Annotated in this window: 40 protein-coding genes, 1 tRNA gene and 1 pseudogene (1 of these 42 cut by a window edge); 23 read left to right on the top strand and 19 right to left on the bottom strand. The window is 59.9% G+C overall.

The features are described 5' to 3' along the window. Positions 1 to 291: 291 nt before the first annotated feature. The 3 genes and pseudogenes from EIY72_RS16620 to EIY72_RS16610 all read right to left on the bottom strand — a co-directional run. A pseudogene (locus tag EIY72_RS16620) lies at positions 292 to 438 on the bottom strand (2-deoxy-D-gluconate 3-dehydrogenase); the annotation flags it as partial. A gap of 7 nt (positions 439 to 445) precedes the next feature. After that, a complete protein-coding gene (gene gfa / locus EIY72_RS16615; RefSeq protein ID WP_093220961.1) occupies positions 446 to 1,027 on the bottom strand; it encodes an S-(hydroxymethyl)glutathione synthase in 582 nt (193 codons plus the stop codon). 183 nt (positions 1,028 to 1,210) lie between these two features. Beyond that, a complete protein-coding gene (locus tag EIY72_RS16610) occupies positions 1,211 to 3,004 on the bottom strand; it encodes an alpha/beta fold hydrolase (RefSeq protein WP_093220965.1) in 1,794 nt (597 codons plus the stop codon). 320 nt (positions 3,005 to 3,324) lie between these two features. Here EIY72_RS16610 and EIY72_RS16605 point away from each other — a divergent pair, with 320 nt between their 5' ends. Genes EIY72_RS16605 through EIY72_RS16595 form a run of 3 tightly spaced genes read left to right on the top strand, consistent with a single transcriptional unit; the run spans position 3,325 to position 6,114 of the window. Next, complete coding sequence (locus EIY72_RS16605; RefSeq protein ID WP_093220970.1) at positions 3,325 to 4,641, top strand: alpha/beta hydrolase; 1,317 nt, start codon at positions 3,325 to 3,327, stop codon at positions 4,639 to 4,641. A 14-nt stretch (positions 4,642 to 4,655) separates the two neighbouring features. After that, entirely contained in the window at positions 4,656 to 5,054 is a 399-nt protein-coding gene (locus tag EIY72_RS16600; RefSeq protein ID WP_093220975.1) for a hypothetical protein, read from the top strand. Beyond that, positions 5,038 to 6,114: an alpha/beta fold hydrolase gene (locus EIY72_RS16595; RefSeq protein ID WP_231985560.1), complete on the top strand. Its 1,077-nt coding sequence runs from the start codon at positions 5,038 to 5,040 to the stop codon at positions 6,112 to 6,114. The genes EIY72_RS16600 and EIY72_RS16595 overlap by 17 nt, the downstream gene beginning before the upstream one ends. Positions 6,115 to 6,179: 65 nt before the next feature. Here the strand turns inward: EIY72_RS16595 and tspO are convergent, their stop codons facing one another. Then, on the bottom strand, positions 6,180 to 6,620 hold the full coding sequence (gene tspO, locus EIY72_RS16590) for a tryptophan-rich sensory protein TspO (RefSeq protein ID WP_093220979.1): 441 nt from the start codon (positions 6,618 to 6,620) through the stop codon (positions 6,180 to 6,182). 233 nt (positions 6,621 to 6,853) lie between these two features. Between tspO and EIY72_RS16585 the strand changes: the two genes are divergently transcribed. The 5 genes from EIY72_RS16585 to EIY72_RS16565 all read left to right on the top strand — a co-directional run bounded on the left by EIY72_RS16585 (position 6,854) and on the right by EIY72_RS16565 (position 12,367). Then, a complete protein-coding gene (locus tag EIY72_RS16585) occupies positions 6,854 to 7,585 on the top strand; it encodes a GntR family transcriptional regulator (RefSeq protein ID WP_093220983.1) in 732 nt (243 codons plus the stop codon). Positions 7,586 to 7,720: 135 nt separating this feature from the next. Continuing rightward, positions 7,721 to 9,010 carry an MFS transporter gene (locus EIY72_RS16580; protein ID WP_093220988.1) on the top strand — a complete coding sequence of 430 codons (1,290 nt, stop codon included), beginning with the start codon at positions 7,721 to 7,723 and terminating at the stop codon, positions 9,008 to 9,010. 28 nt (positions 9,011 to 9,038) lie between these two features. Continuing rightward, entirely contained in the window at positions 9,039 to 9,884 is an 846-nt protein-coding gene (locus EIY72_RS16575) for an amidohydrolase family protein (RefSeq protein WP_093220993.1), read from the top strand. A gap of 70 nt (positions 9,885 to 9,954) precedes the next feature. Further along, positions 9,955 to 11,340, top strand: a complete 1,386-nt coding sequence (locus tag EIY72_RS16570; protein ID WP_093220996.1) for a GntP family permease — start codon at positions 9,955 to 9,957, stop codon at positions 11,338 to 11,340. A gap of 253 nt (positions 11,341 to 11,593) precedes the next feature. Beyond that, a complete protein-coding gene (locus tag EIY72_RS16565) occupies positions 11,594 to 12,367 on the top strand; it encodes a ParA family protein (protein WP_093221000.1) in 774 nt (257 codons plus the stop codon). A 68-nt stretch (positions 12,368 to 12,435) separates the two neighbouring features. Here EIY72_RS16565 and EIY72_RS16560 read toward each other — a convergent pair whose 3' ends face one another. Then, positions 12,436 to 14,259, bottom strand: a complete 1,824-nt coding sequence (locus tag EIY72_RS16560) for an NAD(P)/FAD-dependent oxidoreductase (protein WP_093221005.1) — start codon at positions 14,257 to 14,259, stop codon at positions 12,436 to 12,438. Positions 14,260 to 14,504: 245 nt separating this feature from the next. On the opposite strand from EIY72_RS16560, the gene EIY72_RS16555 reads away from it, so the two are divergent. Beyond that, positions 14,505 to 16,400, top strand: a complete 1,896-nt coding sequence (locus EIY72_RS16555) for a sigma-54-dependent Fis family transcriptional regulator (RefSeq protein WP_093221010.1) — start codon at positions 14,505 to 14,507, stop codon at positions 16,398 to 16,400. A gap of 167 nt (positions 16,401 to 16,567) precedes the next feature. Here the strand turns inward: EIY72_RS16555 and EIY72_RS16550 are convergent. Beyond that, positions 16,568 to 16,643 (bottom strand) — tRNA-Phe (locus EIY72_RS16550). A 2,000-nt stretch (positions 16,644 to 18,643) separates the two neighbouring features. Between EIY72_RS16550 and EIY72_RS16545 the strand changes: the two genes are divergently transcribed. Together EIY72_RS16545 and EIY72_RS16540 are read left to right on the top strand one after the other, a co-directional pair. After that, entirely contained in the window at positions 18,644 to 19,930 is a 1,287-nt protein-coding gene (locus EIY72_RS16545; RefSeq protein WP_165939605.1) for a tyrosine-type recombinase/integrase, read from the top strand. A 355-nt stretch (positions 19,931 to 20,285) separates the two neighbouring features. After that, the gene (locus tag EIY72_RS16540) at positions 20,286 to 21,449 is read left to right on the top strand and encodes a helix-turn-helix transcriptional regulator (RefSeq protein ID WP_165939604.1); all 1,164 of its coding nucleotides are present in this window, start codon (positions 20,286 to 20,288) and stop codon (positions 21,447 to 21,449) included. A 173-nt stretch (positions 21,450 to 21,622) separates the two neighbouring features. Here EIY72_RS16540 and EIY72_RS16530 read toward each other — a convergent pair whose 3' ends face one another. After that, entirely contained in the window at positions 21,623 to 22,627 is a 1,005-nt protein-coding gene (locus tag EIY72_RS16530; RefSeq protein ID WP_093221018.1) for a DHH family phosphoesterase, read from the bottom strand. 152 nt (positions 22,628 to 22,779) lie between these two features. Between EIY72_RS16530 and EIY72_RS16525 the strand changes: the two genes are divergently transcribed. Next, positions 22,780 to 23,250: an SRPBCC domain-containing protein gene (locus tag EIY72_RS16525; RefSeq protein WP_093221023.1), complete on the top strand. Its 471-nt coding sequence runs from the start codon at positions 22,780 to 22,782 to the stop codon at positions 23,248 to 23,250. A 70-nt stretch (positions 23,251 to 23,320) separates the two neighbouring features. Here the strand turns inward: EIY72_RS16525 and EIY72_RS16520 are convergent, their stop codons facing one another. The 3 genes from EIY72_RS16520 to EIY72_RS16510 form a co-directional block, all read right to left on the bottom strand. Beyond that, positions 23,321 to 24,109: an SDR family oxidoreductase gene (locus EIY72_RS16520; RefSeq protein ID WP_093221027.1), complete on the bottom strand. Its 789-nt coding sequence runs from the start codon at positions 24,107 to 24,109 to the stop codon at positions 23,321 to 23,323. An 84-nt stretch (positions 24,110 to 24,193) separates the two neighbouring features. Continuing rightward, the gene (locus EIY72_RS16515; protein ID WP_093221031.1) at positions 24,194 to 25,357 is read right to left on the bottom strand and encodes a sulfotransferase family protein; all 1,164 of its coding nucleotides are present in this window, start codon (positions 25,355 to 25,357) and stop codon (positions 24,194 to 24,196) included. Further along, entirely contained in the window at positions 25,354 to 26,469 is a 1,116-nt protein-coding gene (locus tag EIY72_RS16510) for a DUF1214 domain-containing protein (RefSeq protein WP_093221035.1), read from the bottom strand. The genes EIY72_RS16515 and EIY72_RS16510 overlap by 4 nt, the downstream gene beginning before the upstream one ends. 186 nt (positions 26,470 to 26,655) lie before the next feature. Between EIY72_RS16510 and cysD the strand changes: the two genes are divergently transcribed. The 3 genes from cysD (at position 26,656) to EIY72_RS16495 (ending at position 30,487) form a co-directional block, all read left to right on the top strand. After that, positions 26,656 to 27,597: a sulfate adenylyltransferase subunit CysD gene (cysD, locus tag EIY72_RS16505; protein WP_093221038.1), complete on the top strand. Its 942-nt coding sequence runs from the start codon at positions 26,656 to 26,658 to the stop codon at positions 27,595 to 27,597. Further along, on the top strand, positions 27,597 to 29,489 hold the full coding sequence (gene cysN, locus EIY72_RS16500) for a sulfate adenylyltransferase subunit CysN (RefSeq protein WP_093221043.1): 1,893 nt from the start codon (positions 27,597 to 27,599) through the stop codon (positions 29,487 to 29,489). The genes cysD and cysN overlap by 1 nt, the downstream gene beginning before the upstream one ends. A gap of 209 nt (positions 29,490 to 29,698) precedes the next feature. After that, the gene (locus tag EIY72_RS16495) at positions 29,699 to 30,487 is read left to right on the top strand and encodes an SDR family oxidoreductase (protein WP_093221048.1); all 789 of its coding nucleotides are present in this window, start codon (positions 29,699 to 29,701) and stop codon (positions 30,485 to 30,487) included. On the opposite strand, the gene ptrR is transcribed toward EIY72_RS16495, so the two are convergent. Further along, entirely contained in the window at positions 30,476 to 31,357 is an 882-nt protein-coding gene (ptrR, locus tag EIY72_RS16490) for a putrescine utilization regulator PtrR (RefSeq protein WP_093221053.1), read from the bottom strand. The genes EIY72_RS16495 and ptrR overlap by 12 nt on opposite strands. A gap of 100 nt (positions 31,358 to 31,457) precedes the next feature. Between ptrR and EIY72_RS16485 the strand changes: the two genes are divergently transcribed. The 4 genes from EIY72_RS16485 to EIY72_RS16470 all read left to right on the top strand — a co-directional run bounded on the left by EIY72_RS16485 (position 31,458) and on the right by EIY72_RS16470 (position 38,354). Next, complete coding sequence (locus EIY72_RS16485; protein WP_093221058.1) at positions 31,458 to 32,849, top strand: aldehyde dehydrogenase family protein; 1,392 nt, start codon at positions 31,458 to 31,460, stop codon at positions 32,847 to 32,849. Between the two features lie 228 nt (positions 32,850 to 33,077). Continuing rightward, positions 33,078 to 34,931, top strand: a complete 1,854-nt coding sequence (locus EIY72_RS16480) for an ABC transporter ATP-binding protein (protein ID WP_093221064.1) — start codon at positions 33,078 to 33,080, stop codon at positions 34,929 to 34,931. Positions 34,932 to 35,348: 417 nt separating this feature from the next. Continuing rightward, on the top strand, positions 35,349 to 36,707 hold the full coding sequence (locus EIY72_RS16475; protein WP_093221067.1) for an 8-oxoguanine deaminase: 1,359 nt from the start codon (positions 35,349 to 35,351) through the stop codon (positions 36,705 to 36,707). 132 nt (positions 36,708 to 36,839) lie between these two features. Further along, on the top strand, positions 36,840 to 38,354 hold the full coding sequence (locus tag EIY72_RS16470; RefSeq protein ID WP_093221070.1) for a nucleobase:cation symporter-2 family protein: 1,515 nt from the start codon (positions 36,840 to 36,842) through the stop codon (positions 38,352 to 38,354). A gap of 96 nt (positions 38,355 to 38,450) precedes the next feature. Here the strand turns inward: EIY72_RS16470 and EIY72_RS16465 are convergent, their stop codons facing one another. Continuing rightward, positions 38,451 to 40,151 carry an aspartate:alanine exchanger family transporter gene (locus tag EIY72_RS16465; protein ID WP_093221073.1) on the bottom strand — a complete coding sequence of 567 codons (1,701 nt, stop codon included), beginning with the start codon at positions 40,149 to 40,151 and terminating at the stop codon, positions 38,451 to 38,453. A gap of 194 nt (positions 40,152 to 40,345) precedes the next feature. Here EIY72_RS16465 and EIY72_RS16460 point away from each other — a divergent pair, with 194 nt between their 5' ends. From EIY72_RS16460 to EIY72_RS16445, 4 genes are read left to right on the top strand one after another with little or no spacing between them, the layout of a single operon-like run. Beyond that, positions 40,346 to 40,855 (top strand): hypothetical protein, encoded by a 510-nt coding sequence (locus EIY72_RS16460; RefSeq protein ID WP_093221076.1) that lies wholly within the window; start codon positions 40,346 to 40,348, stop codon positions 40,853 to 40,855. Positions 40,856 to 40,888: 33 nt separating this feature from the next. Beyond that, complete coding sequence (locus EIY72_RS16455) at positions 40,889 to 42,400, top strand: efflux transporter outer membrane subunit (RefSeq protein ID WP_093221078.1); 1,512 nt, start codon at positions 40,889 to 40,891, stop codon at positions 42,398 to 42,400. Beyond that, positions 42,393 to 43,511 (top strand): HlyD family secretion protein, encoded by a 1,119-nt coding sequence (locus EIY72_RS16450; RefSeq protein WP_093221081.1) that lies wholly within the window; start codon positions 42,393 to 42,395, stop codon positions 43,509 to 43,511. Before EIY72_RS16455 ends, EIY72_RS16450 begins: the two co-directional genes overlap by 8 nt. Continuing rightward, positions 43,501 to 44,535, top strand: a complete 1,035-nt coding sequence (locus EIY72_RS16445; RefSeq protein ID WP_093221083.1) for a DUF2955 domain-containing protein — start codon at positions 43,501 to 43,503, stop codon at positions 44,533 to 44,535. The genes EIY72_RS16450 and EIY72_RS16445 overlap by 11 nt, the downstream gene beginning before the upstream one ends. A gap of 23 nt (positions 44,536 to 44,558) precedes the next feature. On the opposite strand, the gene EIY72_RS16440 is transcribed toward EIY72_RS16445, so the two are convergent. The 7 genes from EIY72_RS16440 to EIY72_RS16410 all read right to left on the bottom strand — a co-directional run. Continuing rightward, a complete protein-coding gene (locus tag EIY72_RS16440; protein WP_093221087.1) occupies positions 44,559 to 45,185 on the bottom strand; it encodes a LysE family translocator in 627 nt (208 codons plus the stop codon). A gap of 90 nt (positions 45,186 to 45,275) precedes the next feature. After that, positions 45,276 to 45,827: a GNAT family N-acetyltransferase gene (locus EIY72_RS16435; RefSeq protein WP_093221091.1), complete on the bottom strand. Its 552-nt coding sequence runs from the start codon at positions 45,825 to 45,827 to the stop codon at positions 45,276 to 45,278. Between the two features lie 92 nt (positions 45,828 to 45,919). Further along, positions 45,920 to 46,378 carry a metallophosphoesterase family protein gene (locus tag EIY72_RS16430; RefSeq protein WP_093221094.1) on the bottom strand — a complete coding sequence of 153 codons (459 nt, stop codon included), beginning with the start codon at positions 46,376 to 46,378 and terminating at the stop codon, positions 45,920 to 45,922. A 35-nt stretch (positions 46,379 to 46,413) separates the two neighbouring features. After that, on the bottom strand, positions 46,414 to 49,980 hold the full coding sequence (locus EIY72_RS16425; RefSeq protein WP_132680154.1) for a hypothetical protein: 3,567 nt from the start codon (positions 49,978 to 49,980) through the stop codon (positions 46,414 to 46,416). 132 nt (positions 49,981 to 50,112) lie between these two features. Then, positions 50,113 to 50,676 carry an eCIS core domain-containing protein gene (locus tag EIY72_RS16420; protein ID WP_093221099.1) on the bottom strand — a complete coding sequence of 188 codons (564 nt, stop codon included), beginning with the start codon at positions 50,674 to 50,676 and terminating at the stop codon, positions 50,113 to 50,115. Between the two features lie 141 nt (positions 50,677 to 50,817). Beyond that, entirely contained in the window at positions 50,818 to 51,816 is a 999-nt protein-coding gene (locus EIY72_RS16415; protein WP_093221102.1) for a 3-hydroxybutyryl-CoA dehydrogenase, read from the bottom strand. Further along, positions 51,813 to 52,743, bottom strand: partial view of an NAD/NADP-dependent octopine/nopaline dehydrogenase family protein gene (locus EIY72_RS16410; protein ID WP_093221105.1) — the 3' portion only. It continues 179 nt past the right edge of the window; only the last 931 of its 1,110 coding nucleotides appear in the window; its start codon lies off the right edge, out of view; the stop codon is at positions 51,813 to 51,815. Before EIY72_RS16410 ends, EIY72_RS16415 begins: the two co-directional genes overlap by 4 nt.

Genomic DNA, 52,743 nt, shown 5'->3' with positions numbered 1-52,743 from the left:
GTGCTCCATTCCCAACCGGTACGCACGGTGCCGTCGGCCGTGGTTCTGGCCCCGACGGTGATGTGATAGCGCCTCATGCCTGATCTGTCCTTGAGTCATTTGCAGGGACGAGCACGCTAAGTGAGGCTACAAGGGGGATAAATCAGACGTTTCGTTATCTTGTGTAGGTTTTTTCGCTATTCAAGTCGCCTCATCAGGGGATTCAGCGTGCTCGCTCCCAGCGGGATCGCGGGATCGCGGGAGGGCTCAGATCTTTAGGCACCCATGAGAGGCCTGGGAGCGAACACTTTTTTAAAGGCTGCCGACGAGATGCCCGCCATCCACCGCCAGCACAGCGCCCGTCATGAACACCCCGGCCTCGCTCATCAGCGGCAGGAAGGGGCCTTCCAGTTCCTGGAGGGTGCCCAGTCGACGCATCGGCACACTGTCGCGGATGTGTCGCTACCTACCCGGCGGCGGGGTTCAGGCCTTTCTGTTTCGCGACATGGGTTGCCAAGGCGTCCATCAGGTCCGGTGACAGGCAGTCATAGGGCTCCAGGCCAATTTCGCGCAGGCGCGCGCGGATCGCTTTCATCTGTGCTGGCGGCGTACCGGTTTCGATGATCGAGGACACGAACGCTGCAAACCCCGGTGCGGCCCATCCGCGTTGGGGTGAAAGCTCGGTATGGACGAAGTCCAGGCCATAGAACGCGTGGTCCTTGTTCTCGATGCGGCCGAACAGATGGGCGTGACACGCCTTGCAGGCGTGGCGCTGGATAGCCGCTTTCTCGTCGACGATTGCCAGTTTTTCGCCGTGGGCCACCACACTGACCTTGTCCCGGGGGACCACGGCAATGACAGCGAATATCGCGTCCTGGGGTTTCCAGCATTTGCTGCAGCCACACGCATGGTTGTGCAGGGTTTGCGCATCGACTTTGACCTCGACCTTGTCGGTCGCACACAGGCATTGCAGGGTACCGCCGGTGAAGTTCGCAGCGGCGGGCTGGATACCGTTGTCCAGAGCGGGGTGAAGTTTCAGGGTGGGCATGTTGTTGTCTCCTTCACAGGTGTTCCCCCCATGAAGAATAGCCCGCGATACGCGGGGCTCCTCCTGGTGCAAAGCACCACCCACGCTAGAAACCGAATGACGGCCCGGCGATCTATGCCTGGATCTGCGTATTTCGATAATCGCACCGAGGACATCAACCGCGCAGGCCTGGCCTGGGCAGTCTCAACGCTCCATGACATAAGTACCAGGTGCAGGACAGAGCGGCGGGTACTTGCGTGATCCGGGCTTCTTCGGCGCCGGCCGGCTTTCCCCCGAGCGCTGTTCGATCCATGTGCGCCAATGCGGCCACCAGCTGCCCGGCTGGCGCTCGCCGGCGTTCTGCAGCCAGGCTTCTGGCGTGTCCGCGCTGGCGGCTGCCGCGTAGTAGAACGACTTGGGGTTTCCCGGCGGATTCACCAGGCTCTGCAAGTGACCGGCGTTGGAGAGCACGTAGGTGGTGTCTTCGCCGAACAGTCGGGCGGTGCCGTAGCAACCCTGCCAGGGCGTGATGTGGTCGGTGGTGCCACCGACCACATAGGCGCCAACCTTCACTTGGGTCATGTCGATCGACTCGCCGGCAATCTCCAGGGTACCCGGGTTGCTGTAGGGGTTCTGCTGGATCAGGTCGAGGTAGTCCGCGTGCAGTTGCGCCGGTAGTCGTGTGGTGTCGTTGTTCCAGGCGAGGATGTCGAAGGCCGGTGGTTTGTTGCCCAACAGGTAGTTGTTCACCCAGTAGTTCCAGATCAAATCGTTGGGGCGCATCCAGGCGAACATGCGGGCCATGCCCTGGCCGCTGAGCACGCCCTTGCGCCGGGAGCTGGCCTTGGCTGCACGCAGGGCGGACGGAGTGGTGAACAGCCCCAAGGTGGTGTCGTCCAGGGCCGAGGGCATGTCGAGTACGCACACGGCCCAACTGGTATTGACCACCTTGTGCCCCTCGCCACGGGCTGCCAGCCAGCCCAGATAAGCTGCCAGAGTGATGCCGCCGGAGCAGGAGCCCCACATGTTCACATCCGGACTGCCGGTGATCCGGCACGCCACGTCGACGGCCTGGTCGAGGCACAGCGCGTAATCGGACAAACCCCAGTCGCGATGTTCGCGGGTGGGATTGCGCCAGCTGATGACGAAGAGGTTCACGCCGCTGTCCTGAATCCACTTGATCAGGCTTTTCTCCGGTGACAGATCGATGGCGTAGTACTTGTTGATCTGCGGCGGCGACATCACCAGGGGCCGGGAGAAAACCGTTTCAGTGGTCGGCGCAAATTGCAGCAGTTCGAACATCTCGTTGCGAAACACCACTTCGCCCTTGGCCGTGGCGATGTTTTCCCCGACCTTGAACGGCGTGCTGTCGACCTGCTTCGGCAGGCCTCGGTTGGTCAGCATGTCCTCGCCGAACTGACGCATGCCCTTGGCCAGGCTCATGCCGCCGGTGTCCACCAGCTTGCGCAGCGCTGCGGGGTTGGTCAGCGGTGAATTGCTCGGTGCCATGGCATCGACCAGCAATTCGGCGACGAACCGCGCACGGCTTTTTTCCAGCGGGGCCAGGTCAGTGGATTCGATGAAGCGGGTGAGCTCGCTTTGGCCGGCCAGATAGCTCTGCAGCAATGCACGCAGGAAAGCATTGGATTGCCAGGCAGGATCGACGAAACGCTTGTCCTTCGGGTCCGGTGCAATACTGGAGTTGCCGCCGACGATCCCGCGCAGTTCCTTCAGGTAGCCTCCCAGATGAGCACCGGCCTTGAGCGGCGACGTGCCCACGGCCTTGAGCAGGTAACCCGCCGAACCCAGCAAGTCTGCCGCACGCACACTGACCAGCGGATTGCCGGCCAGAGTCTGGTTAGCCGCAGTGCCGATCAGCTCTTGTTGAAGGGTGGCTTCCGGTAGATCGGTCTTGGGTTGAGTGCGGCGCTTTCGGGCGGTGGATTGCGGGCGTTGGGTAGAAGATAGGGTTTCGCTCGTTCGGGCGGATCTGCTCATGGCGGGTCTCTTGTTGTTGGGTGCTGCGGGTTGCGGTGGTTTGCTCCGAATCTAGAGGGTGGCGGGTGGGGAGACCTTGCATCGCGCGACAATCAATTTTCATTTGATGACAAGGGTGAATACGTTCAACCCTCACGGCGTTTTGAGAAAGCCGGCGCTTGTAAATACCTGTCGAGCCCACTGTTTACACGTCTGCCGTTCCTTCCATTCGCGCCATTTTTCAACCTTTGCCCCCCAATCCGGGTAGCCACCGGAGTCCGTCGTGCTCAGTAGGCTAGTGCCAAGACGCGGTTAACGGATCCCAGGCAAACGGAGCGGCAATGGAACATAGCGACAAGCAAGAGACGGCCCCTGAACGGCAAGCGATCGGCATGCCTCGGGTGTTGCGTGCGCAGCAACCCGATCGAGAGGCCCGTGCGTTCCTGCGTCTGGTCAACCTGTCCACCGGGCTGCGTGCAGCGGAGGATTACTCACTGCCCAGATTGCGCCAGGCCTGGCGGCTGACGGCGCTGGCGTTGGGCCGTCGTCCACGGGTGGCCTCGGTGACCGAACAACAGATTGCTGGCCCGGACGGCGGCATTAGGTTGCGCATCTTCAAGCCCGAGGATGGCGGGCAACCGTTGCCAGCGTTCATCTGGTGCTTCGGCGGCGGTTTCATCATCGGTGACCTGGACACCGCCGATGGTATATGCCGCAGCCTGGCCTTGGCTGCCCAATGCATTGTCATTGCCGTGCGCTATCGTCTGGCGCCGGAGCACGATTTGTCAGCCGGACGTGCGGATGCCCTTGCAGCCCTCGAATGGCTGGCGAAGGAGGGCGCCCGGCTGGGTATCGACACCACTCGCCTGGCCATTGGCGGCGATTCGGCGGGTGGCAATCTGAGTGCCGCGGTTGCCCAAGAGAGCCTGCGTCGCGGTGGTCCGAAGCTTCGCCTGCAAGTGCTGGTCTATCCGGCCACCGAGCTGGTGGAAAAATTCCCCTCGTATGCGCAGAACGCCTTCGGTCACGCCTTGCTGACCGATCACGCGGTGCAGTGGATGGAGCGGACCCTGGCGCCCTCGCTCAGAACCCTGGACCTGCTCGATCCCTGGTATTCGCCACGGCGTAACCCGGACATGCGCGGCCTGCCACCGGCCGTCATCGTCAGTGCCGGTTTTGACCCGATCCGCGATGACGGTCTGGACTATGCGGCCCGCCTGCGCGGTGCCGACGTGCCGGTCGAACTGCTGCACTACCGGGGCCAGTTCCATGGCTTTCTCAACTTTGATTCGGTCAATGGCGCCAGCCGTGACGCCTTGCAGCGCATCGGCAAGGCACTAAGCACAGCGTTTGCCGAAGAAACGCCGGCGGACCGGACAATCGAAATTGCCGATCGCGTACGCCGCCGGCCGTCACGTCTGCGGGCCAGCGCCGACGACCTGGCCACCTCGACCCTGACTACCTGGGTGGTCACCGAACGCTGGGGCATCGCTTTGTTGCGCTGGTTATCGCCTACGGCCGCCGGTGCCTGTCGCCTGTTGATCAGGCCTTGGCTGCTGCCCACGGTGATGATGCGGCGCAAGGCCATTTCCGGCCTTGACCGCTTGATTGCGCGGCAAACCTACCCGACCGAGAAACGCTGCACTGTGAACCCTTGATCGAGGACTACGTCATGGCATTACCTGATCCGTTCAAACTGTACCGCGACGCTGTCACCCTGTTCGAAAACGGCATCAATGGCCTGGCCGCCCGGCACATCGACTCGAAAGAGCTGGGCCGGGTGATCGACCAATACACCAGGCTCACACTCGGGTTGCAGCACCTGTCGCAGACGTCCCTGGCGCACCTGCACAAACGCATGGATCTGCCCAGTCGGGCTGAAGTCAACGCGCTGGCTGTGTCCTTGCGACGTGTCGAGGACAAGCTCGATCAACTGCTGCCTGCACCTACAGCGCTGGTTTCTCGTCCACCCCGCACGCGACAAGCACAGGCGCCAGCGCTGACAACCACGCTCAAGCCAGTCGCCAAGCGCAAACGCAAGGGAGGCAACGACAATGACACGCTCGCCTGACAACGCCCTTGCCGAGCAAACGCTGGCCGGTCGATTGCGCAATGAAACGAGCATGATGCTCAAGCGCGGCCTCAAGGGCCTGGAGTTTCTCGGCACGCCGCCACCGGCCGTTGGCCTGACCCCCAGGACCTTGCTGTACCGTCGCGGCACCTTGTGCCTGTATCACTATCACCCGACCTGCGCCGAGATCTACCGAGTACCGCTGCTGTTTGTCATGGCCACGACCAGCAAGGCGGCGATTTTCGACCTGACCAAGGGGCAAAGCCTGATCGAGTTCTTGCTCGCCCGCGGTTACGACGTCTATGTCATGGACTGGAACGCGCCAACCCCGGAAGAGTCGCACCTGAAGCTTGAACACTACGTGCTCGACTTCATTCCCGACTGCGTGCGCCGGGTGCAACAGGACTCAGGTGTGGCCGACATCACCCTGGTCGGCTACTGCATGGGCGGTGTCCTGTCGACGCTGTACGCGGCATTGCATCCCCAGGGCCCGTTGAAGAACCTGGTGTGTTTCACCACGCCCATCGACTGGACGAAGATGCCGTTGGCCAGACAGCGACACTTCGAGGTCGAGCGCCTGATCGATACGACCGGCATCGTCCAGCCGCACACCATCATCCGCGCCATCGACCTGCATCGCCCCGCAGGACGCATCGCCGGGCGCGCACGACTCTGGGACAACCTGTGGAACGACGACTACGTGCGCGGCTACCGAATGATGGCGCGCTTCAGCGACGAAACGTTGCCGCTTCCCGGCGAATACTTGCGGCAGATTCACCACGAGCTCGGCCAGAACAACGCGCTGTACGAAGGTGGCCTGCGCATCGGCGGCCAGACAGTCGACTTGAAGAATGTCCAGGCCGCGCTGCTCCACGTCATCGCCCAATATGATTCGCTGGTGCCACCGGAATGTGCCCAGCCACTGGTGGCCCGTGTGGGTTCGGCGGACAAGGAAGAGCTGATGCTGCCGGGCGGGCATGTCAGCCTGGTGGCGGGGCCCGCCGCGATCAGACGCATGTGGCCCAGGCTTGATCAGTGGTTGGGGGGGCGGTCGGTTTGAGGCATACAGGCTGGGCTGGGTGTGTGACCCTTAGGTCACACGTCAGGCCGTGTCAGGCGCTCATTTCAGCGGTTACTGCGTAAAATCCACAGATTCAACGCCCCGGCCAGGCAAAGCCACAGTAGATAGGGAAACAGAATCAAGCCCGTGATCACGTCAAGCTGCATCGCCAAAACGATCATTACGGCGACCACAAGCCAAAGCAGCGAAAGGATCACCATGCTGGCGAGAACGCGTTGAGCGCCAAAAAAGACCGGCGTCCACAGTGTATTAAGCGCAATTTGCGCCGCCCATAAGGCCAGCACTACCTGACTTCCAGGTATCTGGGTCAGCCGGTATCCGGCCCAAGCGAGTAACAAATAAATAGTCGTCCACGCGACTGGAAATACCCAGTTGGGCGGCGTGAAGCCGGGTTTTGTCAGAGATTCGTACCACTGGCCAGGTTTGAAGAAGAGACCTGCACTTGCAGCAGATCCGCAGGCGAGAAGGAAAATATAAAACGTCATAACCATTCCTTAGCAAAGGTCAGTTGTTTTGAGTGACGAAGCCATGTCCGCTGCTCTTAAGAGAAAGACGTCCGCTGCTGGGAAAAGTTTGAGGTGATGGCTGACATTTCCTGGGCGATGGTTCACCACTCGTCAACAAGGGGCCATGTCCCTCCTTGACAGTCCAGTCGTCTTGGGGAAATACTTGCCGCAAAATTCATATAGATGACTAGATAACAAGGTGAATAAAGTCGATGAATTCTCTGTCCAGTGATGTTCGCCTGCCGCTTTACCAACGCCTGCGTGACCACCTGGCAGAGCAAATCGCCAACAATCGCTGGCGTCCGGGAGAGGCCATTCCCACCGAAGCCGCGCTTTCAGCGGAATACCAACTGTCCACTGGCACCGTGCGCAAAGCGGTCGACGCGCTGGTCAGTGAGGGCATCCTGGAACGACAGCAAGGTCGAGGCACCTTCATTCGCCGGCCGCAGTTTCAATCGTCACTGTTTCGATTCTTCCGTTTTCAAACCGCTTCCGGCGAACGCCAGGTGCCGGAGAGTCGCATCCTGTCCATCGAGCCGGAAGCCGCGCCCTCAGCGGTGGCCCAAGCGCTGGGCCTGCCTGTCGAGGCGCCGGTCATCCGTATAGTACGGGTTCGTCTACTTGATGTTCAGCCGGTGCTCGCCGAAGAAATCTGGCTACCGCGCAACCGTTTCCAGCCGCTGCTGGAGATCGACCTGAGCCGCAAAGGACCACTGCTTTATCCGATCTACGAAGAAGTCTGCGGGCAGGTCGTCGCCTATGCCGAAGAGACACTGACCGCGGAATCTGTGAATGACGTGCATGCGCGGTTACTGCAAGTTCCGATCAACAGTCCGGTGGTGGTGATCGAGCGTCTGGCGCGCGATTACGCCGGTACACCGCTGGAATGGCGTCGCTCACGTGGGCATGCCGAGCACTTTCGCTACAGCGTGGATATTCGCTGACCCTGTGCCTGGGTAGCGGATCACTCAGCGACGACTCGGTCGTTGCCGATTGCATTGTTTTGATTGCCATGACTGGCCCGTAGGGGCGCGGTTTGTTCTCGGCTGCTTCCCGTTCCACCTATAAGGATAAGAATCATGTTTAGCTGGTATCGCCAAGTCACTCCTCGGGAGCGCAAAACGTTTTGGGCCTGCTTCGGCGGATGGTCGCTCGACGCACTGGAAGTACAAATGTTTGGCCTGGCGATTCCGGCCTTGATCGCCGCCTTTGCCCTGACCAAGGGCGACGCGGGGCTGATCAGCGGGGTGACGCTGGTCACTTCAGCCATCGGTGGCTGGGTAGGGGGCACGTTGTCTGACCGCTACGGCCGGGTGCGTACGCTGCAGTGGATGATTTTGTGGTTCTCCTTATTTACCTTTCTCTCCGCGTTCGTGAGCGGCTTCAACCAGCTCTTGATCGTCAAGGCGCTCCAGGGTTTCGGCATCGGTGGCGAGTGGGCAGCGGGTGCAGTATTGATGGCCGAAACCATCAATGCGCAGTATCGCGGAAAAGTGATGGGCACCGTACAAAGCGCCTGGGCCGTGGGTTGGGGGCTGGCCGTCGGCGTATTCACACTGATTTATTCCTTCGTGCCGCAGGACATGGCGTGGCGCGTGATGTTCCTGGTCGGGCTGCTACCGTCGTTCCTGATTATCTGGGTGCGTCGTAACGTCGAGGAGCCCGACAGCTTCCAGCGTCTGCAAAAAGACAACGCCATCCCGCAAAGCTTCTTCAAATCCCTGGCCGGCATCTTCCGCCCCGATTTGATCCGCGTAACGCTGTTCGGGGGTCTGTTGGGGCTGGGGGCGCACGGTGGTTACCACGCGGTGATGACCTGGTTGCCAACGTTTCTCAAGACTGAGCGCAATCTGTCCGTATTGAACTCTGGCGGCTACCTGGCGGTGATCATCTTCGCGTTCTGGTGTGGCTGTGTCGTCAGCGGCTTTTTGATCGACCGTATTGGCCGACGCAAGAACATCGTGCTGTTCGCGCTTTGCTGTGTCGTCACTGTGCAGAGCTATGTGTTCCTGCCGCTGACCAATACCCAAATGCTGTTCCTGGGGTTCCCGCTCGGCTTTTTCGCGGCCGGTATTCCCGCGAGCCTTGGCGCACTGTTCAACGAGCTGTACCCGGCGGATGTGCGCGGTGCGGGTGTGGGCTTCTGCTACAACTTTGGCCGAGTGCTTTCAGCGGTGTTCCCGTTCCTGGTCGGTCACATGAGCGACTCCATGTCCCTTGGGTCTGCAATCGGTATCGACGCCGGGATTGCCTATGGCGTGGCGGTGATCGCGGCACTGTGTCTGCCGGAAACCCGTGGACGCAACCTCGAAGCCTCAAGTGCATCGGTGCCAGCAACGATCAACCGCAACGAGAGTGCGCGGGCCTGATGCCCTTTACCTTCTTTGAATGAACGCCATGACTGACACCTGTTCTACGCCGATTACCGGCATCGACTCCCATGCTCATGTGTTTAGCCGCGATCTGAATCTGGTCGGTGCACGGCGCTATACCCCTGACTACGACGCCACGCTTGAGCAGTATCTGACGCACTTGCACGCCCATGGCCTGAGCCATGGTGTATTGGTGCAACCGAGCTTTCTCGGTACCGACAATAGCTACTTGCTGGCGGCGTTGAGGCAAGCGCCGGATCAGTTGCGAGGCGTGGTTGTGCTGGAGCCAGGCGTCAGTCGCGCCCAGTTGAATGACATGGATCGCCTGGGCGTAGTCGGCGTTCGCTTGAACCTGATGGGTAAGGCGTTACCTGATTTTCGTAACAGTGCCTGGAGCGAGTTTTTCAGTCAGATTGCTGATCTTGACTGGCATGTCGAGTTGCATCGGGAGGTAAAGGATCTGCCGGGATTGATCCATCAATTGACGCCGTTCGGTTTGAAGTTGGTGATTGATCACTTTGGTCGGCCGGATGCCAATTCGGGCGTCGATCAGCCCGGGTTTAGCGAGTTGCTGGAGTTGGGATCGAAAGGTTCGATCTGGATGAAAGTCTCGGGAATCTATCGTTTGGGAGGTACGCCGCAACAGAACATCCATTTCGCTCGAATGGCATTGCCGCTGCTGGAACAAAGTTTCGGCCTTTCCCACTTGGTGTGGGGCAGCGACTGGCCGCATACGCAGCATGAGCAAAGCATCGGTTTTCGCACCGTAGTCGATCAGTTGAAGGCCCTGGAGTGTCCGCCGCAGGTTAGTCATTCGTTGCTGGTGCAAGTCCCTCGAAGGCTATTCGGTTTTGCAAAAGGCAAAAGCTGAGACGTGTGCCTGTATTCGCAGATGTCCATTCATCTCACCCATTTTAATAAATACCTACCGAGATCCTTTCATGACTCCCTTAGATATAGACCTCCTACTGACCGCATTGGTGAGCGTCCTGGTGCTGGTGGGGCTCATCGTGTCGCGCCTCAAAATGCACCCGCTCCTGGCCTTGCTCGTGGTTTCCGTGGGCGTCGGCTTTGCAACCGGTATGGAGCCGGAAGCCATCGTCTCCCACGTGATCACCGGCGCCGGAAAGACACTGGGGGCAGTGGGGGTCGTCATCGCGCTTGGCGCGATGCTGGGCAAAATTCTGGCTGACGCAGGCGTCACGGAGCAGATCGCCGAGGTCATCCTCAAGCGCACATCGGATCGGATGATCCCTTGGGCCATGATGATGGTTGCATTTGTCATTGGCATTCCCATGTTTTTCGAGGTGGGCCTGGTGATCATGCTGCCGCTGATATTCAGCGTGGCGCGAAAGCTGGAAAGCCAGGCTCGTTTCAAGGGTTCAGCCTATGTGTACGTGGGTGTTCCGGTGATTGCCGCACTTGCAGCCATGCACGGGATGGTACCGCCGCACCCTGGCCCCTTGACGGCCATCGCCGCGCTGAAAACCTCGGTCGGGCCGACAATGCTCTATGGTTTCCTTGCGGCTATTCCTGCAATGATCTTAGGCGGCCCGCTTTATGGCGCATTCATTTCGCCGCGCATGAGCACTCGGCCCGATCAGGTTTTGCTGGATCAGTTCACCCTGGCTGAAAAAGCCGACGATCAAGCACGCACCAGCGTATGGCTTGGCGTGCTGGCAGCCTTGCTACCGGCCATCCTGATGCTGATTCATGCCGTCGCCGAGATGGTATTACCCAAGGGTAATGCGTTCCTGCACATGGCTGGCTTCCTGGGTAATCCCCTGATCGCCATGCTTCTGGGCGTACTGTTCGCCGGGGCCAGTCTGGTACTCGCACGGGGCGGCGATGCGGGGCACTTGCGTGATTCCTTGGGCAAGAGCCTCAAGCCAATCGCCTCAATCATCATGATCATCGCCGGTGGTGGTGCCTTTCAGGAGCTGCTGACCAGCGCCAAGGTGGGCGATGCCATTGTCCACCTGACTCAGCAGTCTGCGTTCCCTCCGCTGATCCTGGGTTGGTTGATTGCGATGCTGCTCTCGGTATCTACCGGTTCCGCCACTGTAGGTATCGTGGGTGCTGCCGGCTTGCTGGCGCCGCTTGCAGGTGCTGATCCCAGCCTCAACTTGCCACTGCTTGCCCTGTCCATCGGCTGCGGCTCGCTGTTCTTCAACTATGCGAACCATGCGGGCTTCTGGATGGTGAAAGAATCCTTCGGCATGACGATGGGCGAGGCCACCAAGACCATTTCAGTGGTTCAATCCATCGTAGCCGTGGTCGGTTTGATTGTGGTGTTGCTGTTGAATGCGGCTGTCACGGTGATTTGAGTCAGGAAACGGGGCCGCGACCGTTGAGCCTTGGCTAACCAAGTGATCCTGGTGTGAGACAAAAGGGCCCTTTAGGGCCCTTATTTGTTAGCTGCACCCATGTGTTATTACCACGCCGTTTAGAGGCACCGCTCTAGATCAGTGTCTACACTGGAGACTGTCGTAATAATGAAATATTACGGTCATAGAATTGACACGAATTCTTACATCTTCCTCACTCGGCCCCCGGCCGTATTCATGGATGAAAAAACTCATGCGTCGTGTTGTGTTCAATCAGAAAGGTGGCGTTGGAAAATCGAGCATCGCCTGCAACCTTGCCGCTGCGAGCGCTGCCGAGGGTTATCGAACATTGCTGGTGGATCTCGATCCCCAGGCCAATTCGACTCATTATTTGACGGGCCTGCTCAACGAAAGCGTTCCAGCGGGGATCGCCGACTTTTTCCGGCAGACACTCTCTGGTGGTTTCGAAGGAAGAAGAAATCGAGTGGTCATCACGCAGACCTCTTACGACAATCTTCACTTGGTGACGGCCTGTTCCGATCTGACTGACCTGCAGTCGAAGCTCGAATCCAAATACAAGATCAATAAGCTGCGAAAGCTCCTGGTTGAACTGTCCGAAGATTACGAGCGCATCTATATCGATACGCCGCCTTCACTCAACTTTTACACGTTCAGCGCCTTGGTGGCGGCGGACAGCCTGCTGATCCCGTTCGATTGCGACAGCTTTTCTCGCCAGGCCCTGTACCGTGTCATTGCGCAGGTAGAGGAGCTACGACTGGATCACAATGAGTCCTTGAAAGTAGAAGGGGTGGTGGTCAATCAGTTCGCTGGGCAAACCGGTTTGCATCACGCCTTGGTGAATGAGCTGTTGGCGGAAGGTTTACCCGTGTTGCCGGTGTACCTGAGCAGCTCCGTTAAAATGCGCGAATCTCACGAAGTCTCGGTGCCCATCATTCACCTGGCCCCTGGTCATAAGCTATCGCGAGAGTATTTTGGCTTGCTCGATGCCTTGGAAAGGGCTGCTTGATCGGCTGCCGCTTGCAGCGAATCGAGTTCCGTGAAGAGGCGCCCAACCTAGGCCGGGCGCCCTTTGACTCAGCCAGTGTGGTGACTCTCGGCAAGGCCATAGACGGATGTGTCTAGACCTTCGAAGCGCGCTTTCAACTGCAGCGCCAGATACAGCGAATAATGCCGGGACTGATGCAGGTTGCCACCGTGGAACCAGAGGTTTTCCTGCTGGGTTGGCTTCCACATGTTCCGCAGTTCGCCCTCATAAGGGCCAGGGTCATTGGTGGTTCCAGAACCCAAGCCCCAGCAGCGGCCGACCTTGTCAGCGACTTCCTGGGAAATCAGTTTCGCCGCCCAACCATTCATTGAGCCATAGCCCGTGGCGTATACGATCAGATCGGCCGGTAGCCGGCTGCCATCGTTGAGTACAACGGCATCCGCTTCAATGCGTTCGACACCCAGTCCAGGGGCGCTCTTGAGCTTGATTGTGCCATTGGCGATCAGTTCAGAAGCGCCGACGTCGATGTAGTAACCAGAGCCACGGCGTACGTACTTCATGAAAAGACCAGACTCGTCGTCACCGAAGTCGAGCATGAAACCGGCCTTGGCCAGGCGCTCGTAGAAGTCCTTGTCACGTTCCTTGATTGCGTCAAAGACGGGTTGGTGAAAGCTTGGCATCACCTTGTAGGGGATCGAGGCGAACAGCATGTCAGCCTTGTCCGTGGTCAACCCTGTCTCCAGGGCGTCTTCAGAGTAGAGCCCGCCGAAGACCAGTTCCATCAAGCTGTCGGAACGCACGATGTGGGTGCTCGAGCGCTGCACCATGGTCACCTCGGCGCCGTTCTCCACCAGGTCGGCGCAGATGTCGTGGGCCGAATTGTTCGCACCGATGACCACCGCACGCTTGCCGCTCCAGGCGTCTCCACCGGGATGGCGGCTGGAATGATGCTGCTGGCCTTTGAAGACCTCGGCACCCGGATAAACAGGAACATTAGGAACACCAGACATGCCGGTGGCGAGGATTAGCTGTGCAGGCTGTAATGTCACACGCTCGCCATCGCGCTGCACTTCAACCTTCCAGGTGCCGCTTTGCTCGTCAAAGCTGGCGCTCACGCATTCCGTGCGCGGCCAATAATTGAGCTCCATGACCTTGGTGTACATTTCCAGCCAGTCGCCAATCTGGTCTTTTGGGGTGAACACCGGCCAGTGATCGGGGAAGGGCAGGTAAGGCATGTGGTCGTACCAGACAGGGTCGTGCAGGCACAGTGACTTGTAGCGACCACGCCACTGATCACCAGGCCGTTCAGCCTTGTCGACGATCAAGGTTGGCACGCCCAATCGCTTGAGCCGCGCAGCGAGGCCCAGCCCGCCTTGGCCGCCACCGACGATCAGGCAATAGGGTTGGGTGGTGATGCCGAGCGAAGCTTCTTCATCGCGTCGGCGCTCCAGCCAGTTGCGTTTGTCGGTGTGGGCGTGCCCATGACTGGCACCCATGGGACGGCGGCGGCCGCTGGGTTCTTCAAAGCCTTTGAGCTCGCGCATGGTCGTCAGCAGCGTCCAGCACAGGCCGTCCTTCAGACGCACGTAGCCTTTACCACGCGCCGCCTCGGTTTCCAGGCTGATCCAGCCTTCGAGAACACCGTTATTGAGCGTCGCTTCACCTTCCAGTTTCCATCCCTCAGGGCGCGTCTGGTCGAGGCGCGTTTCGAGCATGTCACGGATGGCAGGCTTGCCCTCCAAGGTCACCAGGTTCCAGCTGAAAAGCAGCAGGTCACGCCAGTGACACTCTTCGGCAAACAGTTCCAGTGTGCCGTCCAAATCACGCTGGATGAGGCGATCGTTGAGCCTTGCGACCCACGCCGCGAGTTGATCAGTCGGCGTTTGCAAAGGTGTATCGATAGCAATGTTCATGGGGCTTCTCCCGTTCTTGTTGTTTTTGTAACGACTTGTCCAAGAGCAAGGCCCGGGCCATCTTCATGAAAGCCTTGTTGCAGAGCGGCTGCCGCATTACTGCTCAGGCTGTGACTCAGGTTCATGTCACGAATCCGGGAGTAGGGGATGACAGAGTGTCACTCGGTGCAAAAAACGCTCGTTGCCGTCTTTTCATATAAGCTGCGAACAGACCCGTGTCCTGACCGTAACGGAGAACAAGAACAATGAAGCCGGCCTTGATCAACGCCCACGCACAACAAGTGCTACAAGCCGTGCAGGGCACTATCGCCAATCACGGCCCTGCGGCTGACCTGGCCATCACACGATCCTGGCGCCGGTGCCTGGATCAGTATCAGCTCGATCCCGCCAGCCGCCGCGCGCCTAATGTGGTTGAGCATCCACGCTTGCAGGATCACCGCGCGCCACTGGAACACATCATCGCTGTGGCGCATTGGCAGATGGGCAACTTGCACCAACAACTCGGACGCGATGGCCACGTTGTTCTACTCACCGATGCTCGCGGAGTGGCCATCGACAGTGTGTTCAACGAATCCGAACGTGCGGAGTTTCAGCGTTCGGGGCTGTGGCTGGGTTCGGTATGGAGTGAAGATTGCGAAGGCACCAACGGTGTCGGCACCTGCCTGGTCGAGCGAAAGCACGTCACCATCCGCCGTGATGAGCATTTCCGTGGCAAGCACGTTGGCCTGACCTGTTCGGCCAGCCCGATATTTGATGCCAGAGGAGAGTTGCTCGCTGTGCTCAACCTTTCCTCTGTGAGGGATGACCATAGCCTTCAGCAACACTTCCAGGCCATGGCATTGACCAACCTGTCCGCCAGGTTGATCGAGAGCTGTTTTTTCCTGGGGCATGATCCGCAGCGGTACTTGCTGCGCTTCCATCCAGAAGCGGGCTTCGTTGGGCTGCTCGGTGAAGGTCTGCTCAGTTTCGATGAGAACGCCCGTATTTGTTCAATCAATCAGGCTGCGCTGGATCTGCTGGGCCTCAGCCGTGACCAGGTGCTTGGGCAATCCCTGACGATGCTGCTCGAAACACCCCTCGATCAGGTGATGAGTCAGGCCAGCGCCCAGCCGAGTGTCTGTTGGCCAATGCGGCTGATGGACGGACGCCTTCTTTACGGACAGCTGCGAGAACCCGTGCACCAAGCGCCCTTGGTCACTCCCTCAACGTCCACAATCAACGACGAGCACGTGTGCCTGGAAGACCCGCGCCTGCAACGCGGTTTTGCCCGCGCTTTACGTGTTCTGGAACGCGACGTGCCGGTATTTCTACAGGGCGAAACCGGTACCGGCAAAGAAGCCTTTGCGGCGGCGCTGCATCGTGCCAGCGCCAGAGCGAGCCAACCTTTTGTGGCGATCAATTGCGCGGCGATTCCAGAAACGCTGATCGAAAGCGAGCTGTTCGGCTATCGCGGCGGCAGCTTTACCGGAGCCCGCAAGGACGGAATGATCGGCAAGCTGGAGCAGGCCCACGGCGGCGTTCTGTTTCTCGATGAAATCGCCGATATGCCGCTGGCGTTACAGACTCGCCTGCTGAGGGTGCTTGAGGAGCGTCAGGTCGTACCCTTAGGTGGTGCGACGGCGCGTCCACTCGACGTACGCCTTGTCAGTGCCAGCCACCAGGATCTGCAGGCCTGTGTATCTGAAGGGCGCTTTCGTGAAGACCTTTTTTACCGAATTGCCGGTTTCACCGTGCAGCTCCCACCGCTGCGCGAACGATCAGACAAGGGCAGTTTGCTCGACCTGCTTCTGCGCGAAGAATCAAAAGGTACGCGGATTCGCCTGGAGGCGGGCGTCAGAGACCGGTTATTGAAGCAACCGTGGCCGGGCAATGTCCGGCAACTGCGTACCTGTCTACGCACGTTGGTAGCGTTGGCGTTGGAAGGGCGTGTCACTCTGGACGACTTGGCGGAGCTACTGCCGGCAGCTCCCGCGACAGACACGCTGACCGAGAATCCGCTTGGAGAATCAGAACGGCAGACGCTGCTGAAGTTAATTGAGGCGGAACACTGGCATATCGCTCATGTCGCCGCACGTCTGGGGATCAGCCGTAATACGCTCTATCGAAAACTTCGGCATCACGGTATTTCACGACCTGGTTGAACGTGGAAAGACACCGTCAAATTTCCAGCTTCATGGACTTGGATTGTGCGATGGAGGTCGGGCAGGAGAGGGCGCTAATGTCGAGTGACGTCGGGTTCGAATCGTCGCTTACGCGCCCACCAATAAAAAACCCCTGAAGCCATAGGGAGTCAGGGGTTTAGCAATAATGGTGCCCAGAGACGGAATCGAACCGCCGACACGGGGATTTTCAATCCCCTGCTCTACCGACTGAGCTATCTGGGCCGCGGCGGAATTAAACGTGTTTTACGGTTGAGTCGTCAAGCAAGAAATCAGAAAAAATCAATTAATACCGATGCTTACGATCACTCAGAATCCAGGAAGTGGGAGATTTTCTGGAGAGACTTGGACCCTGTGGCTGACCGAGGAGGGCGTCGTGAACGCGGTTACGGGGAATATGTCCTAGCGGATCTGGCCAGCGATGTTGTGTCTGCGCATGGACAGATGCAAAGACCAAACATGACAGCGCCGGCCATTTCGTCGATGCCAAGAATCGGGACAAGGCCAATCTCGAATCCTCTGACTACAGACGTATCATCCGCGCAGCTGAAAAGATCCTCGGGCAAGTAGAAGCATCGGATGGACGTGTCGCCGAGATCCTTCAAGCTGTGATGCTGGCCAGGTCACTGGGAGCTGATTCCACTTCCGAGAAATGCGTAAGCCAGGAATGTCAGAGGTGGATGTTGACCCACCGTAATCGAAATCAATGGGTTCAGCGAAGAGATGTCTGCAGTCGCATCAAATAGCGATTGCTGAAGTTGCCGTAGTAGGTCGCATGAGTTCCGGGGACTGACCAATCAGCTCAGTAGCCCAGATAAAGGATTTAACATAATATACATTATGCGTACCTTCGTATGGAGATACTGGGGTCGTGTGTGGGCAGACTTGAAGCTCACCAGCGCAGCGCTCGTGTGGCCCCCCCCTAAAGATGGCGCCTGAAGTGGCGCGACCCATTTTTGTTTCGAAAGCCTTGTAGGCCGTGCCTCTGCGAACATTCCTCACTCTCGGAGAACGCCATTTCAGTGCTTTTTAATCTGGCGGAATAGGCCCTAACACATGGTATGACTACTTTTTTGTTAGTTTTGGACGCCGTATGCCGCATAGAAATGCTTCCACGCATCCTGGTAAGCGCCCATTTCGAGCAGGTTGCCCCAGTACAATAAAGAGCCCGAATGCACGACCTCTTTTAAAACTGGCTGAAACCTTTAAAAATGACCCCGTCTGTAGCCTAATGAAAACGAGGGATTGTGATTTTCTGAAACCTAAAAATCGCTCGCAATATGTGCTTGGCCGCGTAGGTTCAATCGTTCGCATCAGAACTTTCCAATCTCATCGACCGGTACGCGAAGATCCAGAAAGATCGAATATCAGGACAGCAACCCGGAAGCTACACCTAGGTAGTGTAAACCTCGCCTGCGCCGCGAAGGCTAAGCTTGGTTGAGGCGTGTAACACCGGCGTGCATTGCGTGGATAAACATTGGAGCGAGCGACCGATATGCCAACTCAGAGATATTCAAGCGTGGAGAATAACGCTTTATAGGCAAAAGGAGCGTATCTAAAGGTGTATTCCAGACTGAAGCTTCGAAGAAGCTTCATTATAAAACCACCTACAGTTCTGGATTTCAAGAGTATTTCTTATGGGCTGACAACTGGTTGTTCTTGATACCCCATTTAAAGAAGCTTTTAAAAATGATTGAAACCTTTAAAACTGGTCAGACCCACTATTATGGCGGTTACAGCCGCGCAGCCCGTATTATTAGGATGTTGTAGTTATAACACTTTAAAAATTGCTGAATCTTTTAAAAGTGGCTGAATCTTTTAAAAGCGGCCCCTGGATTATGATTGTCACGAAGCCCCCCCTATCTAAAGCGCTATTGGCACCTTTCAATAGCTGGGTAGTTTGAGCACGCAACCCGCACAGCCTGGGGCTTTCGGCCGTGCAGTCGGCGTTTCTCAGCCAGGGCTCGGTCAAAACTGTCAATATATAACTAATTAGTCTTTAGTTGCCTGATCATCAGTCAAGCTTTGTAAGAGAAAACTTGCAAAGACATGTTTGCCATGTATAACCTACATGCCATCGATCAAATGGTTAGGGCTATGCGATGAGCGATTCATCCAGGCAGACGGGCACGCTCGCCTCGAACAAACGGAAGGATACGCCCCCTACTTCCGATAACTCCCAGAATCGGAAGTATGCAATCCAGCATTCAAAGAAGGATGGCGAGATGCCGAGCCCACATCCGCTGTTTAACACCTATAAAGAATTCATCAACCACACTAGCGATGAGCCCGACCCGAGCCTACCGCTGGTGATGAACTATCTGGCGAACTTTGATGCGCTGCTAAAACCCATAGACGGTTTCGAAGTCGTCAGTGGTTTTCTGCGTTCATACTCCAACGTCGAGGCTACATTCGTTTCGTATCGCACCCATGCCGAGCGCCTGCTGCTTTGGGCATTGTTGATCAGAAAGAAGCCCCTCATGGAGCTGCGTCGCGCAGACGCCGAAGCTTTCTTGGAATTCTGCATGGCTCCACCCACGGGCTGGCTTGGCCCCGTGACACGCAGCAGATTTCTGATCGTGGCATCCGACAAAGATTCAGGGTTGTGCCCAAATCCACGCTGGCGTCCATTCTCGGTGAAGTCAGCGAATCGCACGCCTGATGCCGCGGATCTTGACGACCCGGGTACCGGCGCTCCGTATCAGCCATCCCGCGGGAGTATTTCCCAAGTTTTCTCGGTATGTAGCAGCTTGTACGAATACGCCATCGATGAGGGCCTGACGTCGACGAATCCCTTCAGGGCTATCAAACAGAAATCGCGCTTCAAAGCGTCGCGCTCAATGGAGCAAACCGGACGTGCCCTCACGCCTCTTCAATGGGACTTCGTACTGAGCACCGCTGAAAAAATGGCAGCGATGGCTCCTGAACAACATGAACGCACTCTATTCATCGCCGCGACGTTGTTTCCGATGTACCTACGCGTTTCAGATGTCTGTGGTCGGGTGAATTGGCAGCCCACAATGGGATCCTTCAAGACGGATCATGAAGGCAACTGGTGGTTCCACCTCATTGGTAAGGGTGATAAAGCCGCCAAGGTAGCGGTTAGGCCGCAATACATTGATCGTTACCTAAAGCGCTACCGACGGTTCATGGGGTTGTCTGAGCTGCCATTACCTAATGAACAGACTCCTCTGATTGCGACCTTGAATGGTCGTCCAGGGTTATCCACTCGAATGGTTCATTCGATCATCCAGAAGCTATTTGACCGCGCTGTTGATGAAATGGTGAACGAAGATCGCCAGTCGGGCGAAATCGAGGCTCTGCGGGTTGCCTCCACACATTGGTTAAGGCATACGGCTGCGACACTTGATGCTCCTTGGCGAGACGCCAAGGACTTGCAGATGGATTTACGTCACAACAATTTGTCCACTACTCAGGACATTTACTACAGCAGTTATGAAGATAAGCGCTCGTACTCGCTTAAAAAACTGGGTTTGAAAAACCGCGACTAATTTTCAGAGACAACACGTAGAAAAATCTTGGAATCAATCCCCCTCCCATCATTAGGATCTAGCAGGCCTGCCCCACTCTTTACGGGGTTATTTCTAGTAAGCCTTTATAGCTCAACTAAACATCTATTTAGTTGAGTTAAGTTTAAGCGTGTCGTTTTATATTCGAAACTTCCCTGCTGCTTCAAAGTGCGCGGGCAATCAACGCTCGAATGATGACCAATGTCGTATAGGTACGGCCTAATCTCGGCACGGACCTCGACTTCACCTAAGCCGAATGGACGATTCGCCTCCCCTTTATTGCCTCTACGTTCGTGCGACAACAACAATAATGAGTGACGTGCGCATGACCTCTTCCATGCCCCCCGGCCAAGACTTTTGCGCCCGCGCCGGGATCAATGCCGCCGAGTTAAGCGAACTGCTCGACCAGGTCTATCGCGGCCCTCTGGAAAGTACGCCCTGGGCCAGCCTCCTGGAGGCCCTGCGCCAGCGCTTCGCCGCCAGCTACTTCACCCTGGTGCTGCGCAACCCTGCCCATGAGCGGCCCGGGCTGATAGTCAACGCCTCGGCACATGGTCCCTTGCTGCCGGGCGAACCCTCCTACAGCGAGCAGTACTACTCGATCTGTCCGTTTCTCAACTGGCCGGTCGAACAGGTTGCCAGCGCCGACCAGGTCATGGGCACCTCCGATTGGTTGGTGCATGATTTCTATCGCAACTATCTGCAACCGCTCGATCTGCGCTATGTACTGGTGTCTAACATGCGCACCACCGCTGGCATGCATTGCGCGCTTTTCGTCTGTCGCAACCATGCAGGCAAGGATTTCGATGACAGCGAGATCGCGCTGATACGCCTGTTGCTACCGCACCTGCAGCAGGCCGTGGACCTGCATTCCGTCGTGGACCAACTGGAGTCGGAGCGCCGGCTCTACGCCACGATCATCGATCGGCTGCTGGTGGGCACGGCGATTCTCGACGAAACCGGACGAGTGATGCGCTGCAACCCCGCGGCGCAACGCCTGTTCGACGCGCGTGACGGTCTGGAATGTCGGCAGGAGAAACTCTGCGCGTTCGCCAATCACGAAAGCCGTAGCTTGCAGCAGACCATCCAGAAGATGCTGCAGCTCCACCAGCACGGCCTCGACGATGAGATCGAAGTCCTGACGCTGTCGCGGCCCAGCGGCAATCAGCCGCTTAACATCCTGCTGCGCCCCATCGCCCTCAACCACGAGTGCCAGGGCGGCGCTCGGCGGCCGGCGGTGGCGGTATTCATCCGCGACCCCGCCGATTCGCCGCAGGCTTCGCGCAAATTGTTGCGCAGCCTGTTCCAGCTGACCCGTACGGAAACCGAGGTGGCGATGCTGATAATGGACGGTCTGACGCTCGACGAAACTGCCGAAGCCCTCGGCGTCTCACGCAACACGGTGCGCGCACACCTGCGTGGCGTGTTCGTGAAGACGGGGGTCACGCGCCAGGCACATCTGATCAAGACCCTGCTCAACAGCGTGGCGTCACTGGCATAGCCCGAGAGTCTCGCTGTCCGGGCCGAGTCCCACGTCCTGGTGCTTAGTCACGCACATGAACTCCGATCCGCTGTATTAGCCGGATTCGTTGCAGGCACCTTGCTCGACAAACAAACGCGCACCCTGCCCTCGTGCGCCACCGGTGATCAATGCCACTTTTCCATCCAGCCGCTTCATTGTTGCGTCTCCTGTTGGGCCACCGCCCTGGGGTATCCCGACAACAGCCTGTCGGCCAACTGATCCAGCCCGTCATCGTCGAGGTGATTGATACCGGCCGCGCGAGCACGTCCGCCGCCTGTCGCGAAGCCACGGCAAAATTCGTCAGCCGGAAACTCGGCTCCGGCCGGAACCCGCAAGCTGAAACTCCAGCCCCCACCAGCCTTGGCGCTGAGCAGCCCGATCACTTTGCACGGTTCTGCGACGGCCAATTGGTTGGCCAGTACGCCGTTTACCCGCCGTGACCAGGCCTCGGCAGGCAGGCGGTAAAGCAATGCCCCCGGACCTTCCCGCCAAGGTTGCTGCCCCTGAGCGGCGACCATGTCTACTGCGTAGCCGGCACGCAACCTGACAAAGCTGGGACTGTGCAACGCGAACGCCAACGGATCACTATAGGGCAGTAATTCGGCAGCAAGCGCCACGGGGTCGAAATGCAGGTCGGCCAGGCTATCGCCATAGGCGTTGTAATTGAGCAGCAAGCCCAGTTCCTCCAGCGCCGCCACTTCAGCGGTAGCCAGGCCGTGACGTTCGGCCAGGGCCCGCGCCGGGCCGGCCATGCCGTCGCCGAAGGCTGCCACCACCGCCCAGCGGTAATGCTGGCCTTGCAGGTAGCGGTCCACCAGGAGGCTGGTACAGACGTTGGCGGCGGTGTCGATGTACGACTCGAACGCCGGGTGCTGCGGCACCTCGCCGGCATGATGGTGGTCGAAGTAACGCAACCGGGCGCCTGCTTCGAGCAGTCGCTGGGTATCGTCCCGATTCTGGCTGTGGGAGATATCCAGTACCGTGACCCTATCGCCTCGGCCAGCCTGTACGCGACGCAGCAGGTCGATGTCGCGCTTGACCCCGCTGACCAGTCGCACGTCGTCACTCAGCTCCCCGGCCAGGCGCAATTGCTGTAGGGCACAAAGGCCATCCGCGTCGCCGTTGAAGGCGCAATAATCGGTCCATTCTGTGGCCATGTCAGTCTCCTCTATTTGCCTGTCGGTCACCTTAGGGAGTGCGCTGTTTGCGGTTCTTCGTCCGACTGGACGAGGAGCGTGGCGGTCAATGCGTCGAGTATCCGGAGGATCCCGCCGCACGATGCGGCGCGGAGCCATCCCGGAGGAATCCCATGTCCGCAGAAAAGAATCTGGTCCGCTCGCTGACCGTGGAAATCGCCGCCCCCGCCGAATGGGTGTGGTCGGTGCTGGTCGATCTGGCCAGCTATCCGCAGTGGAACCCATACACCGTCAAGGTCGAATCGAGCCTGCGCCTCGGCGAACCGGTGAACCTGTTCCTGCCCAACCCGGCCCTGCCCGGTGAACTGCTGCACGTGGTCGAGCAGCTGGCCGACTTCGATCCGCCGCGCCTGCTCGCTTGGGAAATGCATTCCAGCGTCGACAATCCCGATGCCGCACGGCGCGAACAGATCATCGAAAGCACGGGCCCGGCGAGCTGCCGCTATCACACCACCGATCTGTTCCTCGGTCCCACCGCCGACCAGGTAATGGAGAAGCACGGCCCATGGGTGAAGCAGGGTTTCGACGCCGTCGCACTGGCAGTCAAGGTGCAGGCTGAGGCGTTGTTTGCGGCACGCGGTTAGGTGCAAGTGATCGCGGGCCCGCCGTCTTCCAGCGGGCCCGCAATTACACCCCTTTGGCGCCCGCAGGGGCTCAGTGCATGATTTCGCCGCCGTTGGCATCGAGTTGTGCGCCATTCACCGCGCTGGCGTAGTCCGAGGCGAGGAAAAGTGCGGCACGGGCGCACTCCTCGTCTCCGGGCATGCGCCCACCCGGGATGCCGGCGCTGAACTCGGCGCGTACCTGTTCTTCGCCGACACCGCGCGCGGCGGCGGTTTGGCGTACCACAGCCTTCACCGGCTCACCCCACATCCAGCCACAGGCCACAGCGTTGACACGTATGCCGTGGACAGCCTGCTCCGCGGCGAGATAGCGCACGCTCGCCGCCAGTGCACTTTTCGATGCGCTATAGGCAGCGCCCCCCCTGTAGGGCTTGCGCACACCCAGGGTGCTAACCATGACAATGGCGCCGGCGCCCTGCGCCTTCATCTGCGGCAGCACCGCACGGCTCATGTTCAGCGAGCCGATCAGGTTGATCTCCAGTGCCTCACGCAGCGGGTCATTGTCCCCCTCCTCCACGGCCTGGAATCCACCGTGGGAAAACGCGCTGTTGATCAGCGCGTCGATACGCCCGAAGCGTTCCGCGGTGGCTTGGGCGAAGTTCACACAGGCGGCAGGGTCGGTGACGTCGGTGGGCATGCGCAGGACTTCGCAGCCAGGGGCGAAGGCATGAATGCTTTGCTCGGCCTCGACCAGCCGCGCCTCGCTGCGCGCACAGATGGCGACCGCACGTGCGCCTTCGCGGACGGCTTCCAGGGCGAGCTTGATACCCATACCGGGTCCGATACCAGAGACCATCACGACCTTGTCTTTGAGCAGCATGGGAAGATCCTCTTATTGTTATCAGGGCTTTTTTTGTGCAGGAGCCCGCTTGCAGGCCCCTGTAAATGGAGGTGCTGGCAACGGTTATGCGTGGATATGCCGCGCGCGATATTCGGCGTAGTCACGCTCAAGGCGTGCAGCGTCGAGGCCGAAGCGTTCCGCGTTGTAACTGTGCTGGGCGCGCTTCTCGCGGCCGTTCTCGGTGAGCCAGCGACGCATCGAATCGCGTACCTCGTCGCTCAGCTCCATTGCGCTGAAACGGTAGATGCGTTCCACCACGCCAAGCGGATCGGCCACCGTGTCCTCGAAGCGCACGTCGAGGAAGCGCCCGGCGGGCATGCCTTCGCGCACTGTCATGGTGTGTTGCAGTGCACGGGCCATGCGGCTGTTCCACTGTTTACCAACACGGGCCGGATCAGCGTGGTCGCTGTAGAGCTGCCAGAGCGTATGGATAAAACTCGCCAGCGAGGGAATGGTCTTGCCCGGTTCGCGGTGGGTGAGCACCACCTGCGCACGGGGAAACACCTCGAACAGCAGCTCCAGGGTGTGCAGGTGCTGCGGGCTCTTCAGCAGCCAGCGGCGGCCAGGGGCGATACCACGTCGGGCCTGCTGCCACTGGAGAAACTGCAGGGTCTTTTTCAGGTACCTATAGACCTGGGTCTGGTCCTGGCGGTCGAGCCACTCAGTATAGGCCGGCACATCGACGTAGGAATCCATGGCACAGAGGAAGGAGTGCTCCATCAGCATGAATTCTTCGTCCGCCTGCTCCGCGTCGAGCGGATGAATGGCGAGCAGTTGCGGCAGGTACTCGATCATCCCGGCGACTTCGGTGCGCGCACGCTCGATACGCTGACTCGGCTGCTCCACCGACTCGCCAGGCAACGGCGCCGGATACCGGGTCTCCCACCATTGCGCCTTGCTGAACTGCGGGTCCACCGCCAGCGTACGTTGCAACAAGGTGGTGCCGGTGCGCGGTAGTCCGACGATGACCAGCGGGTCGTCGATGTCCTGTTCGAGGATTTCCGGATGACGTTTGCAGAACTCTTCGATCACCAACCGGTTGGCCAGCTGTGCCAGCAGTTTTTCGCGCAACATGGCACGCCCCTGCCCGGACAAGCGAGCCTCATCGCGCAGAGCGTCGGCCAGCACGGCCAGGGCTTCGCGGAAATCACCGGGGCCGAAGTCGTCGAGGCCGCCGGTGCGGGCACTGGCCTCGGCCAGCAGGTTATCGGGTGCGAATTCGTTCATCTGGCGAGCTCCTTCAGGTCGGCCATCTTGACCACGCGGGTCGTCGGGTGCACCGGATGCTTCGCGCCAACCCAGCGCAGGCAAAGGGTGCCGTGGGGGTGGCCGGCGGTTTCCAGCCAGTTCGGCAGGTCAGGGTCGCGGGCACTCAGCACCATTCGCACGCCGCCTCGCTCGTCGAGGCGCGCCGAGTGCTTGTTCAGGCAGATGCGGTGGAAGCGATAGTCCAGCGATTCCATCCAGTAGTTGTTGATCTGCAGGTTCCAGAAGTCGCACTGCGGCACCTGATCAACCTCGATCAGAAGCGCTTCGTCGTCCGCCAGTGCCCAGTAGGAGTGGTAATAGAAGATGTTCGGATCACCACCTACCGCCTGGCACACCGCCTGGTCCGCCGGCGGCAGCTGGTTGGCATGTTGCTGGTAGCCCTGCGCCCAGTCGGCGAACAGCCGCGCAGTGCCCTCGACAAAACCGGCGGCGCGTTGCAGGCCCTGTTGCAGGCGCAACGGGTCAAGCGGCTCGGGAGACTTGCCGGCGTCCAGGCGTTCAATGCGTAGCTGCGCCGGCTGTTCACTGGTTCGGTCGAAGAACGTCTGGCGAACAATCAGTGCGTTGCTCTCCGGCTCCAAACGCAGCCAGTTGCCGCAAGCCGGCGGATGCTGGCTGAGGATGATCTCGAAATTGCCGTCGGCATCCAGTTGCAGCTGTGTGGCGTCGACGAAGCCGGTCTGGATCATCTTGCCGTCGCTCTCGTAGCCACCTTTCTGGGTGCCGAAGCTGAGGTAGAAGACGCTGCCACGATTGCCGCTGACGCGATAGCGGTGCTCGCCGTTGAGGCGCGCATAGCGGTACAGGTTGTCTGGATTGTCCGCACCGATTTTTGCCGTTTCGTGGGACGGGGTGATGAAACCGGGGAAGTCCGGGTCGGCAAACTCCAGATGCATCTCCAGGGCGATGCGCAGCAAGCGGGTGAGATAGCGGAAGCCTTCGGCGCGGGTCTGCGCGTCGGCCGGGGCTTCCGGGCGCAGAATCTGCTCGCCGCTGCGACGCAGTTGTTCGCAGAAGAGGTTCCAGCTCTCGCCGCTGATCACCTCGTGTTCGATGTTTTCCATGGTCATGTCGGTCTCCTCTGTGGGCCTGTGCAGACCTTAGGGAGAACGCCGATTCTGATTCTTCGTCCGAGCGGACTAAGGCCGCCACATCGACGCCAGGCCCCGGTTCAGGCGGCCGCCAGCCCATGAATCACCCGCCAGTCTTCTCGTCCGGTCAGACGAAGAATCGTCGATGACGCATTACCTACCGTGATGCCACGTCGGGGACAAACCCGGCAGAACACGAGGAGGTATTCGATGTTGACTCATTTGCAATGGCTGGAAGCGGAAAGCATCCAGATCATCCGTGAGGTGGTTGCCGAGTGTGAGAACCCGGTGATGCTCTACTCCATCGGCAAGGACAGTGCGGTCATGCTGCATTTGGCGATGAAGGCCTTCGCCCCCGGGAAGCCGCCCTTCCCCCTGCTGCACGTAGACACCACCTGGAAGTTCCGCGAGATGATCGACTTCCGCGACCAGACCGTTCAACGCCTGGGCCTGGACCTGTTGGTGCACGTCAATCCCGCAGGCGTGGAAAAGAACATCAACCCGTTCGATCACGGCTCGGCACTGCACACCGATGTGTGGAAGACCCAAGGCCTGAAACAGGCACTCGACCACTTTGGCTTCGATGCCGCCTTCGGTGGCGCCCGCCGCGACGAGGAGAAATCGCGGGCCAAGGAGCGGGTGTTCTCGATCCGTTCCGAGCAACACCGCTGGGACCCCAAGCAGCAGCGCCCGGAACTTTGGCGGCTGTACAACACCCGCAAGCGCAAAGGCGAGAGCCTGCGGGTGTTCCCGTTGTCGAACTGGACCGAGCTGGACATCTGGCAATACATCTACCTCGAACAGATCCCCATCGTGCCGCTGTATTTGGCCCTCGAGCGCCCGGTGGTGCGCCGCGACGGCACGCTGATCATGGTCGACGACGAGCGCATGCCGCTGCTGCCGGGTGAAACGCCCGAAATGCGCAAGGTGCGCTTCCGCACGCTCGGCTGCTATCCGCTCACCGGCGCCATCGAAAGCGACGCCGACAGCCTGCCGGCGATCATCCGCGAGATGCTCGCGAGCCGAACCTCGGAACGCCAGGGTCGCCTGATCGACAGCGACTCGGCCGGTTCCATGGAGAAGAAGAAACAAGAGGGGTATTTCTGATGAACGCCATTTCCGAACAGCTTAGCGACGACCTGAAGCCTTACCTTGAGCAACAGCAGAACAAACAACTGCTGCGGTTTATCACCTGCGGTAGCGTCGACGACGGCAAAAGCACACTGATCGGCCGCCTGCTCTATGAATCCAAGGTGTTGTTCGAGGACCAGCTTGGCCAGCTCGAAGCCGACTCGAAGAAACTCGGCACACAGGGCGACGAACTCGACTTCGCCCTGCTGGTGGACGGCCTCGCCGCCGAGCGCGAACAGGGCATCACCATAGACGTGGCTTACCGTTTCTTCGCCACCGATAAGCGCAAGTTCATCGTCGCCGACACCCCCGGCCATGAGCAGTACACCCGCAACATGGTGACCGGCGCCTCCACCGCCGACCTCGCGGTGATCCTCATCGACGCGCGCCAAGGCATGCTGGTGCAGACCCGTCGCCACAGCTACCTGGTATCCCTGTTGGGTATCCGCAAGGTGGTGCTGGCGGTGAACAAGCTCGACCTGATGAACTACTCGCAGGAAGTCTTCGAGCGCATCGAGGCCGACTATCGCGCGTTCGCCGAACAGATCGGCCTCACTGACATCCAGTGCATCCCATTGTCTGCCCTGCGCGGTGACAACATGCTTGAAGCCAGCCCGAATACCCCGTGGTACAAGGGACCGACCCTGCTGCAATACCTGGAGAACGTACCTCTCCAAGCCTCGCAACAAAGCCAGGCGGCGTTCCGTCTACCGGTGCAATGGGTCAACCGGCCGAACCTCGACTTCCGTGGCTACAGCGGCAATATCGCCGCCGGCAACATCCGTGTCGGCGAGCGCATCCGCGTGCTGCCCTCCGGCCAGCAGAGCGTAGTGACCGGCATCCTCGGCGCCGGCGGCGAGCAGGCGCAAGCCGTCTGCGGCCAGGCGGTGACCCTGACCCTGGAAGACGAGATCGACATCAGCCGCGGTGACCTGATCGCGCTCGCCGATGCTCCTCCAATGGTGGCCGACCAGTTCGAGGCGACCCTGGTATGGATGGATGAAGAAGCCATGCTACCCGGCCGCCCATACCTGATGAAAATCGGCAGCCGTACGGTTGGCATGAGCTGCGCCAACCTCAAGTATCGAGTCGACGTGAACACCCTTGAACATCTGGCGGCACGCACCCTGGACCTGAATGAAATCGGTGTCTGCAACCTTAACCTGGACCGTTCCATCGCCTTCGATGCCTATGCCGATAACCGCGACACCGGTGGGTTCATCATCATCGACCGGCTGAACAACCGCACGGTAGGCGCCGGCATGTTGCACTTCGCACTGCGTCGCGCACAGAACGTGCACTGGCAGGCCATCGATGTGAACCGCCAGGCACATGCCGAACTCAAGGGCCAGACACCACGTGTGCTGTGGTTCACCGGGCTGTCCGGAGCCGGCAAGTCGACCATTGCCAACCTGGTGGAGCGTAAGCTGCACACCCTTGGCCGGCATACCTACCTGCTCGATGGCGACAACGTACGCCACGGGCTGAACCGCGACTTGGGCTTCACCGAGGCCGACCGGGTGGAAAACATCCGCCGCGTCGCCGAGGTCGCGAAGCTGATGCTCGATGCCGGGCTGATAACCCTCGTCTCGTTTATCTCGCCGTTCCGCGCCGAGCGCGACATGGCGCGCAACCTGGCCGGAGAAGGCAACTTCCTGGAAATCTACATCGATGCGCCGCTGGAAGTGGCCGAACAGCGCGATCCGAAAGGCCTTTACCAGAAAGCTCGACGCGGCGAGCTGAAGAACTTCACCGGCATCGACTCGCCCTACGAGCCACCGGTGGCACCGGACATCCATATCGACACGCAACGCGAGTCACCTGAAACGGCGGCCGAGCGGATTGTGGAGCGGCTGCTCAGGATGTAACCGGTACATCCACAAAAGCCAGCTTGCCGGCGGTTGCCATACATTGACCTCCGGCAAGCATGAGCATGTGAAGGCGTCCTCAAGACCAGGAGCAAGCACTGGCAACGGGGCCGGATACCATGCTATTTGATGAGCCCGCGTCAGCAGCGGGTCCGGTGTTGGCCGGCGTCGCGTTGCACGTCATTCCATCAGCCATCAGGAGAACACGTATGAACCTTGGTATTGCCGGGCGTTGGGCCCTGGTCTGCGCGGCCAGCAAGGGTTTGGGTAAAGCCTGTGCCCAGGCATTGGTCAGCGAAGGCGTGAATGTTGTGATCACCGCTCGAGGCGAACAGGTGCTGGAAGAAACGGCCCGTCAGTTGAGAGCGCTCAACCCTGCGGTCAGCGTGATTGCCGTCGCGGGCGATATTTCCACCTCGGCAGGTCGTGCAGCTGCGCTGGCGGCGCATGGGCATTTCGATATCCTGATCAACAATGCCGGTGGGCCGCCTCCTGGGGATTTCCGTGAATGGGACCGCGATGCCTGGCTCAAGGCCCTGGATGCCAACATGCTCACCCCGATCGAGCTGATCAAGGCCACGGTGGATGGCATGGCGGAGCGCGGCTTCGGCCGGATCGTCAACATCACCTCGAGCGCGGTCAAATCACCCATCGAAAGCCTGGGCCTGTCCAATGGCGCACGCAGCGGCCTGACCGGTTTCATTGCGGGCATTGCGCGCCAGGACGGCATCGCCAGTCGCAACGTGACCATCAACAATCTGCAACCGGGCTCCTTCGATACCGATCGGCTGCGGGAAAACCTCGTTGAAGCTGCACAGGAAATGGGCCAGGACAGTGAAGCTTTCCTCGACGATTACCGTCGCGAAATCCCGGCCAAACGCTTTGGCACGCCCGAGGAATTCGGCGCACTGTGTGCCTTCGTCTGCAGCCAGCACGCAAGTTACCTGACCGGGCAGAACCTGTTGATCGACGGTGGCGCCGTTCGCTCAAGTCAATAAGCCCGACGCCGCGCAGCGCTCCTCCAGCAAGCGCACGAACATCGTCAGGCTTTGCGAGACCGTGCCCCTGCGCCACACCAGCCAGGTGCGCAAGTAGCGAAAGGACTCGGCCAACGGCCAGACACTCACCGTGGTGCAGCCCGGCATGCTCTCGAGCATGCTGCGCGGCATCAGGGCCAGGCCGGCACCGGCGCTGACACAGGCGAGCATGCCGTGATAGGACTCCATTTCGAAAATCTTGCCCGGCACCGCGGCATCGCTCGCAAACCAGTTTTCGAAGTGATGGCGATAGGAGCAATTGGAGCGGAAGGCGTAGATGTTTTCGCCGTTCACGTCTTGTGCGCGGAGGATCGGTGCGTGGTTCAACGGCGCGATCAGCACCATCTCTTCCTCGAACGCTGCGACGCCTTCCAGCGCCGGGTGTAACACCGGACCATCGACAAACGCGGCGGCCAGCCGTCCGGACAGCACTCCGTCGATCATGGTTCCAGACGGGCCGGTGGACAGGTCCAGTTCGACCTTGGCGTGTTTCTGGTTGTAGGCCGCCAGCAACTCGGGGATGCGCACCGCTGCCGTGCTTTCCAGCGAACCGAGGGCGAACGGGCCTTGCGGTTCCGCGCCAGCCACCGTGGCCCGAGCTTCCTGAACCAGATCAAGGATGCGCCGGGCGTAATCGAGGAAGCTCCAGCCTGCCGGTGACAGGCGCAGGCGGCTTTTCTCGCGGATGAACAGGTCGACGCCCAGGTCCTGCTCCAGCTGCTTGATCCGGGTCGTCAGGTTCGAGGGCACACGATGGATGTGCTGGGCGGCCACGCTGATGCTGCCGTGCTCGGCCACCGCTTTGAATATTTCCAGTTGCACCAGATCCAAGTCATTCTCCAAACGTGAATGTTGTGCTCAGTATTATTCAGTTTCAAGAAGCCGAACGCCACCGTAATCTGAGCACATTCCCACTTGGCAGGACGGTGTCATGACAAACATAACTCCCCTCACCCACGCTATTTCGATCAACCCCACCAGCGGCGAGCAGATCGCTCACTACGCATACGAGTCCGATGCTGCGCTGCAAGCCGCGCTGGCCCGCTCGGCAGCCGGGTTTCGCGTGTGGCGCAACGAGCCGGTGGCACACCGTGCGCAATTGTTGATCGCACTGGCCAAGGCGCTGCGCGACAACGTTGCGGCGATGGCCAACATGATCACCCTGGAAATGGGCAAGCCCATCAACCAGGCCCGTGGCGAGATCGAAAAATGCGCACAACTGTGTGAGTGGTACGCCGAACACGGCCCGGCCATGCTCGATGCCGAGGCGACGCTGGTCGAAGGCGGCAAGGCGCGCATCGAATATCGCCCGCTCGGCCCGATTCTGGCGGTGATGCCGTGGAACTTCCCGATCTGGCAAGTGCTGCGCGGTGCGGTCCCTACCCTGCTCGCCGGCAATACCTACGTGCTTAAACACGCGCCGAACGTGATGGGCAGCGCCTACCTGCTGCTGGAAGCCTTCAAGCAGGCCGGCTTCGGCGAAGGCGTATTTGAAGTGATCAACGTCACGCCCCAGGGTGTCTCCACCGCCATTGCCGACCCGCGCATTGCCGCCGTGACCCTCACCGGCAGCGTCCGCGCCGGCATGGCCATCGGCTCCCAGGCCGGCGCAGCGCTGAAGAAGTGTGTGCTGGAGCTCGGCGGTTCCGATCCGTTCATCGTGCTCAACGATGCCGACCTCGACGAAGCGGTGAAAGCCGCCGTGATTGGCCGTTATCAGAACACCGGGCAAGTCTGCGCAGCTGCCAAGCGCTTGATCGTCGAGCAAGGCGTAGTCGAGGAGTTCACGCGCAAATTCGTCGAAGCCACGCGCGCGCTGGTGATCGGCGATCCACTGTCCACCCAAACCTACATTGGCCCGATGGCGCGCTTCGATCTGCGCGACGAACTGGACCAGCAGGTACGGGACACGCTGGAAGAAGGCGCCACCTTGCTGCTGGGTGGCAAGAAGGCTGAAGGCCCGGGCAACTACTATGAGCCTACGGTGCTGGCCAACGTCACGGACCAGATGACGTCGTTCAAACAGGAACTGTTCGGCCCGGTGGCATCGATCATCACGGCGCGCGATGCCGACCATGCGCTGGCGTTGGCCAATGACAGCGAGTTCGGCCTGACCGCAACCATCTATACCCGCGATCTGCAACTGGCGGGCAAAATCGCCGACCAACTGGAAACCGGTGGCGTGTTCATCAACGGCTACAGTGCCAGCGACCCTCGTGTCACCTTCGGCGGCGTGAAGAAAAGCGGCTTTGGCCGCGAGCTGTCGCATTTCGGCGTGCGTGAGTTCTGCAACGCGCAGACGGTGTGGCTGGATCGTCGCTGAGTGCAGGGATGGGGCCTGAAAACCAGGCTCCATCAATTGACGGCGATAGCCACGGCTACGACGGGATGGTCGGCGTGAAGGTCGCATTCTGATGGGCAAGCGCAGACCCTGCCGGTCCGCGCTTCGCGCTACCAACCCGGCAATCGCGGCACAGCCCTGACGGGCAAAACCCTCAAGGCCAGCGATCAATGGCAGAATCTCCTCAACTGGATTGTTTTGGAGAACACCATGCTTGGAGCATTTGAACGCAAGCTCGACCCTTTTCCGCCAGACGAAGTCCCCCCGCCACCGGTCGGCCTGGCGCGTTTCCTGTGGGCCTGTACCCGAGGTGCGCGCGGTTACATCCTCGCGTTTGCCCTGCTCAGTGCTGCGGTGTCGATTTACGAAGCCTGGCTGTTTTCCTTCCTTGGCCAGGTCGTTGACCTGCTCTCGACCTGGCAGGCCGGTGGTGAAGCGGCTGCCCAGGAAACCCGCGTTTTGTGGGGCATCGGCATCGTCATGGTCACCAGTGTCGGGCTGGTCGCGTTGCGGACCATGGTCCAGCACCAGATATTGGCGATCAACCTGCCATTACGCCTGCGCTGGGACTTCCATCGGCTGATGCTGCGGCAGAGCCTGTCGTTTTTCTCCGATGAGTTTTCCGGGCGGGTCACCACCAAGGTCATGCAGACGGCGCTGGCGGTGCGTGATGTGCTGTTCACCCTGATCGAGATCGCCCCCGGGATAGGCGTGTATTTCATTGCGATCATCGCACTGGCCGGCGGCTTCGCGCTGAAGCTGATGCTGCCTTTTCTCGCCTGGGTCGCGCTGTTCGGCGTCGCCATGCTGTACTTCGTGCCGCGCCTGGGCAAGGTCGGCCAGGAACAGGCCAATGCGCGGTCGATGATGACCGGACGTATCTCGGACGCCTACACCAACATCACCACGGTGAAATTGTTCTCTCACTCCAACCGCGAGGCACACTTCGCCCGAGCGGCGATGGAGGACTTCAAACAGACCGGTTTTCGCCAGATGCGCCTGGTCAGTCAGTTCGAGATCGTCAACCAGGCCTTGGTGGTGGCGTTGATCATGGCCGCCGGTGGTTACGCCCTGTGGCTCTGGCACCAGGGTGAAGTCGGCGCCGGCGCGGTGGCGGCAATCACCGCGATGGCCTTGCGCATCAACGGCATGTCCCACTGGATCATGTGGCAGATGACCTCGCTGTTCGAGAGCATCGGCACCGTCCAGGATGGCATGGCCACCCTGACCCGCGGGCCGAAGGTGCAGGACGCACCGGACGCCGGCGTGCTGGTCACCGACGGTGGCGCGGTCACGTTCGACAAGGTGAGCTTCAACTACAGCGGTGAACGCCAGGTGCTCGATGGCCTGAGCCTGAACATCCGTGCGGGCGAAAAAATCGGCCTGGTGGGTCGCTCTGGCGCCGGCAAATCCACCTTGATCAACTTGCTGCTGCGCTTCTATGACGTCGACAGCGGACAGATTCGCATTGACGGGCAGGACATCGCGCAGGTGACACAGGACAGCCTGCGCGGCGCGATCGGCATGGTCACCCAGGACACCTCACTGCTGCACCGTTCCATTCGCGACAACATCGCCTACGGCCGCCCCGATGCGACCGACGCGCAGGTCCGCAGGGCCGCAGCCAACGCCCAAGCCGACGGTTTCATCAGCCAGCTCAGCGATCCCCAAGGGCATACCGGCTACGACACCCTGGTCGGTGAACGCGGTATCAAGCTGTCCGGTGGCCAGCGCCAACGGGTGGCGATTGCCCGGGTGATGCTCAAGAACGCGCCGATCCTGCTGCTCGACGAAGCCACCAGCGCGTTGGATTCGGAGGTCGAGGTGGCGATTCAGGAGAGCCTGGATGAAATGATGCAGGGCAAGACCGTGATCGCCATCGCCCACCGGCTGTCGACGATTGCCGCGATGGACCGGCTGGTCGTCATGGATGAGGGACGCATCATCGAACAGGGCACCCATGCCGAGCTGCTGAGTAAAAACGGCACGTATGCGCGGTTATGGCACCACCAGAGCGGCGGCTTTCTGGGAGAGGATCAAGGCGTGATGGAAGCCATGGAGTAACGTCAGCGCGAGCGGCCTGGCCAATGGCCGGGTCGCATGACTGCCGAGCAGCACCTGCCATAGCGCTATTAAGGCAACAAGCTCCGCTGAGACCGGTGAAATACATTTCTTGTATACAATAAATAACAATTCTGGTTACATTCGTCCGCGCCTACGACAGCGGTAATCGCCGCTGCGTATTGCGATGGTCACAACCATGCACATCCCTTTTCAGCTTGAACCCCATGAACGCCTTCTGCCGAAGGCGCTCATCGCTCGGCACGCTACTCGACTGAACAGTCGATTACGCAATCCCCCCTCTTTGTTCCGCCCTCCTGGACACACCGCTATCCAGTGTGGATGAGCCCGGCCGTCATGGCTTAGCTCACGTCTTGCAAGAATCCCGTTGAACCCAACTGCAAACGCAGAGGACTACCTATGCCCAAGACTCTACTGGTCAAGAACGCCACGCTGCTGGTGACCATGGATGGCGAACGCCGCGAGATTAAAAACGGCGGCATGTACATCGAGGACAACCTGATCAGACAGGTCGGCCCAAGCGACACTCTGCCCCGGCACGCTGACGAAATCCTCGACATGACCGGCAAAGTGGTCATTCCAGGCCTGATCAACACCCACCACCACATGTACCAGAGCCTCACCCGCGTGGTGCCGGCGGCGCAGGATGGCGAGTTGTTCAACTGGCTGACCAACCTGTACCCGATCTGGGCCCGCATGACCCCGGAAATGATCGCGGTATCGACCCAGACCGCGATGGCCGAGCTGATCCTCTCCGGCTGCACCACCTCCAGCGACCACCTGTACATCTACCCCAACGGCTGCAAGCTGGACGACAGCATTCATGCCGCTGAAGAAATCGGCATGCGTTTCCATGCTGCGCGCGGCAGCATGAGCGTCGGCCGCAGCCAGGGCGGTCTGCCGCCTGACTCGGTGGTGGAGAAGGAAGGCGACATCCTCAAGGAGTCCCAGCGCCTGATCGAGGACTACCACGATGCCCGCCATGGCTCGATGCTGCGTGTGGTGGTGGCGCCCTGCTCGCCTTTCTCGGTAAGCCGCGACCTGATGCGCGAGGCTGCGGTACTGGCCCGCCAGTACGGGGTGTCGATGCATACGCACCTGGCGGAAAACGTCAACGACATCGCCTACAGCCGCGAAAAATTCGGCATGACCCCGGCCGAATACGCCGAAGACCTCGGCTGGGTCGGCCACGATGTCTGGCACGCGCACTGTGTGCAGCTGGACCAGCACGGCATTGAACTGTTCGCCCGTACCGGCACCGGCGTCGCCCACTGCCCTTGCTCGAACATGCGCCTGGCGTCGGGGATCGCGCCGATCCGCAAGATGCGCGACCACGGCGTGCCGGTGGGCCTGGGTGTCGACGGTTCGGCCTCCAACGACGGTGCCAGCATGATCGGCGAAGTGCGCCAGGCGCTGCTGCTGCAACGGGTCGGTTTTGGGCCGGATGCGATGACGGCACGGGAGGCACTGGAGATCGCCACGCTGGGCAGCGCCAAGGTGCTCAACCGCAATGATATCGGTGCCCTGGCACCGGGCATGGTGGCCGACTTCGTGGCGTTCGATATGGGCCACGTGGCCTATGCCGGTGCCCATCACGACCCGTTGGCGGCCCTGGTGTTCTGCACGCCAACCCACGTCGACACCAGCGTGATCAACGGCCGTGTGGTGGTCAAGGACGGCCGTATCACCACCGTCGACCTGCCTCTGGTCCTGGAGCGCCACAACCAGTTGGCCCGTCAGTTGGTCAGCGGCGAGTGACCGGCCCGGACCGTTGCACTGCGCCATAGGTGCAACGGTTGGGCAGCTGCCTGTTGCAAATACAGAACTCATCGAACGCGACTGAGATCGTGCTGTTAGACGCATGACAATAACAAAAGCGAGCTACTCACTATGACTTCTCCCGCTTCATCTCGCCCGGAAGACGAGAACCTCGGCATCGGTGCCAACCTGGCCTACGGTCTGCAACATGTACTGACCATGTACGGCGGCATGATCGCCGTGCCGCTGATCATCGGCCAGGCCGCCGGCCTTTCTGCGGCCCAGGTCGGCCTGCTGATCGCTGCCTCGCTGTTCGCCGGTGGCCTGGCGACCTTGCTGCAAACACTGGGCGTCCCGTTCTTCGGCTGCCGCCTGCCCCTGGTGCAAGGGGTGTCCTTCGCCAGCGTCGCGACCATGGTTGCCATCATCGGCAACGACGGCACTGCCGGCCTGTCCGTGGTCTACGGGGCGGTGATCGTGTCGTCGTTGATCGGCTTGCTGATCACGCCGCTGTTCTCGCGCATCATCAAGTTCTTTCCGCCGCTGGTGACGGGCATTGTCATCACCACGATCGGCCTGACCCTGATGCCGGTGACCGCGCGCTGGGCCATGGGTGGCAACAGCCAGGCGGCTGACTTTGGCAGCACGGCGAACATCTCCCTGGCGGCCTTTACCCTGGCCTGCGTGTTGCTGCTGAGCAAATTGGGCAGCGCGAGTATTTCGCGCCTGTCCATTCTGCTGGCGATTGTCATGGGCACCCTGGCCGCCATGGCCTTCGGCATGGCCGACTTCTCCCGCGCACTGGCCGGGCCATGGGTGGCAATGCCGGAAATCCTGCCGCTGGGTGCGCCGCAATTCCAGGTCGCTGCGATCCTTTCGATGCTGATCGTGATCATCGTGACCATGGTCGAGACCTCTGCGGACATTCTTGCCGTCGGCGACATCATCGGCACCCGCGTCGACTCCAAACGCCTTGGCAACGGCCTGCGGGCCGACATGATTTCCAGTGCCCTGGCCCCGCTGTTCGGCTCCTTCACCCAGAGTGCCTTTGCGCAGAACGTCGGCCTGGTGGCCGTGACCGGCGTGAAGAGTCGTTATGTGGTGGCTTTCGCGGGCCTGATCCTGGTGGTGCTCGGGTTACTGCCGGTCATGGGCCGACTGGTTGCCGCCGTGCCCACCGCCGTCCTCGGCGGCGCCGGTCTGGTGCTGTTCGGTACCGTCGCGGCCAGTGGCATTCGTACGCTGGCCCAGGTGGACTATCGCAACAACATGAACCTGATCATCGTCGCCACGTCGATCGGCTTTGGCATGATCCCGATCGCGGCACCGAACTTCTACCATCACTTCCCGGCCTGGTTCGAAACCATTTTCCACTCGGGTATCAGCTCGTCGGCGATCATGGCCATCCTGCTCAATCTGCTGTTCAACCATCTGCGGGCTGGCAACTCGGACCAGCAGTCAGTGTTCGTCGCCGCCAGCGAACGCACCTTGCGCTACCGGGATATCGCCGGGCTCAACGATGGCGATTTCTTCCGCGATGGCAAGCTGTTCGACTGCGACGGCAAGGAAGTGCCGATCGTGGAAGCCGATGAAGAGTCTGCCGATGTCCCGCCGCCGCGTAAAAAGCGTGTCGAGTCGATGCATTAAACGACCGGCAACGCGCTGACCTGCCGACTGCCAGACACACTCGAGCGCCCGGCAGTCGCTAGCCCGTGGGAACCCCAGCGGTTCCTGCGGGCCAACTCAATTGGCGAGGACCATGGCGAAGTAGCCCAGGACCGTCAGCAGAATTCCCGAAACGGCAAAGGCCACGGGAAAACCCACCCACGGCACGTTGCTGCCGATTTCCGTCGCGGCTTCCTGGCACGGCCCTGAGTGGCTGCGAGCGCCGGCCATGCCGCCCATCAGCACCGCGGGATTGATCTTCATCAGGTGATAACCGACCACCCAGACGGCGAAAGGTGGCAGCGTGCACACGAAGAAGCCCACCAGGAATATCTGCACGGCAAGCATGCCGCTCAGTTGGCCCAGCAGGGTGGCGCCGGCGTTGATCCCGACAATGGCTACGAACACCAGCAAACCGATGTCCTCAAGGATGTTGCGCGCCGCATCAGGTGTATTGCCGAAGAAGCGCAATCGCGAGGACAGCGACGAAACGATGATGCCCGACACCATCAGGCCACCAGCGCTGCCCAGGCCCACCGATGCGCCGAAGGCCGGAAACTGGACCAGACCGATCAACAGCCCCAGGGTCATCCCGACGAACAGTGTCAGCAGATCGGTCATGCTGCTTGGTCGGGCGATCACACCAAACAACTCGCCAGCACGTTGCACGGCGGCGGACAGGCCGGTGACGAACAGCACATCGCGGCGTTGCAATGCCGTTTCGGGCCCTACCGGTAGCGGGACACCGGCGCGCTGGATACGCGTCAGTTGCAGCTGCCCGGCCAGGTCCAGTCCGCGAAATTCCTTGAGCTTCTTGCCGATCACAGATTTCTCGGTCACCAGGATCTGCGCATGGTCCAGGGGTACGGCAAGCGCCTTGGCGTTATCGACTTCCGGGCCGATCAGCCCGATGTTCGACGTCAGGCCTGCACGGGTGCCGCCAAGGGCAATCACATCCCCAGCCTGCAGACGGATTTCAGGGTCCGCGCCTATCGATTCACCGCCACGATGGACGTTGACGATGCGATATTCCAAGTATCGAGCGATGAACTCGCGGATGCTCAAGCCGATGGTCCCAGGGTTTTCCAGGCGATAAGCGCGCAGGCCGAAGGACGCGTTGGAGGTCAGGCCGTCATCCTCGACTTCGTGCATGCCATGCTCCTCCTCATAGCGACGGGCCGCCGCCTTGGCATCGATGCCCCACCAGCGCGGCATGTATTTGCAGATCAGGACAATACCGACAGTGCCCCAGGTGTAAGTGATGCCATAGGACAAGGCGATCATTGCCGACACCCCCTCGAGGGTCTCTCCGGGGGCGAGTTTGACGGCACCGGAGGCCACTGCCTGCTCAGCCGAGCCGATGGCCGACGACATGGTCGTGGCCCCGGCGAGGATGCCGCCAGCCGCGCCGGTCGGCAGGTGCAGGAGACGGGTTCCCAGTACCACCACGGCAAGGCTGGCCAGACTGCAGATCACCGCCAGCAGGGTGAACTTCAGCCCATCGTCCTTGAGGCTATTGAGAAACGATGGGCCGACCCGCAGCCCTACCCCATACATGAACAGGTAGTAGAAGAGGTTCATGGTGAAGGTGTCTAGTTTGAACGTGATGCCATAGAGCGAAGCGGCAATGGCAATGCCGGAGCCCACCACAATGGCACCGCCTACTGTGCCCAGCCCATAACCCTTGATCGTGAAGCGACCGATCAGTACCGCCAGGCTGACCACCAGGAACAACAACATGTAGGGGTTGGCATTGAGAAACGTGAAGATTGCCAGCACGGTCGACTCCTCTTTCGCTGCGTTGACACCTGAGATCAGCAAAACCCAGACAAAAGCGTAGCGCGAGAATCCGTGGCGGTTGCCCTGCAGCGAACGTTGCTTTTTTTTCCCGCAGCAAGGCGAAAAGCCTTGGGGTGTCTAGGCTCTATACAGCCTGGTGAAATGACATGACTTTTCGATCATAGGACGTCGACATGAGCACGGTACTGCACAAGATCAAACATGAGTTCATGAAGGTACTCCCGCCGACCATTTTCTTTTTCGTGATTTTGCACATCGTGGCCCTGATACGGGCGCTGATGATCAAGGGGTCGGGGGTCGATTTGCCCGTATCGGCGTCTGTGCTGATCGCCTCCCTGGTGCTTGGCAAATGCGTTCTGATCGCGGACATGTTGCCCTTCATCAATCGCTTTCCCGATAAACCGCTGATCTGGAACGTCACCTGGAAAACCTGCATGTATGCCCTGGTCGCACTGATCGTGCATTACCTGGAGCGACTGTACGATTACTGGAAAGAGGCGCCCGGGTTTGCCGATGCCAACGCCCTGCTGTGGTCCTCGATCAACTGGCCGCGCTTTTGGGCCATCCAGATTCTGCTCATTACCCTGATATTCATGTATTGCGTGATCGCCGAGCTGGCCCGCGTGATTGGTCGTGATAGGTTGAAGGTGATGTTCATCGGCCCGCTCCCGCCCAAGCAATGATGAGTGTTCGTCAGGTTGAGGAGTCCTAGCTTGATGCCCTGTCTTGCTCGCATCAGCCGGCTCCTGTTGTGTGGCACTCTCGTTCTCGGCGGCTGCGTGCGCCTTGGCCCGGACTTCCATTCCCCGGCCCAGCCCTGGGTGGAACACTGGAACAGCCCGGCGCTGCAGCTCGCCGCTCAACAGCGCGCCCAGCCGGACAGCCGCCAGTGGTGGCAGGTGTTCGGCGATCCGGTGCTGGACCAGTTGATGGCCGACGCCGACGCCCACAATGCCGACTTGCAGGTGGCCGGCCTGCGGGTCATGGAAGCCCGCGCCCAACTGGGCATCGCCCTGAGCGGCCGCTACCCGCAATTGCAGCAAGTCAGTGCCGACAGCCTGTACCAGAACCGTCGGCAATGGGCTGGCAGCAACCCCCAGGACAGCCATTCGTGGCAGTACAGCACCGGCTTCGATCTCGGCTGGGAACTGGATTTCTGGGGGCGCTTCAGCCGGGCTATCGAGTCGGCCGACGCGTCCTGGTTTGCCGCCCAGGCCAATTACGAAAACGCCCTGGTGCTGTTGCACGCACAACTGGCGCAAACCTATTACGCCCTGCGCACCGCCGAAGCGCGCCTGCAAATTGCCCGCAGTAACGCCCGACTGCAAAAACGCAGCTACGAAATCACCGAGCGCCTGTTCAACAGCGGCGCCGAAGCCGAACTCGACCTGCAACAGGCCAAGACCCAGTACCTGGGCACCTTGAGCACCATCCCTGACTTCGAGAGCCAGGTGGCGGCCTTTCGCAATGCCCTGTCGACCCTGATCGGCCGGCCACCCGGCGCTCTCCCCGAGCTTGCGCGCAACGCCGGCGTGGTCCCGCTGCTCGATACCGCTGTGCTGCAGGACGTTCCCGCCAACCTGTTGGTGCGCCGTCCCGATGTCCGCGCGGCCGAGCTGCAGGTGGCGGCGCAGTCAGCCTTGATCGGGGTGGCCGAGGCCGACCTTTACCCATCCATCAGCCTGTTGGGCAGCATCGTATGGTCCACCAGCTCGCTCAGCGGAGCCTCCAATTCCCTCGACCTGGTGGGCGGGCCCAGCCTGCGCTGGGACATCTTCGACCACGGCCGCATCACCAATAACGTACGGGTGCAGGATGCGCGCCTGCAGCAATTGATCGTGATCTACCAGGACAGCGTACGTCAGGCCGCCCGCGAAGCGGACGATGCCGCGACCGGTCTGACCAAGGCGCTGGAGCGTGAGCAGATTCTGCGCGAAGCCTCGATCGCCGCCGAACGTTCCGTGACCCTGGCCAGCGCCCAGTATCGTGAAGGCTATTCGGACTTCCAGCGGGTGCTGGACGCCCAGCGTGCACTGTTTGCCCAGCAGGATATCTACCTGGTCAATCGCGGCACTGCCGTGAACAATCTGATCGCCCTGTACAAGGCCGTGGGCGGAGGCTGGTACAGCGATCGGCCGATGGTCGACCCGGCCACCCGCCAACAGATGCAACAACGCACCGACTGGGGCGATCTACTCGACGATCCCAAGGAATCACACCATGACTGACAGCCCGCAACCGGTCGACACCCACCCACCGGCCAGCGCCGCTGACCCGGTCAGGAAAACCACGCGCTGGGTGGCGCTGCTGATCATCCTCAGCCTGGTCTGGTACCTGTTGGCCGATCGCTTCACGCCCTATACGCAACAGGCGCGGGTGCAGGCCTTCGTGGTGCCGGTAGCGGCCGAAGTGTCGGGCCGGGTGATCAAGGTCAATGTGCGCAACAACCAGGATGTCAAAGCCGGCGAATTGCTCTTTGAAGTCAACCCGCAGCAATACCAGATCGCTGTCGATCGCGCCCGCGCCGACCTCGAGTCGACCCGTCGCCAGGTTGGCGCCAACACCGCCGGTGTCGACTCCAAGCAAGCCTCGCTGCGCGCAGCCCAGGCCAACGAGCTCAAGGCCCGCCAGGACATTCAGCGCCTGGAACGGCTGTACCGCGAAGACCCCGGCACCATCTCGCTGCGGCGTCTGGAAATATCCCGCGCCACCCTCGAAGAGTCCATCAGCCAGGTGGCCGCGGCCAAGGCCGAAGTGCAGCGCGCACGGGAGCAACAAGGTGGCAATGAAACGGAAAACGCGCAGTTGCTCAGCGCCGCCAGCAACCTGGAAAAAGCCGAGCTGGATTTGAGCAACACCCAGGTCCGCGCCCGCTCTGCCGGGCTGATCACCGACTTGCGTACCGATGTCGGCCAGTTCGCAGCGGCGGGTTCGCCGGTCATGACCTTGATCGCGATCCATGACGTCTGGATCAGCGCCGACATGACCGAAAACAACCTGGGCCGGGTCCAGCCGGGAACGCCGGTGTCCATCGTCCTCGATGCCTTGCCCGGACAGATTTTCAAAGGCCACGTGCGCAGTGTCGGTTTCGGTGTGGACATCGGCCAGACCACCCAACCCGGCAGCCTGCCGAAAGTCGAGAACAGCCGGGACTGGCTGCGTCCGGCCCAGCGCTTCCCGGTGATCATCGAGTTCGAAGCCGGCGAGTTGACCAGCCCGCAGGGCATCCGCGCTGGCGGACAGGCCGAAGTCATGGCGTTCCCCGATGAGGGCAATCCGCTGAACCTGCTCGGGCGCCTGTTCCTGCGCCTGATGAGCTGGATGTCCTATGCGTATTGAGCGCCCTGCCCGCGTCCAGCGCGCACTGCGCCTGAGCTTCGGCACGGCGTTGTGCCTGGCGGCGAGTTTTGGCCTGGCCTTGCCTATCCCGTTCCTCGCCCCGCTGCTGGCGCTGATGATGCTCGCGGCGATGAACCGGCCGCTGCCGTTCAAGGCCAGCCTGGGCCTGATCCTGGTACTGCTGCTGACAACCGGCAGTGGCCTGCTGTTGATTCCCCTGTTGCGCTACTACCCGGTCACTGGCGTGTTGCTGGTCGGCCTGTGCCTGATCCTCGCCTTCAGTTATGGCTTGCGTGGCGGCAACCCGCTGGTGGCCACGTTTCTGGTGGTGGGGCTGACGATGATCAGCTCCGCCGGCACCGCAGCCTTCAGTCTGGCGATGATGGTGATAGGTGCCTTGGTGAAAGGATTGCTGCTGGCCGTCACCACACTGACCATCAGCCACTGGCTGTTTCCCGAACCAGCCAGCGCTCCCGCGGCGAAACCCGCTCCGGCACTGTCCCCTGAGGAAAGCGGCTGGCTGGCGCTGCGGGCCACGTTAGTCGTGTTGCCGACCTTCCTGCTGGCGATGATTGACCCGGCCAGCTACCTGCCGATCATCATGAAAGCCGTCAGCCTCGGTCAGCAAAGCTGCGCGACCAGCGCCCGCAGCGCCGGCCAGGAACTGCTCGGTTCAACCCTGCTCGGCGGCCTGATGGCGATCCTGTTCTGGTGCGCGCTGAGCCTGTTCGTTAATCTGTGGATGTTTTTCCTGTGGATGCTGCTGTTCGCCCTGCTGGCCGCCAGACAGCTCTACGGCCTGGGCAAGAGCCGGCAAACACCGGGGTTCTGGCTCAACACCCTGGCGACCCTGATCATTCTGCTCGGCCAATCGGTGCAGGACAGCGCCGCTGGCAAGGACGTCTACACCGCCTTCGCCATACGCATGGGCCTGTTCATTCTGGTCACCTTGTATGCCTGCGCCATGGTGTATGTGCTCGACACCCGGCGCCAACGTCGCCAAGGGCCGCAAACCCGGCAGTGAGCAAGTATCAGGCTTGGACGATTTCAACGCTGCTGAAGCGCCACTTTCAGGCCGAGTGAAACAAACAGTGTGCCGATGATCTTGCCTTCCCAGCGGCGCAGCCGCGAAAGCCCCTTGAGCCACTGGCTCAACGGGCGAATGGTGAGGGCCAGGAGACTGGTGTAGGTCACGCTGAGTCCGGAGAAGATCAGGCCAAGCACGACAAACTGACTCAAGGACGAGCCCGATTGCGGATGGACGAACTGCGGCAGGAAGGCCAGGAAGAATATCGCGGTTTTCGGGTTCAGCACTTCGGCGCCGACCGCCTGGACAAACGCCTGGGGCATGGTCACGCTGGCCAGTTGCATGCGCGTTGTGGGGCTGGATTCGGCAAAAAAAGCACGCACACCCAGGTAGATCAGGTAGCAGGCACCGGCCACTTTCACGACGTTGAACGCCAGGGCCGAGGTCATCAGCAATGCCGACAGGCCCAGCGCCGCGCACAGCGTGTGGATCAGGTCACCGGCGGCGATGCCCATTCCCGTGGCAATCCCCGCTTTTCGCCCGCCCTGCAGGGTGCGCGTGATCACCAGCAGCACGGCAGGCCCGGGCACCAGGAAAAGTCCGATAACGACGGCTACATAGGTCAGGATAGAGGCCAGATCAAACATCGCGGGGCATCTCGAAGGCAGGACGGTGGCCTAGTTATCCTTATAAAAAACCCGAAAGCAACCCGCTTGAACGGCGGCCCTGCCCCTGACTTATCCGCCGGCTTGCACTGACCGCCATTTCGCCTTGTCGAGGCCATAACACTTGCACAGCCTCGGCCCGCTGGACAGGTCGAGTTCGGCGTCATACAGGTGCACGGCACCCAGCTTCAGCGTCGCGTGCTGCGAACGCAGGTTCGTCGGCGCGATATGCAAATACACCCTGTCGCAGGCCTTGAAGGCGTGCTCCAGCATCAGGCTCTTCAATTCGTGGTTACTGGCGCCGCCCCACTTTTCCCGCACCAGGAAGGTAAAGCCGATGCAGAGGCTGTCGGGAATATCCGGTGCTGTGTAGTAACTCGAGGTCCCGACAATCGTTCCCGTATCAATATCGCTGACGGTGAGTGCGGTCTTCGTCGCTAACAGCGAGGCGAAATACCCTTCGAAGACCTCCCGCTTGTAGCGGTCAGTCGCCGGATGCTGGGCCCAGATGGCCGGATCACTGGCAGCCCGATAGAGGCCTGCAAAATCAGCTGCCGCCAAAGGCGCGAGCCTAAGCGTGGGTCCGGTCAACGTGGGTTGGCAGTCGAATGGGATGGCAGGCATGGGGCCGTTCCATAGTGGTGATGGGCGTGATCCGAGTCTAAAGCGGTGACGAGCAAAGGAAAGATCCATTACGGCGGGTATTGATAGGGCCATCACTCCAGCAGATCAATCAACCGGGGCTTGATCAGAGTTGCCGACACTTCAAGCAGGGCCAGGGTGACCGGTAGTCTGAAACGCCGCCGCCCGGCGCTGCCGGGATTGACGAAAAGCTTCTCTTCACGCCATTCCAAGAGTGGCTTGTGGGAATGCCCGGTGATGATCAGTCTGATCCCGGCATCAAGGTCGCCCGGGACATCGGCAATGTCATGCACCAGCAGTGTCCGCCAACCGTTGACGTCGAACTGCAAAACATCAGGGAGGTGCCCGGCCCAAGTTGAATCCATGTCGTTATTGCCACGCACCACCCGCAATGGCGCGATAGCGGCCAACTGCTCAAGGATCTCCGCGCTGCCAATATCGCCGGCATGGATGATCTGCTGACAGCCTTGCAAGGCAACAAGTGCCTCGGGACGGAGCAAGCCATGGGTATCGGAAATCACGCCAATCTTCATGTCATCACCGTGGCAGACCTGTTTTGTGCCGTGTATTAACGGGTCGCGAGTGGGCCAGTAAAACTCAAGACCATCGTGTGCCCTTCCCGCTTCGCCTCTTCATTTAACGCCTTGAGAAGCACTCCCCGGGAATCAGGTTCCAGATTCGCGAACAACCAAAGTTCATCTCGCTGTCTCTGTTCGAGCAATAGAATCAAAAACGCCCAAAGTGCACCCTGATCTTCGCGGTTTAAATCGAATGCTTTGCCCTCGAGGACAGCATTTTTTAGTGAAACCATCGAAGGCATCTCATCGGCTAACCAAAGTGCAGCGAGGAATGCTCGCATCTGGTCATGCCGGAACTCATAACTGCTGCCCACTTTACGTATTATTTTTACCCCGTCCCTGGACAGGGATTTGAAATCCTCGCTGCCTAACGAATCAATGCCACTTGCATCAATGTGCCGACGGCGGGAGCAAAGCAGTTGCCACGCCAACTGTTTAAGGTTCTCCAACTGTAGAGGTCGACCATCGGCGCTGGTGACCCTTGTCAGCATTGCCCGGTACAAACCTACACGATCCTTGGGCAACACTGCCCGATCTACCTCCGAGCCTGATACATCTACCAGCAATCGCAGGTCGTATCCCGAGTTGATCGCATCCGCCAAACCACTGTCATCGATTTTTTTTGACAGGGTGCGTGCCCTGTCTTCACCCAACCAAAGCTCAAGCAATCCCTCACGCATATGAGTAATGGATGCGGGTAATCGCCAGATCTCCCATTCCGATTCGTTCTCGGGCAGCGCTTGAGAAGTCACCAGCAACCGTACACGCGGATACTGATGTGCAAATGCGGCGAGCGCCTTGTCTTGATCAACCTCATTTGCACCATCTATTGCCAGTGCTAGCGTCCCTCTCCTGAGCAGCGACTCCGTCAGTTCCTGAGACAAGGGAAAACCGAACTGTTCCAGCCTGCGCCGAATGATTTCAACCACCCAGGATTCCGGCCTGTGCCCGACCGGCGCCGAAACGGCCGAATACTGCCGCGCCGGTAAGGTTACGAGTACGAAACCGAAACCGAAACGTCTTACGGCCTGTGACAGGCTTGGTGAACCCTCCAGGAAAAAGTCTCGCTCCCACGCCGAAAATACAGAGCTCTTGCCCATCCCTGCATTACCCACCATCCAGATACGCGGCATGGCCTTGAGTCGTTCAAGTAACTTCATTGCAGGGCCAGTGACTTCACCACAACTGATAGGTGGATCAAGGAAGGCTACTTTCTGCTGAATTGTTGCCCTTCTCTCCTTGAACCAGGATTCCAGAATCCACACTTGCATAAGACGCGAATGTCGAAGTGCGAAATAAGGCCAGGCACCAACTTTAGACCAGACCGGATCAGAAATAACGCGTGCGGCGGTTGAGGACCATCGTGCGAATACCAGCAGCATCAGAAACACAGCCAGATATAACGCAGCACTGACTCCAGCGATCTGAGGCCAAAACTTGCGGGCAAGATCGAGATAGGAATAATTGACACTCACAACAACCGGAACACCAATCAACTCATCCGAATCACCCGCAGTTGAAACCAGTTGAATAGACCAATCACCCTGCTTCAGCCCATCGAACCTGGCCGAAAACCCTATTTCACCCGATGAGACCTTGGAAAGTAGTGCACGGGTACGTACGTCTTTCGCGGAATCGTCGGCGAGATAACGGGCTACCAGTTCGAGTCGCAGCGCTTCTGCGACTGATGCGCACGGATGGGTGACGACCCAATCCGTTATTATCTCGGGTTTTTCTGATCCGCCCATCAGACTTGCCTGGCTTGCCATACTTACCTTGGCTTCTGCAAAGTCAGGAATTCCCAGATAAAGCGCGTTATCTCGATACATTAATGTCGTTTTGTCAGGGAAGCTTTGAGCGTTCAAAGAAAATTCACTATCAACCAATCCTGGTACAGTTTCCTGTTTCGATGCAGTTGGATCGATATAGAAAACTCCACTCGAGGTCGAGTAAGCCCAGCCACCACCTTTCCGGCTGTTGATCGTGTCGACGAGTTCCGCTACAGAACCCTTCACGGGATTGATATGCTCAAACTCGGGATCAGCAGCAAACAATCCATCTTGGGTATTGATAAACCAACCATGATCATCGCGTGGAAAAAGTGTATAAGCAGTACCGAATGCCGGTGTCGACAACTTTACAATCTCGGTAAACTCAGAATTCGACACATACAACCCATCGACGCCTTTAATCGTCATCACCCAGCGGCCACCGGGCAATGGAAAGATATCGTCGACTTCTTCGCCCACTTCAAAATTGACCTTTGCCACTTGAGTTGCAGATGCATTCAACTTGTAAAGTCCATCACCCCCTTTTATAACCCAACCTCCGTCCCGCCCCTTGACTGCGTCCAGCACATACTCGGGAGCTGATCCATTTACACGCTGAAAACTTTGCGTTTTATTGTCAAAGACAAAAAATTTATCGTTTCTTCCCATCGCCCAGCTTCCATCAGGCAATTTGAAAAAATAATAAGAATTCAACGTTTCGGGATCGTCACCAAAAACTTTATTCGCAGTCTTTTGTTGAGTGTTCACCTTGAACACAGCGCCAGGCGTAAGGGCAAACACCTCATCGCCGGCTACGTAAAACTCAACAACAGCTTCATCAATGACTTTATTGATAGCAGGTGGTTGATCCGTTCGGGCCGACACATGAAAAAGCGCCTTTTCTCCAGCAGCTAAAACCCCATCGGACACCTCTTCTGCGGCCGCTATACCACCCATTTCAGGTGCTGAGACCTTGGTGATAATTTCGCTGGATGGATCGAGCGAATAAACGCCACTTTCGCTGAAAATCAAATCTGCGGCGCCGGGGCGTCGCGATATATGAAAAATTTCTCCTGCAGGCATGCCATCTAGTTGTCTGACTTCGCTGCCACTCGGGTCAATTGAAAAAATGCCGACACCTGTGGCAACTAACCACCCTCCGGTTTTTCGTGCTTGCAACGACAACTTCGTTTCCGGCAGAGCGTCAGACACCAGCCTTATTGTTAAATCAACAGGGTTAACGCGGAACAAACCTTTTGAAGTATTTATCAACCACCCATGCTCAGCCGTATCAAAAATCTCGATCTCACGAACTTTTGGAAATTTCACGCCCTTTACTGGCTTTATCAATGCAGAATTCCCGGACAGCGAAAACAGCCCCTCATCTGCTGTAATAAACCATCCACCATCCGAGCGTGAATACACGTCTGACAATCTCGCCGCGGGTAATCCGGAAAGTTTGACGAGCTTTTCCTCCGACTCATCAAACAACCACGCTTCGTTTTTTAACGCTATAAAAACCCCACCCTTGCTCGCAGGATAGAACTCCCGGACGTTGCCAAACTTTCCATCTGCCAATAACTTCATGTTTTGGCTTTTGCTATCAAACAAATAGAGCCCGTCCGTGGTCGACACCAGGGCCTTTCCATCGTTTAAAACCTTAGCTTCATAGACGCTTGAACCCACCCGCCCGCCGGGCAGCGAAATGGGCACAGCACAAGCCATTGCTCCGGCGGTCCCGGACCATAGCATCAGCAGCGCGATGAGCGGTTGCACAAGCGATTTCATGTCCATCCAAAATCAGCCTCGAACGGATAATCGAGCAAGAATAGTCGACAGGTCTGCGGGTCGACTTCTCTTCAAGGCATGCGCTTGCCGAATTCTTGCCTGCCTGCACCCCAGCGCAATCATTGACAGGGATTAATGCCCCAACGCCTTTCTCACCTCGATCTGTATCGCATAAGCCGGTGCCTCCACCGTATTGAAATCCTCGGTATAGCGTTGCGCAAAACCTGCTACGCCCCATTCCTGAAACTGCTGCACGTGCTTGAGTTCATGGGCCCACAGCGCGACGTCCTGTTCGGCACCTTGCGCATCGCGAAAGATGATCAGGTCGATCAGCGTCACGGCGCCGACATCGGGGTTTTGCAGCATGGCCGTGGCGGCGTTGAGCTGGCTGATGTCGCCGACTTTGTAGCGTGCGCTGTCGAGCAATTCAGGGGGATACCAGCGCAGCAACTGTTCGCGGATGTTCGAGGGTATCGGTTGAACATCTGCACTGCTGGCTTCTGCACGGGCTTGGGTCAGCCATAACGCCATGGCGGGCGCGGCGATCTGGTAGAGGCCGTCAAGGCCGGGGACGCAGATGCAACTGTCCAGGCACACGGGGCGTTCACCGGCCGGACATTCAATCGGCTGGGCGCGTGCAGCCAATGTCAGGCTGAGCATCAACAACGCCAACAGACGCTGGGCCGTGGGTGACATGGGGTGCTCCCGGGACGGACGGAGGAAACCAGCAACGGGTTGCTGGCCGACGAGCTTGCCGGGTTCAGCTTAGACCTGAACCCGCAGACTCAACATCATCACAGCGCCCTCTTGCACCAGGTCCCCGACCAGCCCTGAAGATCAACTCTCGCGCAACGCCCCCTCGAACGCCGGGGTCAGCCCGGACAACTGAAGCTTGCGCACGAACTCGCCCAGACGCTGCTGCTTGTAAGCCTCGACGTCCCGTTCACGGTAATCATAGAAACCCTGGCCATCGCGCAAACCATTACGACCGCCGTGCATGTTGTCGGCAATGACCTGCGGTGATTCGAAACGGGGATCCAGTGCGCCACTCAAATAGCGCGAGGCGTAGTAGAGAATGTCGCCGCCGCCCCAGTCGATGAATTCCAGCAGGCCCAACACCGAAAAACGCAAACCGAAACCGACGCGAACCGCGGTGTCGATGTCTTCGGCGCTGGCCACGCCCTCTTCCACCATTCGCGCGGCTTCGTTCATCGCCAGCGCCTGGATGCGCGGGACGATGTAGCCGGCAACCGGGTTGCAGACCACCGGCACCTTGCCGATCTGCTTGAGCAGTTGCAGCAGGCGCTCGACCACCTGTGGGCAGGTCGCGGCGCTGCGGCTGACTTCCACCAGCGGCATCAGGTGCGCAGGGTTGAGCCAGTGCGCGTTAACGAAGCGCTGAGGCTCGCTGACCATCTCGCTCAACTCGGTGACCAGAAAGGTCGAGGTGGTCGAGGCGATGATGGTCGATGCCGGCACATGCGCGCTGACCCAGGCGAAGGTCTCCTGCTTGACGGCGATGACTTCCGGCACGGCTTCGAACACCAGGTCGCAGCGGCTCAAGGTGGCCGCCGCTGCGGACTTCGCTTGCAAAACCAAGCGGGCCAGCGCGGTGTCGGCCTGGGCCGGCTCCAGCATGCCGAGGCGGACCAGCATTTGCAGCTCAGCACTGACGTTGGCCCGCACCCGCTCGAAATACCCGTGGCGCTGGTCTTCGGCTCGCGCCTTGATGTCGATCAGCGTGACCGGCAAACCGGCATGGATAAACGCCAGGGCAATGCCCTCGCCCATCCGTCCGGCTCCTACAACACAGACGTGTGGCAGCGCGGCGCTCATGACTTCAGGCCCTGGGTCAGCAGTTCGCTCATCTGCGCCCGGCTCAGCCCGGCCAGGCCGAGGTTTTCCAGGGTGCGGCCTTCGGCGTAGAGATCACGTTCAGCCACCGCCGAGGCAATGCTCAACAAACCCTGCGCCACAGGCGTCGGCACACCGGCCCAACGCCCGACGGAAACCAGGAAGGACAGGCCCAGGCGAGTGTCTTCGAGCATGTAGCGATGGGTCTTCAGGTCGATGTCTTCACGCCAGTCGCCGCTGTCGGTCAGCTTGCCGTGGGCACCGCGGCCGTACATCCACTCATCGCCTTCGCTGCGGTTGTAGTGATCGGCCAACGGAAAATGCGGCGCGCCGTAGGCCAGGGCTTCACGCACGGCCATGCGCTCGGCGTCCAGTTGATTGGTCACACGGCGGATCGACGGCTGGGTGCCTTCGTTGTGAATGTCCCAGGCCTCGAAGTGTTCCAGAGGGCCGGCGTTCATCATGATCAGCGGCGGGTGAATGATGGGACCGGCGTTCATCAAGGCACCGCTCAGGGCATCCTCGATGGGCTCGATACTCGGGTAGGCTTCACGCAACACGGCGAAGGCATGCTCCGACAGGCTGCTCGGGAACACGCCGGTCGGCAGGCGCGTCGCATAACAACTGATCACCAGTTCACTGGCACCGTGCTTGCGCACCAGATACGGCAGCGTGCCGGTTTCGGCGAAGGCCACCTTGCTGGTGTTGCCCGCGTCGGCCATGGCCTTGGCAAACACATAGCTGCCGAAGGTGCCCGGCGGCAGGAACACCACCTGGCCATCGTGCAGGTGCGGTGCGACCTGTCTGGCCAGGTCTTCATGGGAAGTCGAAGGCAGAGGAATGATCACCAGTTGCGCGTCGCCCAGGGCCTCGGCCAGGTCATCGGTCAACGACAACTTGTCGCCCGGC

The organism is Pseudomonas vancouverensis (genome assembly GCF_004348895.1).
Taxonomy (GTDB): Bacteria; Pseudomonadota; Gammaproteobacteria; order Pseudomonadales; family Pseudomonadaceae; genus Aquipseudomonas; species Aquipseudomonas vancouverensis.
The sequence above is the reverse complement of the archived record's forward strand: the minus strand, read 5'-3'. Positions and strand labels throughout refer to the sequence as shown.

Coding starts and splice junctions, on each gene's coding strand:
- EIY72_RS16420 (WP_093221099.1), bottom strand. CDS start 50,676: ATGTCACCCACGGCCCAGCGTCTGTTGGCGTTGTTGATGCTCAGCCTG.
- cysN (WP_093221043.1), top strand. CDS start 27,597: ATGAACGCCATTTCCGAACAGCTTAGCGACGACCTGAAGCCTTACCTT.
- EIY72_RS16430 (WP_093221094.1), bottom strand. CDS start 46,378: ATGAAGATTGGCGTGATTTCCGATACCCATGGCTTGCTCCGTCCCGAG.
- EIY72_RS16540 (WP_165939604.1), top strand. CDS start 20,286: ATGCCCCCCGGCCAAGACTTTTGCGCCCGCGCCGGGATCAATGCCGCC.
- EIY72_RS16555 (WP_093221010.1), top strand. CDS start 14,505: ATGAAGCCGGCCTTGATCAACGCCCACGCACAACAAGTGCTACAAGCC.
- EIY72_RS16530 (WP_093221018.1), bottom strand. CDS start 22,627: ATGGCCACAGAATGGACCGATTATTGCGCCTTCAACGGCGACGCGGAT.
- EIY72_RS16450 (WP_093221081.1), top strand. CDS start 42,393: ATGACTGACAGCCCGCAACCGGTCGACACCCACCCACCGGCCAGCGCC.
- EIY72_RS16595 (WP_231985560.1), top strand. CDS start 5,038: ATGACACGCTCGCCTGACAACGCCCTTGCCGAGCAAACGCTGGCCGGT.
- EIY72_RS16480 (WP_093221064.1), top strand. CDS start 33,078: ATGCTTGGAGCATTTGAACGCAAGCTCGACCCTTTTCCGCCAGACGAA.
- tspO (WP_093220979.1), bottom strand. CDS start 6,620: ATGACGTTTTATATTTTCCTTCTCGCCTGCGGATCTGCTGCAAGTGCA.
- EIY72_RS16570 (WP_093220996.1), top strand. CDS start 9,955: ATGACTCCCTTAGATATAGACCTCCTACTGACCGCATTGGTGAGCGTC.
- EIY72_RS16485 (WP_093221058.1), top strand. CDS start 31,458: ATGACAAACATAACTCCCCTCACCCACGCTATTTCGATCAACCCCACC.
- EIY72_RS16445 (WP_093221083.1), top strand. CDS start 43,501: ATGCGTATTGAGCGCCCTGCCCGCGTCCAGCGCGCACTGCGCCTGAGC.
- EIY72_RS16520 (WP_093221027.1), bottom strand. CDS start 24,109: ATGCTGCTCAAAGACAAGGTCGTGATGGTCTCTGGTATCGGACCCGGT.
- EIY72_RS16415 (WP_093221102.1), bottom strand. CDS start 51,816: ATGAGCGCCGCGCTGCCACACGTCTGTGTTGTAGGAGCCGGACGGATG.
- EIY72_RS16425 (WP_132680154.1), bottom strand. CDS start 49,980: ATGAAATCGCTTGTGCAACCGCTCATCGCGCTGCTGATGCTATGGTCC.
- EIY72_RS16515 (WP_093221031.1), bottom strand. CDS start 25,357: ATGAACGAATTCGCACCCGATAACCTGCTGGCCGAGGCCAGTGCCCGC.
- EIY72_RS16495 (WP_093221048.1), top strand. CDS start 29,699: ATGAACCTTGGTATTGCCGGGCGTTGGGCCCTGGTCTGCGCGGCCAGC.
- EIY72_RS16565 (WP_093221000.1), top strand. CDS start 11,594: ATGCGTCGTGTTGTGTTCAATCAGAAAGGTGGCGTTGGAAAATCGAGC.
- EIY72_RS16580 (WP_093220988.1), top strand. CDS start 7,721: ATGTTTAGCTGGTATCGCCAAGTCACTCCTCGGGAGCGCAAAACGTTT.
- EIY72_RS16455 (WP_093221078.1), top strand. CDS start 40,889: ATGCCCTGTCTTGCTCGCATCAGCCGGCTCCTGTTGTGTGGCACTCTC.
- EIY72_RS16460 (WP_093221076.1), top strand. CDS start 40,346: ATGAGCACGGTACTGCACAAGATCAAACATGAGTTCATGAAGGTACTC.
- EIY72_RS16470 (WP_093221070.1), top strand. CDS start 36,840: ATGACTTCTCCCGCTTCATCTCGCCCGGAAGACGAGAACCTCGGCATC.
- EIY72_RS16510 (WP_093221035.1), bottom strand. CDS start 26,469: ATGACCATGGAAAACATCGAACACGAGGTGATCAGCGGCGAGAGCTGG.
- EIY72_RS16475 (WP_093221067.1), top strand. CDS start 35,349: ATGCCCAAGACTCTACTGGTCAAGAACGCCACGCTGCTGGTGACCATG.
- gfa (WP_093220961.1), bottom strand. CDS start 1,027: ATGCCCACCCTGAAACTTCACCCCGCTCTGGACAACGGTATCCAGCCC.
- EIY72_RS16600 (WP_093220975.1), top strand. CDS start 4,656: ATGGCATTACCTGATCCGTTCAAACTGTACCGCGACGCTGTCACCCTG.
- EIY72_RS16560 (WP_093221005.1), bottom strand. CDS start 14,259: ATGAACATTGCTATCGATACACCTTTGCAAACGCCGACTGATCAACTC.
- EIY72_RS16545 (WP_165939605.1), top strand. CDS start 18,644: ATGCCGAGCCCACATCCGCTGTTTAACACCTATAAAGAATTCATCAAC.
- EIY72_RS16440 (WP_093221087.1), bottom strand. CDS start 45,185: ATGTTTGATCTGGCCTCTATCCTGACCTATGTAGCCGTCGTTATCGGA.
- EIY72_RS16525 (WP_093221023.1), top strand. CDS start 22,780: ATGTCCGCAGAAAAGAATCTGGTCCGCTCGCTGACCGTGGAAATCGCC.
- EIY72_RS16575 (WP_093220993.1), top strand. CDS start 9,039: ATGACTGACACCTGTTCTACGCCGATTACCGGCATCGACTCCCATGCT.
- EIY72_RS16610 (WP_093220965.1), bottom strand. CDS start 3,004: ATGAGCAGATCCGCCCGAACGAGCGAAACCCTATCTTCTACCCAACGC.
- EIY72_RS16605 (WP_093220970.1), top strand. CDS start 3,325: ATGGAACATAGCGACAAGCAAGAGACGGCCCCTGAACGGCAAGCGATC.
- EIY72_RS16585 (WP_093220983.1), top strand. CDS start 6,854: ATGAATTCTCTGTCCAGTGATGTTCGCCTGCCGCTTTACCAACGCCTG.
- EIY72_RS16435 (WP_093221091.1), bottom strand. CDS start 45,827: ATGCCTGCCATCCCATTCGACTGCCAACCCACGTTGACCGGACCCACG.
- cysD (WP_093221038.1), top strand. CDS start 26,656: ATGCCACGTCGGGGACAAACCCGGCAGAACACGAGGAGGTATTCGATG.